The sequence below is a fragment of the Larkinella punicea genome (assembly GCF_003334855.1).
GTDB classification, from domain to species: domain Bacteria; phylum Bacteroidota; class Bacteroidia; order Cytophagales; family Spirosomataceae; genus Larkinella; species Larkinella punicea.
In genome coordinates this window covers 57,004-114,674 of record NZ_QOWE01000025.1, presented here as the reverse complement: position 1 = coordinate 114,674, position 57,671 = coordinate 57,004, and the positions used below count along the sequence as shown (strand labels likewise).

The window sequence follows — 57,671 nt, the reverse complement described above, 5'->3', positions numbered from 1 at the left end:
GTGTTTGCCGCCGGCGATAACCACACGATGATGCGGCAGGTGCTGGTGGCTGCCACCAACGGGCAGCGGGCGGCTGTGATGATCACGCGGGAACTGATGGAGGAAGAATTCTGAGTTGGCTCGTTTGCGGTATGAAGAAAAATTAATTTCAGGTTCAGCTTGGCCTTAGAGCGCGTCGTTAGTTTTGCTACCGTAATCACCAGTAAAGAACAACTACGAATGAAAACCAACGCAACATTACTGACCGGCCTCCTGCTCACGGGCAGCCTGCTGGCTCCCCATCTGTACGCCCAAACCGCTCCGGATCAGCCCAACGGCCCTGAAGTAACCACCCTGACGCCCGGTTTGCCGCCACCCGCCTTCGATCAGCCACGACCGGAAAGGCCCGGTGGACCCGGTCGGCACCCCGGCCACAGACCCGACCGTCGGGAAGCCCGTGGGCCACTGGGACGGCGGGAAGGGCTAACGGCACTGACCACGGTGACCGGAACCGTCGGCCAGTTGACGGGCAATGACGATTTTATTTTAAACGGTTTTACACTTAAAAATGCGTCCGGAACTGTCACCACGGTGAAATTTCCGGCGCACCTCGGCCAGTCGGTTCAGCAGGCGGTTAAAGCCGGTAGCAACGTCAGTGTCACCGGTTTTACTGAAACCAGCCACAGGGGTGAAGTCAACTTCCGGATGACGAGCCTGACGGCGGGGAAGACGACAGTGACCGACGCCCCGCCGACGGTATTGCCCACCCCACCCGCCCCGCCGACGATGAGTACCGTTACCGGGAAAATCGCGGATTACCAGCTCGACCGTGAAGGACGCGTCAACGGGTTGATTTTATCCACCCCGGGGGATTCGAAAACGATTGTTCGCATTCCGTCGAACGTAGTCGCTCAACTGTCGAATCTGGCGACCAAAGGCAGCACGATTACGGTGCAGGGTTTTGCCAAAATTCCGCACGAGGGACAGGTGCAACTCGAAAAAGCGACCATTCTCCGCGCTTCGGTGTTGACCATCAATGGCCAGCAGTATCTGGTTCGGTAAGGCCCGTTTTCAAAACCGCTCCGGCTTAAGGAAAGGCCGGGGCGGTTTTGTTTTGGTTCGAATCTCTCCTACTTTTAGCCGCTACCAACTTCCTCTGCATTTCTGCGTTTTCATGAAAATTCTGGTTATCGAAGACGAGCGCAAACTGGGCCGGTTTATCAAACAGGGCCTGGAACAGAACGGCCACGTCGCCGACCTCACGCACTCCGGTTCCGAAGGACTCGACCAGTTGGCCGGTGGTCTGTACGACCTGGTGCTGCTCGATCTGATGTTGCCGGGTCAAACCGGTTTTGAGGTCCTGAAAAACCTCCGGGCTTTTGGGTTAACCGTGCCGGTGATGATCCTGTCGGCCCTGAGTGATCCGGCTACGGTGGTGCAAGGCCTGGACCTGGGCGCGGTGGATTACCTCCGCAAACCGTTCGATTTTGACGAGTTGCTGGCCCGAATCCGCATTCTGCAACGCCGGACGACCACCAGCGACAATGTGGTGTTGCGGGTGGCTGATCTGGAAATGCGGCTTATTTCGCACGAAGTTATCAAAGACGGAAGCAGCCTGAACCTGACCAACCGCGAATTCGCCCTGCTGGAACTGCTGCTGCGCCGGGCCGGGCAACTGATTACCAAAAACGAAATCGCCGAAAAAGTTTGGTCGGCCGACTACGATATGGGCAGCAACGTGATTGAAGTACACATTTACCAACTGCGGAAAAAGCTGGACGCGAGCGGGATAGCGGGGCTGATCGAAACGCAGGTGGGCCGGGGCTATCGACTCAAAACGCCATGAGCTTGCGCAGCCGGATCGTGCTGGCCGTGCTGGCGGTTTTTGCCCTCATCAGTGGAGCCGCGGGATACCTCATGCTCACCCGCGCCGAAGCCGGTTTGCAACGGGCTTTCGATCGCGCCACCCAAACCCGGGCGGCCTGGCTCCTGGCCCTCGTCAGTGTCGACCCCGTCGTGATTCCGTTGCCCACCGAAACGGAGCGAATGCGGGTGGTTTACCGTAGCTACGGCCAGCGTCGCGAGTTGTTCCGCAGCCCCGGTTTTCCGGGCGAAACCAGCCGCCTTTCAAACCGGACCTCCCACCGATCCATCACTGTCGAGGGCACACCCGTTCAAACGCCCGACGGGCAGCTTCAACTGACGCTGGCGGTGCCGGACGAAAACTTGCGGCAGGACATCGGACGTCTTCGGTGGGTGTTCGGACTAAGCTGGATGCTCAGTCTGATCCTGGCGTTCGGAGCGGGGTATGGCGTAGCGGGCTGGCTCCTGCGGCCCATTCAACGCATTGTAAACCAAGTCGATGCGATCAATAACACGAGCGCCATTGACCCGATCGAATTACCCAAAACCCGCGATGAACTCTATCATCTCACGTCGACCTTAAACCGGATGCTGGCCCGAATCCGGGAAAGCGTCGAGGGACAGCGGCATTTTTTCGGGGCAGCCGCGCACGAACTCCGCACGCCCCTGACGGTGATGAAAACCGGTTTGCAGGTCACCCTGAAACAGGGTCAGCTCGACGCCGGAACCGCGACTTTTTTGAGCGGTCAACTGGAAGAAGTGAGCCGACTGACGCGCCTGATCAACGAGTTTCTGACGCTGAGCCAGCCCGACACCATCGCGCCGGTTCTCAAGCTTTCCGCCATCGATCTTCCGGAATTACTGGACAACTGCCTGCGGCAACTGGCCTCGCTGACGGCCGAGTATGGCGTCACGGCGGTTTTCGACCGCTCCGGCTTCTCCGACGTCATTCTGCAAACGGATGCCCTCAAACTGGAACACATCCTGTTGAATCTGATCGAAAATGCCGTCAAATACGCAGTGTCGGATAGCGTGGTCACCATCCGGCTCCAAAAATCCGGGCAGTGGCGGGTTCGGATTGAAAACCAGACAATTCGCGAGAGTGGCCCGACGCTCGATTTGCGACAAGCCTACTACCGGGCCGATCCGTTCAAAGAAGGCCACGGTCTGGGACTTTGGATTACGCACCGGCTAACTACGCTCCTGGGCGGAACCCTGCATCTGGACTGGAAATCCCACACCTTTACCAGCGAGTTGAGTTTGCCGGTTTCGAACCCGGATTCATCAACCTTTAGTCGGTGATCTTCACCCGTTTGGCTTTGGTCGGCAGCCAGACCTGCATCGGGCTTTTGCCGCGATTGGCCCAGACGTAATACGGAATGGCCGTAATTTTCTTCTTCTCCGTCACCACACTCGCACCATCCGCCGACGGCCCCACCACCGGCACCTCGGCCTGAATCGCCACCACCGGCTCCGTGCTCACCTGATAAGCCTGGGTCGTAAACGTCGTTTGATCAGGCACCAACAGGTTCCAGGCCTGGCCGTTGTTATCGGCCCCTTCCACGCAATAGACCAACGGCCCGCGCTGTATGGCCACCCGGTCATTGGCGGCCACCAGTTCTTTTTTAGCGAACACCCGTTTCACGTCCATCGGCAGGATTAACTCGATCACATCGCCTTTCTGCCACGTCCGGTTCACCACCACGTAGCCGTTTTCTTCCCGGTAATCGACCGGTTTTCCATTCAGATTCACCGATATTTTAGCCTGGCTCTCCTCCTGAAACCGGTAGAGATCACCCGGCACCGGCACGTTGCTAACCCAGCCCGGAATCCGCAGATGCAGGGCGTAAGGCGTCTTTTTGGCCGGCGTCACGGTTAGTTTCACACTACCGTCCCACGGATAATTCGTCTCCATTTGAACCGGAACGTCGGTTTTGCCGATTTTCACCGTCGTGTTGCTACCAATGTACAGATTGACCCAAAGCCCAGAATCGTTTTTGCCATAAATATAGTCGCCGAGCGACGCCACCAGCCGGGCAATGTTCGACGGACAGCAGGCCGTTCCAAACCAGGCACTCCGGGCCGTATTGCCGTTAGAAGCCAGCGGATTACCGTAGAAAAACCGGTCACCACTCAGGCTCAGGCCATCAAGCGCGCCGTTGTACAGACTCCGTTCCAGCACGTCGATGTATTTGGCTTCGCCGGTGAGCAGGTTCATCCGCTGGTTCCAGAAAACCATCCCGACCGACGCGCAGGTTTCGCAATACGCCGTTTCGTTGGGCAAGTCATAATCCAGCGAAAAGCCTTCATTTTGACCCGACGAGCCAATGCCGCCCGTGATGTACATATTGCGGTACACAACATCTTCCCAGACGGTTTTCATGGCGTTCATGTAGCCCGCGTCACCGGTGGTGGCTGCTACATCGGCGGCTCCCGTGTAAAGGTACATCGCGCGAACCGCGTGTCCGGTAATCTCCTTCTGATTCTTTACGGGTATGGCATCCTGGCAGTACTCCGGCGTCTTCCACTGATCCCAGATCTTGCCGACGCCGAAGCCCCGCCCGCGCTGATCCAGAAACCAGTCGGCCAGTTTCAGATACCGGTCATTTTTCGTCAGGTGATACAACTTCATCAACGCCAGTTCGATTTCCTGATGTCCGCTCACCCAGTGGCGGTTGGGTTGCCGGAAGGTCACGTCGAGGTGGTCGGCAAAACGAATGGCGACGTCCAGCAATTTCCGTTTTCCGGTGGTGTTGTAATAGGCCACGGCGGCTTCGATGAGGTGGCCCGCGCAGTAGTCTTCGTGCTTTTCCATATCGGTCCAGCGCTGGTCTAAACCGACCAGAGAATAGTACGTATTGAGATATCCGTCAGGCTGTTGGGCGGCTGCAATCTTGTCGATCCACTCATCGGCTTTCTTTTCGAGTTCGGCGTCGGGGCGGTTTTTCAGCGAATAGGCAATGGCTTCCAGGGCTTTGTAGACATCGCTGTCATCGTAGTACACGCCTTCGTGTTTTTCGTGCTTTCCACGCTGCACTTTCTCAAAATTCCGGATGCGGCCCGTCTTTTCTTCGGTCTGAAAAATACAGGCCTGCAAGGTGGCCGTAGCGACTTTATCGAGCTTCGGACGCCAGAACCGGTCGGTGATGTTGACCTGCGAAAAACTGACGGGTTCGAAGCGTTTGACCGGTATTTGCGCATCGGCGATCAGACTTGTCATCATGGTCAAAACCGTAGCAAGAAATCGAAATCGGGTGATCATGGGGTTCAGAAAGGCTTAGGAATACCGTGAAGGGATGCTCAAAAATAGAACTTGAAACGGATTATTTCTATGGCAAGCGCGGCTAATGGCGTAAATTGCGGAACAGTCTACCCAACAACCTTCGTCGGTCACCCATGCTCAACCTTTCGGCTCCCTCTGCGTATTGTCTGGAAACGGTGACGATCCCGACGTTAACCGACGGAATCCTCTTCAAACACAGTTCCGCAGTCGCCTTTTCCACGGGGAGTTACACCGACGTTATGGCAATCGAACTAGCCGTCGATCAGGGCACCTTTGTCATTCCGTCCCGGGACATTCAGCGTACGGAAGTAGTCGTCAGTCAGTCGGAAAAAGCGCTCCGGATTGCCTGTTCGTGTCCGGCTCCGAAAGACCGATTGTGTGAACATCAGGTTCAGGTTTTATCGGCGATTGTCAGACGAAAGGAATTCCGCGTCTTTTTTGATCAGGTCCTGCGGTATGAAGCCATCAAACCGGTCGCCAGAGACTACGGTCTGGAGAATGAGAGCCAACTGGATGCGTTTTTCCAGGTAGACTTCGAGAATAAAGCCTTGACGGTCAAACCCAAACGACCGGAATTGCTGCGATTCAATCAGGCCGACAAAGCGTTGCTGGTGTCGACCCTGGTACCAAAACCGGGTCGGCCGGAACCGGTTTTGGAGGAAACGGCGTCGAAGTTGCAGCGAATTATCGTCTTTACGAAACACCGGTATTCCGATCATTTCGGGCTGGAACTGTTCGACGCGCCAACGACGCGGGAAGGGAACGTAAAAAATCCGCTCACCCCGGTACAGCCGCTGGAAGCGATCAACCGGATGGAGCAACTGAATGAATTAAAATTCTATTCGGCGCTCGCCCGATTTCAGCATACCCACCGCAGCAAAAAGACCGAATCCGACCTGGAAGCATTGCGGTTTGTGGCCGAAAACCCCGGAAAACTGGCTTTTTATTACCATGCGATCAGCGTTTCTGAAAACATTTCTTCCCAGTCGCTCATCCCGGTAAAGCTCAAAATTCTGATGGGCGACCTGCGGTTGTGGGTTCGTCAGGTCGACCAGTTTTACGAACTCCGGGGTTCGCTCGTGATGGAGGGCACCACGCAGGAACTCCATAAACTCGTTCTTAAATACGACTACTTCATTCTGCTGCACAACACGCTACACCTCATCGATAATCCTGATTATCTGCGGGTTATTGAGTTTTTTAGCAAGAAAAGCACCCGAATCGTTCTGCACCAGTCGAAGTACAGCGAGTTTCAGGAAGCGGTTTTGGCTAAACTGGAAAATCAGATTCGGATTACCTATTCGTATCTGCAACCGGCGACGCCCGCGCAGCTCGAAGAAAACGGCTTTAATCTGGAACGCGAACACCTCCTGTATCTGGCCGACTCCGAAGATTACGTCATTCTGACGCCGGTGATGAAATACGGAACCGTTGAGGTGCCGGTATTGTCCAAAAAACAGATTTATTCAGTCGACAGCCAGGGAAAACCGTTCACGGTGGAGCGCGACGACGAAGCGGAAATTCAGTTCACGATGGCGATTGCCAGCCAACACCCTGATTTTCAGAACCAGCTCGACCGACATGAATTTTATTTACACAAAACCCAGGTGCTGGATGAAAACTGGTTTCTGGATGCTTTCGACGCCTGGAACAGCCAGAAAATCCGGGTTCTCGGTTTCAATTCCCTGAAAAACAACCGCCTGAATCCCCACAAGGCCAAGGTATCGGTGGTGGTCAACAGCGGCCTGAACTGGTTCGAAACACAACTGGGGCTGTCGTATGGCAAGCAGCAGGTTTCTCTGAAACACCTTCACAAAGCGATCAAAAACAAGAGCCGGTTTGTGCCGCTCGACGACGGAACGCAGGGGCTGTTGCCTACCGAATGGCTCGAGCGGTTTTCGGCCTATTTTCAGGCGGGTGAGGTAGTGGATGATCATATTCGGACGCCCCGGATTCGTTTTTCGGACTTGCGCAAGGTGTACGACGACGGGCAACTCAGCAGCGGGGTTTCGGACGAAATCAAGAAGCTGGCCACCCAATTCGCCGACTCCCAGTCCATTCCGCCCGTTGCCATCCCCGCCGAGCTACAGGCTACGCTCCGGGATTACCAGAAAGAAGGCGTGTTCTGGCTCAATTTTCTGGATGAACTGGGTTTTGGCGGCTGCCTGGCCGACGATATGGGCCTCGGAAAAACGCTCCAGATTCTTGCTTTTTTACTGGTGCAGAAAGCCAAAAACCGCACCCGGGCCAACCTGATCGTGGTGCCGACTTCCCTCCTGTTCAACTGGCAGGCTGAGGCAGCGAAGTTTGCGCCTTCGCTGCGGCTGTACACGCTCTACGGAAACAACCGCAACCTGAAGAAGAAAGACATCGACCAGTACGACATCATCCTGACCTCCTACGGCACGCTGTTGTCAGACATCCGGTTTCTAAAAGACCATGCGTTCAATTGCATCGTACTGGACGAGTCTCAGGCCATCAAAAACCCGGAATCACAACGGTATCAGGCGGTTATGCGGTTGCAATCGCGCACCCGTTTTGTCCTGACCGGAACGCCCATTGAAAACCATACCTTCGATCTGTTTGGGCAACTTTCGTTTGCCTGTCCGGGTTTGTTGGGCAATTACCACTATTTTCGGGCGCATTATTCCACGCCCATCGACAAATTCGATGACCGGAAACGCGCCCGCGAACTTCAGCAGAAAATCAGTCCGTTCATTCTGCGCCGAACCAAAGCGCAGGTGGCCACCGAATTACCCGACAAGACCGAGATGATTCTGCACTGCGAAATGGGGCCGGAACAACGGAAAGTTTATGACGCTTACGAACGTGAGTTCCGCAGTTTTCTGCTGACGACGCAGGACGGCGACCTACCCCGGGAGCGCCTGCACGTGTTGCAGGGACTCACCAAACTGCGGCAGATTTGCAACTCGCCGGTTTTGCTCAACGACGATGAATTTTATGGCGACGCGTCGGCCAAGATTGACATGCTGATTGAGCAGATTGAAAACAAGTCACCGCAGCACAAAATTCTGGTTTTCTCGCAGTTCGTCACCATGCTCGACCTGATCCGGAATGAATTGGAAACCAGACAGATCGGCTTCGAATACCTCACCGGCCAAACCACCAACCGGGAAGCCTGCGTCAACCGGTTTCAAACCGACGAAACCGTCCGGGTGTTTCTGATTAGCCTGAAAGCGGGCGGAACGGGCCTCAATTTAACCCAGGCCGACTACGTTTATCTGGTCGATCCGTGGTGGAACCCGGCGGTGGAAAACCAGGCCATCGACCGGAGTTACCGCATGGGTCAGAAGAAAAACGTGGTGGCCGTTCGTCTGATCTGCCCAGATACTATTGAAGACAAAATCCTTCAGCTTCAGGCATCCAAAAAAGACCTGGCCGATCACCTCATCAAAACCGACTCATCCATTCTAAAATCACTGAATCGAACGGATTTGCTGAGTTTACTGCATTGATTTTTTTATCTAGGACTTTCGCTTGTTGCCCCGTTCCCCTAAAGGGGACTTGGACGCGGAAACCTCCGGATGCTAAAAGTCCCCTTTAGGGGAACGGGGCAACAAGCGAAAGTGTAAAATATTATCAGACATAAGTCCTATTTTCGTTAATTCCATTGAAATGTCTATCAGTCCGTTACTTTCTTTACAAAATGCCACCATTCGCCGACCCACCGGCCTTGTTTTACAGAACCTGAACTGGACCCTGAAACCCGGTGAACATTGGGCGATTCTGGGGCCGACGAGTTCGGGAAAAAGCTCGTTTCTCGATGCCCTGAGCGGGCGGTTGCCCGTGGCGAGTGGCGCGTACGCTCACCCGGTTGGTGTTTTGCGGGAAGTGGTCGAGCAGGTAGCGAATGATTACCGTTTCGACCGGCAGGTGGCTTCGTCGGCGCGGTATTACCAACAGCGGTTCAACGCCGATTCGGCGGAAGAATCGCCGACGGTTTGGGAAGTTTTGCAACACCGGATCAAGCCCACTGGAACCGTCAATGAGAATTCGATCGAATTGCCACCACCGGCTTTTTCGGAACAATGGCTGGCCGAAGTGGCTGACTGGGTGCATATTACACACTTGCTGGATCGGCACCTTACCTCCCTTTCCAACGGTGAAACCCGCCGGACGCTGCTGGCCCGCTCGCTCCTGCGCCGTCCCGAAATTCTGCTACTCGACAACCCGTTCGGCGGTCTGGACGTGGGCAGCCGCGAACGGCTGCACGGAATTTTGAACCGGATTGCCGCCGAAGGAACGACGCTGGTACTGGTGACGACACCCCGCGAAATTCCGGATTGCATCACGCACGTTGCTGAATTGACAGACGGCCAAATCAGTTGGCAGGGACCAAAATCAGACATGCCCGCACTGCCCGAATCCGCCCCCGAAACCCTGACCGATCCGACTCTCCTCCCCCGCTGGCTGAATACCTCCGCCATTTCGTTCACGAATGCAATCAGGATGCGGAATGTTACGGTGAGTTACGGCGAGAAAGTGGTATTGGACACCATCAACTGGGACGTTCAGCGGGGTGAAAAATGGGCGGTTTTGGGGCCAAACGGTTCGGGAAAATCGACCTTGTTGAGTTTGATTACGGCCGACAACCCGCAGAGCTACCGCAATGACTATGAACTGTTTGACCGAAAACGCGGCACCGGCGAAAGCATCTGGGATATCAAACGCAACATTGGTTTCGTGTCGCCGGAACTCCACCTGTATTTTCCCCGCGAGCAATCGGTCTGGAAAGTGGTGGCTTCGGGCCTGTTCGACACGGCGGGACTTTTTCGCAAATTGACCCCGGACCAAAATGAACAGGTAGAATTTATGCTGGACTTGCTGCGCATCCAGCCCCTGCGCGACAAGCGGCTGGCGCAACTCTCGACGGGCGAACAACGCTGGGTGTTGCTGGCCCGCGCCCTGGTGAAAAACCCGCCCCTACTCGTGCTGGACGAACCCTGCCAGAACCTCGATCCGGCTCACATCGCCCGGTTCCGGGATTTAGTCGATGAACTGTGCCAGTCGCCGGAACGGACGCTGCTGTATGTGTCGCACTACGCCGAGGAAATTCCGACCTGCGTGACGAAGGTGCTGCGGCTGGATGGTGGGAAAGGCCTAATTGATCGTCTGTAATAGCCCCCCCGGCTTTTATCCGGGGCTAATGATGTCAGCCCCTTGGGCTGGTGTGTGGGCGTGTTTCAGGGTTTTTCGGGGGCGGTGGCAACGGCAATTTTGGAATCGGCGGTGCCGTAATATAGAAACCACTGGCCTTTGTAGGGGACTAATCCTTCGATAAAACAAACGTGGTTGATCTGGCCGACCATTTCGTAGGGTTGATCCGGTTTCAGGAAATACGTTTCGGAGCGGTCGATGAGTTTGGTGGGCTCGCTCGCATCGAACAGCAACTGACCAGCCGCGTAGGTTCCGTCCGGCAAATCCCGGTCGCCGTCTTTCCCGTGGTTCATGCCGTTGTACAGCAACACAATACCATTGGCGGTCAACAGGGCGGGTGGGCCGGGTTCCAGCAGGCGGTAATCGTGCTTGTCTTTCCGCCGTTCGGCCACCGCAAACAGCTTGCCGTTGGTGGTTTCGACGGGCGTCCAGTGAATGAGGTCGGGCGACGATGCGCAATACAGTTGCGGCTGATCACCCCAGTACATCCAGTATTTCCCGTTGATTTTCTCGGCCACCAACCGACTCCCAATGCGTTTGCACACAATCGAACCCGACTTCGACCATTCGTTGCGGTATTTTAAATCATCGAACGCCAGCCCCTGTTTTTTCCAGTTGATCAGGTTTCTGGAGGTGGCCACGCAAAGCCGGGCCTTGTCGCCGTCGTAAGCCGTATAGGTCATGACATACACCCGGTTCGGGCTTTCCACAATCCGCGGATCTTCGCAGCCGCCCTCCCACTCGTACACCTTCATGGGGTCGTTGTCCGGGTAGAAAACAGGTTTGGGCCGTCGCTTGAAATGGATGCCGTCGGTGCTGGTCGCCAGCCCCAGCCGCGAGGTTCCGGCGTGTTTTCCAACGGTATCTTCGGCCCGGTAGATCATGCAGATTTTGCCTTTACGAACCACTACCGCCGGGTTAAAGACATCCTTTTCCTCCCAGTGTACGGTTTCGCCCCGCAACGGACAATCAAAGGTGGTGTTTTTTTGGGCATCCAAAACCGGGTTGGCGGCATGTTGCTTCGTGAATTCACCAATCATCCACGGTTTATAGGGCGACTGGGCGTAGGACGCGACGTGGATTACAAGGACAACAAGCGATAAAAAAGATCGATATAACATGAGGAATTGCGAAATTAATGATAGGAACACGGATTTAGCGGATTGGACGGATCAAAACGGATTTTAATCGGTGAAAATCCGTTTAATCCGCTCAATCTGCGTTCCCATCCAAAAATTCAATCCCAACATACGGGAATTTAGGTTAACAACCGCAATCAGCCGGTTCAGGTTATAAAAAACGCAGTTGATCCAACTATAACTTGAACCGCAAACCGATTCACGCCAATTTTGAGTGACATAAACAACAACGACCAATGAAACGATTTTTTTTATTTGCAACGCTATTGGCAATTTTCGCCAGCGTTCTGTCCGGGTGTAACCGCGAAGACATCGGCCCGCTTCAGGAAGGCGAGAAAGCTTTTTTGCTGACAGGTTTCGACCGCCTGGAAATGGGCAGCGGTTTTGAGGTTACGCTGGAGAACGGTCCGGGTTTTAAGATCATGGCCAAAGGCGACCAGCGCAACCTGGATGATCTGGATGTGGAGGTCCGCAACGGCACCCTTTTCGCCGGTTACCGCACCAACAAAAGCCGGAAATATACTACTGCGTTTACGATAACCATGCCGAACCTGCGGGGTGCCAACTTCTCGGGCGGAGTCCATGCGAAAGTGAAAGGTTTTGCGAATCTGACCGACCTGGACATCGAGCTCTCCGGCGGTGCGCACGGAAGCTGGGAAGTGATCGCCACCCGCACGAATGCAGTGGTGTCCGGCGGCTCAAAGCTGCAACTGATCGAGTCCAAAATTACGACGGGCGGAGATGATTCCATCACCAGTTTGATCAATCAGCTCACCGTCGATGCATCCGGCGGCTCCCACGTCGAAGCCTTCGACTACGCGGCCAAGTCCGTAAACGTGAAATCGACGGGGGCCAGCCACGCCGACATTACCGCCACCCAGTCGCTAACGGCAGAAGCCAGTGGGGCCAGCAAAATCCGGTACAAAGGCAATCCGGCCAACATCAACCAGAATGCCAGTGGTGCCAGCAAAATAGAGAAATACTAAAACCCTGACAGTGGCCAACGGCCCTGTCAGCAATTAAAAGCCTCCCCAACTATACACACTACTTGATCACGTAATTTTGAAAAAAGCGAAAACCGCTGACAGGGCCGCTGGCCGCTGTCGGGGTTTTCGCGGCATTTTGAGATTCATTTGCTGGTAAAATGGCAAAAAAAGGCAAATTTCCGTACCTTTGCACCTTCATTTCAACAAGGAGAGCAATCGAATGATTTCAGTACAAAACGTCTCACTCCGCTACGGCAAGCGGGTTTTATTCGACGACGTCAACATAAAATTCACCGCGGGCAACTGCTACGGGGTGATCGGCGCCAACGGAGCGGGCAAATCAACGTTTTTGAAAATCCTGTCGGGCGAAATCGAACCCCAGACGGGTTCTGTCGTCATCACGCCGGGCGAAAGGCTGTCGGTGTTGAACCAGAACCAGTTTGCCTACGATGACTTTCCGGTTTTGCAAACCGTCATCATGGGCAACAAACGCCTGTATGACATCATGCAGGAAAAAGACGCCCTATATGCCAAAACCGACTTTACGGATGCTGATGGCGAGCGGGCGGCCAACCTAGAAGGCGAATTTGCGGAAATGAACGGCTGGGATGCTGAGTCGGACGCGGCTTCGCTGCTGAGCGGTTTGGGCATCAAAGAAGACCTTCACTACAGCCAGATGGCCGATCTGAACGGTTCCGAAAAAGTGCGGGTGCTGCTGGCCCAGGCGCTGTTTGGCAACCCGGACATTCTGCTGCTGGATGAACCGACCAACAACCTCGACGTTGAATCGAGTCTTTGGCTGGAAAACTACCTGGCCAACTTCAAAAATACTGTGATTGTGGTTTCCCACGACCGCCACTTTTTGGATCAGGTTTGTACGCAAGTCGTTGATATTGACTTCTCTAAAGTGCGGCTTTTTACCGGCAACTATTCGTTCTGGTATGAATCGAGCCAACTGGCCCTGAAACAACGGCAGGATCAGAACAAACGGACGGAAGACAAACGCAAGGAACTGGAGGAATTTATCCGGCGGTTTTCGGCCAATGCTTCCAAGTCGAAACAGGCCACCAGCCGGGCTAAATTGCTCGAAAAACTGACCCTCGACGACATTGCGCCTTCGTCCCGGAAGTATCCCTACATCAATTTCAAACCGGAACGCGAACCCGGCGACCAGATTCTGAACGTCGAAAACCTGACGTATGCGAGTGAAGACGGCGCCCGGCTGTTCACCAACCTGTCGTTTTCGATGCGCAAGGGCGACAAGGTATTCCTGTTCAGCCGCGACGGTCTGGCCGTAACGGCCCTATTCGATATTCTGGCCGGTGAACGCAAAGCCGACTCGGGTGAGTTCAAATGGGGTGTTACCATCACGCCGTCGTATTTCCCGAATGATACCGGTCGCGACAAATATTTCCAGAATGACCTGAATCTGGTGGACTGGCTGCGGCAGTTTTCGGTGGAAAAAGACGAAAGTTTCATTCGCGGTTTTCTGGGCCGGATGCTGTTTTCGGGCGAAGAGTCGCTGAAAAAATCGACGGTTTTGTCCGGGGGCGAAAAAGTGCGGTGTATGCTTTCCAAAGTCATGCTTTCGGGAGCCAACCTACTGTTACTGGATGAACCGACCAACCACCTCGACCTCGAATCCATTACGGCCCTCAACAACGGCCTGATCGACTTCAAAGGCCCGATTTTGTTCACTTCGCATGACCACCAGTTCGGCGAAACCATCGCCACCCGCATCATCGAAATTGCCCCCAAAGGCCACCTCGACAAACTCATGACCTACGACGAGTACCTCACTGATGATAATGTGAAGGAACAACGCGAAGCGCTTTATAAATAGGGTTTTCGGTTGATGACGCTTTCGATTCTGCCCCCCAATCCCCTGAAGGGGGCTTTATGCATCCGGATTGAAAAGCCCCCTTCAGGGGGTTGGGGGCAGAACCGAAAGCGTCAACGAGTTTCTATCTCTACCCCTCAATCCACTCTTCCTTTCTCCGCATCAGCGGCATTGTCGTTGTGCCGGCGTTTCCGGGCGAAGGTTTCTTTTCCAAACCGGTACGAAAAGGCCACCCCAATCCGGCGCGTATCGGTAGCCTGCGTATGAAACGCATCGGCCTGTTTCAGACTGACGGTTCGGTCTTTTTGTTTCCACGAATGAAACAGATCTTCAGCTAACAATCGAACACTTCCCTTGTCTTTTAAAACCTTCTTTTGTACTGCCAGATTGATTCGATAACGCGGATCTGTTATCCTTTGTCCATTCAGATCTTTGGTGACAAAAAAACCGGTGATCTCGCCATTCCAGCCCTTCTCAAATTTCAATTGATTGACAAGATTCATTCTGGCGTGATATATTTTCGGGTTAAGTTTTTCAGAATAAGCCACCCCATTTAATGCCATATGGGCAATGGTTAAGTTGGCATTTAAAGTCCAGCATTTTGTGATTGATTGGGTCAAATTGGTTGCCATTGCCAGAATACGACCGCTTGCCACGTTGTTCGGACTGATGATAAAAATGCCATCAATGGCTTGTGTGGTCTGGAAAATTACATCGGTAAAATGATTGTATTGCAAAGCAATGCCGAAGTTATTTTTATGCTGGTACTTCAATTCGTATTGAAAATGGTATTGCGGTTTCAACAGCGGGTTTCCCACCGTATAGGAATACGCATCCCGGTAGAATAAAAACGGATTCAGCAATTGGTAATTCGGGCGATTGATCCGACGGGCTATGCTCATTGTCATGGTGTTATTACCCAGACTATCCAGCTTATACCGTAAAAAAGCCGTAGGAAACACGCGCATGTACTTTATATCAAACGCGGTTTCTTTTACCTCCGCATTTCCCAACTGACGGCCATTTACCACCGTATTTTCCAGTCGGAAACCGAGCTGGGCCGCCATCCGTTTCCACTCTTTGCGGCTGTTGAGGTAAGCCGCCTGGATGGTTTCCCGGTAGATGAAATGGTTGGATTTACCATAATCCGGCGTTTGGGTAGTGCCTGAAACGGAATAGTAACGGGAATCCGTATCGTTGGTTACAAAACTGGATTTAAAACCGGCTTCCACAACGGCCTTATTTTTGAAGGGATGCACGTAATCAGCTTTGGCCGTATAAATGGCGATTTTCGAGGGCAGGTCATACAAAAAATCCCTTCGGTTAGTAAACGATTCGTCGGCGCTGCTGACCATCGTAGTGAGTCGTTGATCACCTGTTGTCTGGTGAATAATGTAGTTAACATCGGCGGTTAGTTCCCGACCCTCCGCATTAAATTTATGCTGAAAATTCGCATTTATTCCCACATTACGCCAGTTGAAATTACCCTTGGTGTACCCATTTCCAAGCGAGTCTAAAACAGGATTAGCCGTACTGTTTTTACTGAAATAATCGAGCCTCTCCTGCTTGGAGCGATTCTGATAATTAACAACAAACCCGTAGGTTGTTCTGGACGAAACGGCATAATCCATGCCCAGTCTGGTCATGATTCCGGGAACAGTATACGTAAGATTATTCTGCAAAACGACCGAGGAGTTAATGGAAGAATTTTCATTGTAAAGAATTCGGTTATACGAATCATCTGCGTAATCAGCATCCCGGCTATATCCCAAACTACCAAACAGGTTTATCTTTTTACGGTTGAAATTGACGTTGATCACATTATTGGTTCGTGCCGTCACGCCCTGGCTGTAACTGGCGGAAATATCCCCGACAAAGCCCTGCATTCGGTTTTTTTTCAGACGAATGTTAATAATGCTTGTCCCAGCCGCATCGTATTTGGCGGGCGGGTTGGTCATCAGTTCAATTTTATCCAGCGAACCGCCGGGCAATGACTTCAGGTACGATGCCAAATCCGGCCCCGACAGGTAGGTTGGCCGCCCGTCGATCAAAACCAGCACACCCGCTTTTCCGTTCAGGCTAATTTCGCCATCGTTGCCGACCGTAACACCGGGCGTTTTTTCGAGCACATCCAGCGTGTTGCTGCCGACACTGCTCACCATCGCATCCACATTCACGACGGTTTTGTCAAGATCCTGCTCAATCAAAGGCCGTTTGGCTACTACGACCACTTCGTTTAGTATTGTATTTGAGGGCGTTAGAATAATCACCGGCAACGAAACCACCGGGTGCTGGTCGTCGATGGTCAGCAACCCACTCCGGTAGTCGTTGCTGCCAATACTTGAAACACGCAGGGTGTACTGGTTATTGGCCAGGTTTTTTAGCTCAAATTTACCCTTGCCGTTGGTGATTTCACCCTGCACCAGGGTCGAATCTGAAGCGCTTAACAAACTCACCGTCGCACCCGGTATGGCTTCATTGCGGGAATCCTTGACGACGCCCCAAATGGTTTTTGGAGCGATCTGAGCCGACGCTGCAAGAGGAATAAGAAGGAAGAGGATGGAAAAAAAAGACTTCATAGTGTAGCCGTTGTAAAAGCAATTGTCATACTTGCTGAGCAAATATGAATGGCGCAACGACCGTCGGCAATAAATCAGGCCATACCAGACTGACCGGCTGACAGAATGCGGATTTGAGGGGTTAAAACACTTGGTACGGCCATACAGGGTTTTTGTCAGCGGTTTATTCGATTTCATCCGGGATGTTTACCGGAGTGGAAGATTTTGGTCAGCTTTGGAATTCAAACCAGCCTACGTGGATGTTACGAGTATGAAAAAAGGAGAGAATGCGGACTTTGCGGGACTAACGGAACTTCAAAAACACCTGGTTTTTAGCATTATTGCGGCCATACCAATTTATCTTGCGAGTAATTTGTATACCCAATCCATCGTGACGCGGGATGATGAAGAAGCGGCCTTTGCCGCCACAGCATTCTTTTTGGGAGGCATTTATACCGGTCGGTACATTTCGTTGGTGTGGGTATCGAAAAAAATACCGCTCCGCCTTTTCATTGGTTTATCAATTTTTAGCATTCTCTGTATTTGCTGGATTTTTTTCCACGCCGATTTTCCGCTCAAGGGCACCCGGGTTTTCCTGAATTTAATATTGTTTTATTTACCGCTTTTCCTGATGAGCATTGCCATTGGAATGCTCATTAAACTGGGGCGAATAACCGTTGAAAATCAGCTACAGGAATCGAAAGCCGTGGCCGAACAAAGCCAGAGTGAGCTGCATCTGCTCCAGTCCCAGCTAAGCCCCCATTTTCTATTTAACACCCTGAATAATTTATACGGTATTTCGATTTCCCAACACGAGAAAATTCCCACGCTATTATTAAAACTTTCTGATTTACTCCGGTATTCGGTGTACGATGCCAAGGAATTGTTTGTGCCCTTGCGGGACGAACTTGCGTATATCAACAACTACATCGATTTCGAGAAAATACGCATCGGTGACCGGCTTACACTCACGACTTTGATAGAGGATCTGACCCATACCGACATTAACATTGCGCCGATGTTGCTCATTGTGTTTATCGAAAATGCCTTCAAGCATTCCAAAAACACAACAGAACCGTATATTTCAATTGATATGAACCTGAAAACCTGGGGAAACTATCTTCTGTTTTCCGTAAAGAATTCACACGGTTCAACGTCTGACGAGAACGGTCTTCTGGAAAAAAGAAGCGGTTTAGGATTGGCGAATGTGAAGAAAAGGCTTGATTTGTTGTACCCAAACGCCTATGAACTCTCCATACAGGACGAAGACGGTTTTTACCAGGTCATGTTGCAACTGAAAGTAAAATGAAACCATTCCAGTGTTTGATTGTGGATGACGAACCCATTGCCCGGGAAATTATCCAGACCTATTGCGGACATTTTCCGAATTTAAAAGTCGTAGCGTCTTGTGCTAATGCGCTTGAAGCCAAAGCAGAACTTCAAAAACAGGCCATCGACATTCTTTTTCTGGACATCAATATGCCGGTTTTGAATGGGATTTCTTTTTTGAAAACGCTCAAAAATCAGCCGCAGGTTATCTTCACAACCGCCTATAAAGAATACGCCGTGGATGCCTTCGAATTGTCGGCCATCGACTATTTATTAAAACCATTCTCCCTGGAACGGTTCATCGTCGCGGTCGATAAAGCGCTGGAACGATTACAGCCTAATCCCGTAATCATTCCGGAAACTATTGAGAAAAACACAGAAGATTATCTTTTTATAAAAACCGACGGAAAAATCTATAAAATTTTTTATTCCGATTTGTTATATGCGGAAGCCAGCGGCAATTATACCAAAATTATAACGACGCAAAACACGATTCTGCCCGGCATGACCTTCTCCAGTTTCGAAGAATTGCTACCCAAATCCCGGTTTCTCCGGGTTCATCGCTCCTTCCTGGTCAACAAATCGAAGATTACGCATATCGAAGGCAACCGGGTTTTTATTGGCAAAAATGAAATCCCCATCGGCAGTAATTACCGGGACGGTTTTTTGAAGTCGCTGGGATTATAACGCATCGTTTTGGAAATCCGGTTGTGGGTCACCGTCCGCTGCTGGTTCGATTTAAACCGGGCATCTTCCACCGCCGACAAAGCCGCGTGTTTGGTAGCCCGCCCCTGAACCCTCTCGCGCCACTTTCGCCACGACGACGGTTTCAGTTGCCGACGCATGACCTCGATCACTTCCTGTTCCGATAGCCCAAACTGAGCTTCGATGGCATCAAAGGGCGTGCGGTCTTCCCACGCCATTTCGACAATGCGGTCCAGGTCTGTTTCCCCAAGCTCAAGTACCGGTTTGGAACGTTTCATACCGGAACAACGAAGCCGTCTTTCGCATAATTCCCCATCAGGCCGGTGTCCTAAACAAAAAGCAATTGCTTTGGTCGCGTGTTGGGTTGCTGACATCAAACCGGGGGGCCAAAAAGAATATTGAACACTTCGCGGGCCGATTTCGCCTTTCGCAGGTCTCGGCCAATCTCGATCCAGACGTGGAAGTTCAAATACACCGGATTGTACGACTCTACGGGTTTGGTCAGGCCGTAGACCGGCGCTTCGTCTTCTTCCTGAAAGGTGCCGAACAGGCGGTCCCAGATGATGAGCGATGAGCCAAAATTCTTGTCGAGGTAGCGGTCGTTGCTGCCGTGGTGGACCCGGTGATGGGAAGGCGTTACGAAGAAAAATTCAAACCAGCGCGGCAATTTACGGATCATTTCGGTATGAATCCAGAACTGATACAGGAGGTCGATCTGGTAGCAGGTCAGGATGACAACCGGATTAATACCTGACACCCAAGCTGGTATGAAGAAGACCAATTTCAAATGCTGCGTCCACGAATTGCGGAAAGCCGTCGAGAAATTCAGGTGTTCGGACGAATGGTGCGTAACGTGCGTAGCCCACCAGACACGCTGTTTGTGGGCAATCCAGTGCGCCGTGTAATTGCAGAAATCAATCAGCGCGTAGGCCAGCAGCCAAGTCCACCACCGCGTTTCTAGCCGCCAGGGCGTGAGGTGGTAGAAAAACAATGCCATCCCGAAAACGCTGGTTTTCAGAATGGCATTGATCAGCAGGCTTCCGGCTCCAATGCCCACCGACGACCAGAAATCGCGGCTTTGATAGCGGTGTTCTTCGTCGTGGCGGGTCAGCCAGAACTCCAAAAGTACGGAGCCAAACACCACCGGAGCGGCATAGGCTGTCAGGGGGAGCAGTTCGTGCTCCAGTTGTTGCAAGTCCATCAGGTCGTTGTTAACTGTTCGACCCTATGACAGCCAATTGAAGCCTTCCCCCTATTGAATAATTAAAAAAAGGTAAAAACAGGAATATTAAATGAAAAATGATGAATGTTAAATGTAAAAGTCTGGTCAAATGAGCAACTTTTACATTTAACATTCATCATTTTTCATTTAATATTCCTGCTCGACCATAGAACAAGTTATCAATTGAATCAAAGCTGTGCGCTTCCCGACGGCAACTCGCTCGGCTGATTCAGCGCGGCTTCGACATCGTCTTTCTCCATGATTTCCTTAAACCGGTACAGGTCTTTTTCGATCATCTGCGAGAATGTCGGATTGAAGAGCTTCATGAGCGCGCTACCAATCTGGCCAACGGGTGGCCGGTAGTGGATCGTGGCCAGAATTTCGGTTCCAAAACCGTCTGCCGAATCCCGAAAACGCACCTCGCCCGCATTGTCCACCCGGGCACCTTCTACCGATTTCCAAACCAGTCGTTCATTGGGCGTCTCGTGGATAAGCTGCGCATCCCACTCTACGGTACCAAGGGCTTCGGCCACGGCGCCACCGGACGACGTAGCCTGGGCAACCCAATGCGAATGCGTTGAATCCAGTTGACGTACTTCTTTTAGGTGGGACATAAACCGGGGCAGATTCTCCAGTTTCCGCCAGAATTGGTACACCTCTTCGCGGGGTTTGTAAATGGTCATACCGGCCGAAATTTCGATGGGCCTCACCGCCGTCGCTTCGCCCTGTGTCGTATTGCGGCCCACGGATTCACTCACGGGGCAATGTCCCGACAAACCCCGGTAGGCCAGATAACCGCCCGCTGCGGCCAGCAACAACCCACTCAATGACCCGCCTTTCAAGCCAAAAGCCACCAGCAGGGCTCCCCCGGCGGTCGACCAAACCCGTTCTTCTTCACCCACATTGATCCGGCTCGATCCGCTTACTTCCGGTTCGAGTGGTCCGATTCCGGACTGGCCCGAAACCGGTGTTCCTGTATTCGCCATACCTGTATTTTTTTACGTTTTTGTTTGCAGAATAACCGGATACAAGGGCAGATGTTTGGAAATATGAGGGACTGGACTGATCGTTCGTTCGGAAAACCGCCCGCAGCGGACTGGCGTTGAGTAGGTTCGTGGAGCTAGGCTTTGATTTGTGCGATTAAATGATTAACTATGATTTCTTGTTGACGAATTCCGTCAATCATGATCTCTAAATCTGTACACGTAAATTTTTGAACATGGGAAAAGGAGATGTTAAAACCAAACGCGGTAAAATCTGGCGCGGTTCATACGGCGTAACACGCCCCAAGCTGAAGGATCAACGAGGAAAAATAGCCAAGGTTGTCAAGGAATAACCCGCTATTTTTCATAAAAAAGCCCCGCCAGATAAACGGCGGGGCTTTTTTATGGTATACCTTTTGCGGCATTTCATCCGAACTCTGCATCCTGCTATGGCCAAAAATAAACCGAACGGACAACGGACCAACCCGTCGCGTCCACAGACGATACCTGCCTCTTCTCCCGTAAAACCGACCCAGCCAGCACCTCCCGCGCTGGCGAAAAAGGGCTTACAAACCTACCTCTGGCTCCCTCTGCTGCTGGCGGTTTTTATTGCCTACGCCTTCGGGTTCAGCAACGGGTTTGTGGACTGGGATGATTCGGAATATGTTTTCGGAAATCCGTACGTTCTTGAACCCACCGCCGATCACGTCCGAACGTTGTTAAAGTCGGTGGTTGCGCTGAATTACCATCCGTTAACGATGTTGTCTCTGGCCGCCAACTCGGCTTTTTTCGGGCCGGAAGCCACGTCATTTATTGTTACCAACACCGCATTCCATCTCCTCAATACGCTCCTTATTTTCGGTTTTGCGTATCAGTTAAGTCGTAAAAATCAGTGGGTTGCGCTATTCGTGGCCGCAGTATGGGGACTGCACCCCATGCACGTCGAATCGGTCATCTGGGTGTCGGAACGGAAAGATGTCCTCTACACGTTTTTCTTCCTCTCGGCTTGTCTGACCTACCTTCGCTATCGGACATCAGGGGCCACGATCTGGTTATTTTTAACTTTTTCTTTGTTTGTAGCATCATGTATAGCCAAAGCGATGGCGGTCGTATTGCCTTTTGTTTTGCTCTTGATCGACTACTGGAAAGCGGGTGATCAGAACCTCAAAAAGACCTTTCGACCGGCGATTCTATTCGAAAAAGTCCCGTTTTTGCTGGTAGCGGTTTTTGTGGGGCTGTTGGCAACCAACGTGCAGGCCGGGGGTGATTTTCACGGCTGGCTGCTTCGGATTGCGGAGAAAAAAGACGCCGTCGGGCAGGAGCCCTTTGCCGCCCGCTGGCTGGTCTACGGCAGCTACGGTTTTCTGATGTACCTGATCAAACTCGTCGCCCCCTTCCGTCTGTCGGCTTTTTATCCGTATCCCGAAAACGTCCGGAACATCGAGCCGCAACATTGGCTGGGGCCAGTGGCTTTTCTGCTGGTGGTTGGTTACGCCGTCTGGCAATTACTGACCGCCAAAACCGAGCGGCAACGGCTGGTGGTTTTTGGTATCGGGTTTTTCTTGATCACGATTATTCTGGTTTTGCAGTTCATGACCGTTGGGGCCGCCATCATGGCCGACCGCTACAGCTACCTCTCCTACTTTGGCTTGATCTTCCTGATTGTCTACGGTTTGTACCTTCTGACGGGCGAATCGCCTTCCCGGTTCCGACTGGCCACCATCGGTTTAGGTGTGTTTACCGCCTTGTGTTTTTACCGGACTATTCAACAGGTGAAAGTCTGGAAAAACACCGAAACGCTCTGGCTCCATGCGTTACAATTCTACCCTGAAAATGACCAGATGCGCGAAGGGTTGGGTGACTATTACGGCAAAAATAACCGCATCGACGAAGCCATGCAGCAATTTAAAGCGGCTGTGGAGAACGGCAGCAACCGCTACCATTGCTTCGAAGGGCTGGGCAATGCCTACGGACTGAAAAATGACTTTCCGAAGGCCCTGGAAATGTATAACCAGGCCATCCGGATGGATTCGACCAAGAGCGACGTCTATTATAACCGGGGGTTAACCTACAACAAAACCAGCCGTTTCCAGGATGCTCTGCGCGATTTCAACAAGGCCCTCCTGCTGGCACCCGGCAAAGATTCGGTGGTGTTGACGGCGCGTGGTTTTACGTATCTGCAACTCAAATCCTACAAAGAATCCCTGGCTGATTACGAACGGTATCTGCGCTACAAACCCAACGATCCGACGGCCTTGCACAACCGGGGTGTCGACCGGTTTTATCTCGGCGACCGCGCCGGAGCTTTAGCTGACATTCGCCGGGCCGTAGCGCTGAAACCGGATTACGAAGAAGCGAAGAATAACCTCCGGCAGTTGGAACAGGCGGGGCAATAGCCGTTTTTTGGTATATTTACGCTCCACCATTTACAGTAACTTTATGGGTAAATTTCATGATGCCATCAAGTCTCCCCACCAGACTTTTATCAAAAAACAACGTATATTTTTCGTCAGTACAGCTCCGCTGAGTGGCGATGGTCGCGTCAATCTCTCGCCCAAAGGACTGGACTGTTTCCGGGTTTTGTCGGACAACCAGGTGGGCTACATGGATCTGATCAGCAGTGGCAACGAAACCTCCGCCCACACGCTGGAAAACGGCCGCATTACGATGATGTTCTGCTCGTTTGAAGGCCCACCCCTGATTTTGCGGTTATACGGCAAAGGGCGCACGGTTTTGCCCGGTTCGGAAGAGTGGGCGGTCTATGCGCCGAATTTCACGATTTACCCAAGTACCCGCCAACTGATTCTGGCCGACATCGACCTGGTTCAAACCTCCTGTGGGTTTGGCGTACCCTTGTTCGATTACGTCGGTGAGCGCGACATCCACTTTGAGTGGGCTGAGAAAACCGGCAAAAAAGGACTTGATGACTACGTTACCGAAAAAAATCTGACGAGTCTCGACGGTCTGCCGACCAGCATTGGACTGGAAAGAACGGAATCATTACGGCACTAACACCACGACACCCCGTTTTTGGAACCGTCTTCCATCCGGTTTTTCCTGATCCAGCCGGTACGAGTACATTCCCGGCGGAACGGTTTTTCCCTGTTGTTTACCATCCCAACCAGCCAGGGCATCATCCGTTAAAAAGACCACCTCGCCCCAACGGTTAAAAATCGTCAGCGTTGCCTTTCCGCTCAACAGCCCCTGAAGCTGCCACTGATCGTTGATGCCGTCTGCATTAGGGCTGAAAGCGTCGGGCATAAACACCGTCGAGTCGGGAACCGGAGCGGGTTCGGGCGGTTTTGGGGGCGTATAACACAACTCGGCAGAAGGCGCAGCCTGTAAGCAGGTATCGGCGAGAATGAGTCGAAAACAAACTGCCACCGTCGTGTCCGCATCCAAACGGACCGTTGCATTCACCGCGTCAGAACGATGGCTGGTTTGGACGTAGGTTCCGCCGGGCGACCGCTGTTCAATCCGGAAGCGGTTTCCGCCGGGATTGCTGATGGTCAGGTCGATCGAATTGGCACCGACGGCCTGTACTTTGTCGATGACGGGGGTGATGGCTTTCGTATCGGGACGGAAAGAAACCCGGGTTGTGCCGCCACAATTGCCGTAAAGATGCACTCCCCGTACGGAAATTACCCGCTGGTTATCGTCGGCGTAGGTATGAACGCCCACGGGAGAAGCGCCATCGAGCTGCTCCTGTGTACCATCGCCCCAATCGACCCGATACCAGTTATATTGATACTCCGCCGACTTCGGAATGGTGACCATCACCCGCGTTTGACAGCCCGTCACCACCAACTCGGGCGGCAGCGTGTCGTACACCTGAACAATGGCGCACACCCGAAGCTGGCGTCCGTCCTGTTCCGAATATTGCAGAACCCGGAATAGTCCGGGCTTTTGATAGGTAAAAACCGAATCCCGGACCAAATCCGAATCCTTCACCGCTCCTCCCTGATAATCATACACATACCGAACGTTCGTCACATTTCGGAGGCCGCTCGTGGCGGTAATTTTCAGAGGCATGCAACCAATGCCGGGGCTGATCTGAAGCGAACCCGTAAACTGACCAGCCGAGGGTGTACACTGATCCGGCTGGGCAAGGCAAAAGCGGGAAATGAAAAGAAAGAATACAAGGAAGAGAATCCCGGAACGATGCGTTACGGCTTTTGCGAGATTCATCGGTCGGGTGGTTTACACTAGGTCAACTTCACCGATTGGCCGGATTTGGCCGCCCGATAAATCGCTTCCACAATCCGGATGTCGCGCAGTCCTTCTTCGCCGGGGGCAATCAAGGGTTTGTTGTTCATAATGGCGTCGGCATCGTCGTCCATCTGCATGGCCTGCTGGCGGGGAACATCGTAGGGATGTTTGATTTTCACCCCGCCCGATGCTTCGCCCGTCTGACCGTTGTAGGCCGAATACGGCTCCATTTTCAGGAATCCTTTCTCGCCGGTCACGTGCAGGAAATTCATGTTTATTCCGAAGCTGGTCTGAACAGCCGCCCGCGCCCCGCTCGGAAACACGAGTTGGGCCATCGTGGTCTCGTCCAGCCCGTTTTTATAGATTTCGGGCCGGGTCGTATACTGCTGGGCGGTAACCGAAATCGGTTCTTCGCCCGTTGCCAGCCGCGCACCCTGCAACACATAAACGCCCATGTCGTACATCACCCCCCCGCCCATTTCCTTTTTCTGTTTCCAGTGCGTGGTGCGGTTGTCGTTGTACCCCGCCGAACAGCTCACCATTTTGATCTTGCCGATTTTGCCTTCGCGCAAAAACTTGATGTATTCCTGCGTGTTCGGTTCGTGCTGCAGCCGGTAGCCAACGGCCAGCGAGCGTTTGTTCTGCTTGCAGGCGTTGATCATGTCCTGGCACTCCTTCTCCGTCATGGCCATCGGTTTTTCCACCCAGACGTGTTTACCCGCCTTGGCCGCCCGGATCACATACTCGCGGTGCATGGACGGGGGCAAAATCACGTACACAACATCGATGTCGGGGTTGTCGGCAATTTTGTCGAAGTTTTGGTAGTTGTATACATTCTTTTCTGGAATGTTATACTTCTTGGCCCAGGTCTCGGCTTTCGAGGGAGTTCCGGTGACAATACCGGCGAGGTAACAATTTTTGGTCAGTTGCAAAGCCGGCGCGATCAAGTCCGTGCTGTAATAGCCCAGGCCCACCAGTGCTACTCCCAGGCGGTCTTTTTTGGGCGACTGGGCAATGCTCAAAGGCGAGAAAGCCAGTGAAGAAGCAATCAAACCGGTTTGCTGTAGAAAAATCCGTCGAGTAGGCATAAAAGTAAGTTATGAATTAAAAGTTAAGAGTTAAAAATTAAAACGGGAAGTTGATGCGTTAAAATGTTACGCATCAGACCAATTTTTAACTTTTAACTCTTAACTTTTAACTCTTTATTCGTCGTAGCTTAAATTATACTGCTTCAACACATCGGCCGGAACACCTTCCCACTGGTTGGGGGTGTTGCCGACGTAGCCGAGGTCTTTGATGCCCATCTGGCTGGTGAAAAAACCGGTCGCGACAAACCCGCGCATCATGTTGAAAAACGCGACACCCTGCGACATCTCCGGCTTGGCTTTGCCCGGATAAGCGATTTCGTCCACGATTTCGATTTGCTGGGCTTTGAGACAATCAGCAAACTTCTTGCCAAACCGCTTCGTACAAACGTTGTCGAGCCAGCGAAGTCCCCCCCGCATCGGCGTCTGCCACTGCGGCTGGTCTTTCATCATAAACTCGATAAACGCCGGGGTTCCGGCCTGTGACGCACTGCCGGATTTGGCATCGGCTGGAATGATGATGTCTCCCAGTACCGTGACGGTTTTCAGTTCGTGGGGCGTGAAAAACTTATCGGCATTCAGTTTGGCATCGCGCTCCGCTTCAAATTTCTGACGACCACCGGGAATTTTCACCGGTTTGACATCGGGCGGCATGATGGATTCAGCAGCGGAAATCTGCGGATTCAAACCGGCAAATCCAAGGCTACTGAGGGTTATGGCTTTGAGAGAATCTCTACGTTTCATAGTCTGAAATTTTTCTCTGCTTAACTCTTCTTTCTCTGCTTAACTCCGCGAAATAGCTTTTAAAATTATTTCGCGGAGTTAAGCAGAGAGAAGGGAGTTAAGCGGAGGTTTAGATATTCTTTTGTTTGACCTGATCGATGATGTAGTCGGAAGTCCGCCAGGAGTTGGCCAGGATCGTCCACGTCACGTTTTTGTCGCCCTGCGACGGGAAAGCAGCCGCATCGACCACGAACAGATTCTTGACGTCGTGCGCCTGCGAATACTTGTTCAGTACCGAGTTTTTCGGGTCGTTCCCCATCCGCGCCGTACCGATTTCGTGGATAATTTTGCCGGGAGCCTCCAGACCATAGTTGGTTTCCGGACCCGGTTTTTTACCCAGCGCAATACCGCCCATCGCATGAATGATCTCCTCGAAGGTATCCTGCATGTGTTTGGCCTGCTTGATCTCCGCTTCGCCCCATTTGTAGTTGAAACGCAGCGTCGGAATCCCGTATTTATCAACCGTGTTCGGGTCAATTTCGCAGTAGTTGCTTTCCAGCGGCACGGGTTCGCCCCGACCGGCCATCCCAATGTTGGCCCCGTAGAACCGGCGGAAGTCGTCTTTCAGATCCGCACCGTAGCCACCGGCCGCTTTCGGCTTGCCATCGCGACCCGGCACAATGCTGTTCCGGCCTTCCATGCCAAAGCCAAAACCGTACATCGGCATACCCATACCGCCACCGTATTCGATGTGATAGCCGCGTGGGAAATCGAGTTTCTTGTTGTCGAGCCACCAGGGCGAATAAACGTGCGCACCGCCCACGCCATCTTCGTTATACCGCTTGCGATCCATCAGGGCCGGAATGAAGGCCCCGCGTGAAGCACCCGTTGAGTCGTTGAGGTATTTTCCAACCACACCGCTGGAATTAGCGAGTCCGTTCTGGAAACGGGCCGACTTGGAGTTGAGCAGCAAACGCGCCGTTTCGCAGGTACTGGCCGCCAGAACCACCACTTTACCCATCACCGATTGCTCGGTCATGGTCGGCACATCGACGTAGGAAACGCCGGTTGCCAGGCCGGTTTTGGCATCCGTAATCACTTCACGGGCCATCGCGCCGTTGATCAGCGTAACCCGACCGGTTTTCACCGCCGGAATACACAACACCGACGACGACGAGAAGTCAGCGTAGGCCTGACAGGCCCGGCCGCACTGGGCGCAGTAGAAACAGCCGCCCCGGTCGTGAATGGGTTTGGTCAGAATCGAAAGCCGCGAGGGAATAACCGGCACACCGATGCTCTTCCCGGCTTTCTTGATCATCAATTCGTGCAGACGTGGTTTGGGTGGCGGCAAAAACCGGCCATCGGGTGCATCCCGAAGCCCTTCTTTTGAGCCAAACACCCCAATCAGGTCGTCTACTTTGTCGTAATAGGGCGCGTAGTCTTCGTAGCCGAGTGGCCAGTCTTCACCAATTCCCGTTAAGCTTTTCCGTTTGAAATCATCGGGACCCATCCGCAGCGAAATCCGGCCCCAGTGGTTGGTCCGTCCGCCCAGCATCCGGGAACGGAACCAGTGAAATTCGGTGCCTTTGACGGCCGAATACGGTTCCCCTTCAATTTCCCAACCGCCCCAGGCCGCATCGAAATCACCAAACGCGCGCGTTGTTCCGGCACCACGGCGGGGCGACTCATACGCCCATTTTAACTGGTTAATATACTTAGGATCAGCGGGATCGAAATACCCCCCGGCTTCGAGCAAACAAACTGTTGCACCTGCCTTGGAAAGCTGATAAGCCGCCATTCCGCCCCCGGCTCCTGAGCCAACAATGACAACGTCGTAAACTTTCGCTGCCTTTTTTATTTGTGGAACATCCATTGAATTTTGGTTTAGTGAGTAGGTCACTGAAGTGATTACGTGAATACGCTGCTAAAAGTAATACCGAATGGGTTAAATATCCATTTTTTTAACAGAAAAGCAACTATCCACTGCCTTAATTACTCCTAAAACCGTTCGGGAGACTACACGAGTGTTTCGATTTTTTTGCGGAGCAACTGTTTTTCGGCTCCGGACGAGGTGAGGTGCAGGGCGCGCTGGTAATGCTGGCGGGCGCGGTCGGTCTGGTGGAGTTGGGCATACAGGTCACCCAGAATCGCATGGTAATACTGATTCGTTTCCAGTTCCTTGATTTGTAAAACCGCCAGCAGGGCCTCCATGGGGCCATCTACTTCGGCGAGCGCCACCGCCCGGTTCAGCGCCACAATGGGGCCGGGTTTCCGGTCGAGCAGCAAATCGTAATAGTTGAGGATGGTCGGCCAGTCTGTTTTTTCGTAGGATGGTGCCAGGCAATGCTGTAGGGCAATGGCGGCTTCAAGGTGGTATGCAGAGAGTTCACTGCCTGTCGCCGAAGCCGTCAGTTGGCGTTTTCCCTGCGCAATCAGCGCCCGGTTCCATTGCGTCCGATCCTGATCTTTCAGGAGAATGATGGCACCCGTTGCATCCGTCCGGGCCTCGAAGCGGGCTACCTGGAAACACATCAACGCCAGCAAAGCATGAGCCGAAGGGGTGGCCGTCCGGGGTGTTTGGGTCAGCAGCAACGTCAGGCGCATGGCTTCTTCGCACAAATCCTGCCGGATGAGCGTATCGGGGTGCGACGAAGTGTAGCCTTCATTAAACAATAGATAAATGCTTTTCAAAACCGCATTCACGCGGATGGGCAATTGCGGCCCGGTCGGCACTTCCAGGCGGATTTCGTTGGCACGAATTTTCTCTTTGGCCCGATAAATCCGCTTGGTGATGGTTTCTTCGCTGGTCAGAAAAGCGTTGGCAATTTCGCGGATGCTCAATCCGCACAGAATTTTCAGACACATCGCCACCTTCGACTCGAACGGTAGCGACGGATGGCAGCAGGCAAACAGCATCCGCAACTGGCTGTCGTTGATCTCGTCTTCGAAAAAAAACCGCTCCATCATTTCTTCTTCCTGCCGTTCGCTGGCCCAGTCTCCGCTGATTTGCCGGAACAATTTCTCGCGACGAACCACATCCAAAGCCTTGTTTTTGGCTACCCGGTAGAGCCAGGCCGAGGGGTTTTCGGGAATGCCCTGAAACGGCCAGCTTCGCAGCGCCTGCACCATCGCATCCTGCACAATATCCTCCGCCAGCTCAATCCGGTCGAACCCCAGCATGGCCGCCAATACCGAAACCATCCGGCCTGCTTCATGCCGGAAAAGGTGCGCGACGAGTTGGGAAGAATCGGAAGATGACACGGATTTTTAAAGGAATTTCAAATGTAAAATGATGAACGTCAAATGTAAAAGTGAATGGCGTATCCAGCTATTTTTACATTTGGCGTTCATCATTTTACATTTGAAATTTCATTTATTCAAACTTCTGAATCTGCCGTACTTCCACTTTTCCGCCGGTTTCAAACATGGGGCAGCCCTGCGCCAGTTCGATGGCTTCGTCGAAGGTGTCGGCGGTTAAAAGCATGTAGCCGCCCACGATTTCTTTGCCTTCCGTAAACGGGCCGTCGGTGACCACTTTGCCGCCGTTGGTCAGCACTTTCCCGGCGGGCAGCAACGCTTCGGTTGCGATCATTTTTCCCTGAGCGGCAATTCCGCCAATCCAGGTGTTCCATTTCTCGATTTCGGCCTGAAAGTCTTCGGGTGACAGCTCCTGAAAGGCGGTTTCGTCCATTTGTGGTCCGTGGAAGATCAGCATGAATTTTTCCATTGGTATACTGCGGTTAAACGTGATGAGTTGATTTTTGACGCTAAGACGAACGAAGGAATGGAAACCGGACAGGAAAATAAAATATTTTTTCAAAATCGTACCTTTGCGGCATGGCACAAATTGGAACAGACGTTCAAAAGGCAAAAGACTTCCTGGAAGCGGGAAAAGTGATCGGACTGCCCACCGAAACCGTGTATGGACTGGCGGGCAACGCCCTGAATCCGGATGCCGTTCTGGACATCTTCAAGGTCAAAAACCGTCCTTCGTTCGATCCACTCATCGTTCATACCGATTCAATCGACAAGGTCGAGTCGTTCGTGACGCGGATTCCGGAACCGGCGCGTCGGCTCGCGGAGCGGTTCTGGCCCGGCCCACTGACGATTTTATTACCCAAAAAACCGATCATTCCGGATCTCGTCACCTCGGGTCTGGAAAACGTGGCGATCCGGATTCCGAACCATCCGATGGCGCTCAAATTGCTCGCTTTGCTGGATTTTCCGCTGGCGGCTCCGAGTGCCAATCCCTTCGGCTACATCAGCCCCACCACCGCCCGGCACGTTGCCGATCAGTTGGGCGACCAGATTCCGTATGTGCTGGATGGCGGCTCCTCCACGGTAGGCATCGAATCGACCATCATTGGGTTTGTCGAAGGTGGCCCGATTGTGTACCGGCTGGGCGGCATGACCCTGGAAAAACTGGAAAGCATTGTCGGAAAGGTATCGGTCCGCAGCCATTCGACCTCCAACCCAAAGGCACCGGGCATGTTGAGCAGCCATTACGCGCCCCGAAAACCGCTTTTTCTCAAAACCCCGGAGCAAGCGCTGGCGACCCACAAACCCGAGCGCATTGGGGTGCTGGCCTTTGATGCGATGACACGGTTGATTCCGTTGGAGAACCAGCAGATTTTGTCCGTTACGGGTGACGTTTCCGAAGCCGCCAAAAACCTGTTCGCTGCCCTGCGCGCGCTCGATCAGTCTAATGTCGATGTCATTATTGCGGACCTGCTCCCCGAAACCGGGCTGGGCCGGGCCGTCAACGACCGCTTGCGCCGGGCTGCGTTCAAGTGAGAAGCGATGTTTGGGGTTTTTCGTAAACGGTAATCGGAACATCGATCAAAGGTTAGAACTTGCAGGCCAATTGCTTAGCGTCACCAACAGGACGCTTCGACAGACTTTGCTAGCTGCTACCATCCCACCCCATCATGAACACGTCTCTTTTTCTAGCCCTCCTGGCCCTTGGCGCTTATAGTTCGTACAATCCTGCAGAAAAACCGCCCCAACAGGCCCTCAATCAGTACGTTGCCTTTCTGAATCAGTCGGTCGATGTCGTTTTTGACCGGATGCAGGTGCTGCAATCGTATTATGCGGCCACGAAGCAGTTTCGCACCCGGTCGGGCACACTGATCCGGCTGCCGTCGTCGGGGCCACTGGAAGAATATTACTACCGAAAAGCCCTCGAAACGACCAACAATGGCCTCAGTGCGCAGGAAAGCCAGCAACTCAACGGAGAAGCGGAAGCCCTCTGGCAATTGCTCGAAGCGTTCGACCAGTCGGGGAAAGCGCTGGAAACCTACGTTCGGCTGAACGATTACCAACGTGACGGTTTGAAGAAATCGGATGCGTTACTGGCCGACCTTCAGAAACAGGCCGGACAGATCAGCCGCAAACGGGACGTTTTTTTTCGCCAGATTCAACGGATTTACCGCGTTTATCAACCCTACGACGCCAGCGATCTGTACCTGAAACTGGAACGCGAAATGGTCCAAATTCTGATTCGCGAAAAACAAACGCTGTCGTCCTGGCCGTTTTCCCTCAACGAAGAAGCGCCTTCGGGTTGGCCCGTGGATAGCCTCCGCGATAGCATGTTGCACGACGCCGAAGTGCTGGCCGGTTTTGGCAAAAATGAGTCGGCCATCGCCTACCCGGCTTCCAGCATGATCGGTTCGTTCAAAAGTGCGTTGCAATCCATTCTCGGTCTGAAACAGGATGCCATCAATACCTATACCTTTGAGGCCAAAAAGTCGGCGCGACACGGCAACAGCGTGTATCTGAGCCTGATCAATCACTACAACAACGATCTGCTGTCGAATTACCAGGCGTTTGTCAAGTACAGTGTCCCGACCAAACACCTGCTGGATTTCCCCAAATTCTGCCCGGTTTTTGTCCTGGAATCTTCGGGAATGGCATCGCAGAAAACCGCCCGCACCGAACCGTTCCGGGATCTTCCGCGGGTGCCGTTCAAAACCAAACCGTCGGCGGCTCCGGCTTCCGATGCCACGTTCCACGCCCTGAACGCCTACATCGACTTCATCAACGAGTCGCTGCGACAAATGAATCACCTCCAGGTTCAGGTGCGCAACTACCAGTCATCGGCCGAATACCACCGCTATCCGGACCCCAACCGGCGCCGGGGTCAGTTGATGTATTCGCATACGGAATACAAAATGCCGCTGGCCGATTACCAGCTTCTTCTCAACGGCAGCAAACCCATTCCGGCGGAGTACCGAACCGCCATTAATGCACAGACGGAGGTGCTGATGAACATGCTGAAAGAAATGGATGGGCTTAGCATCGAACTGATTGGCTACACGCAGGAAAAACAGTATGAACAGGACGGTTTGAAGCATTCCGACGCCATTCTGGATCGGTACGCCGTTTTGTTCGACCTTTTCGATCAAAAAAAAGAGCAGTTGTATACTGACGTTCGGCGGATTCACGAGAGCTACAAACCGGCCAATCCGGCCAGCTCGTGGCACCTCGCCGGCAACGCGCTGCTCAAAGCCATCGACGACAACAAGACGGTTTTGTTCGGCATTCGGTCGTATTACGGGGACGAAACCCCGCAGCTTCCCGCGACGGAAAAGCTGGAGGAACACCGCCGGGCGCTGATCACGGATGAATATAAAAACCTGAAAGGACTGCCCCGCTACGGTCGCAGCAACGGCCTTTGTCCCTATTCGCCCTATGAGGACGTGGCCGAAAATACCGGGCGGTTTGCCGAAAAAGCCCGAACGGCAAAACCGGCTTCTCCGACGGGTTCGCACCCCTACGAGTCGTTCTATTATTTCTACAACAACGAACTGGTTTATCAGTATAACAAGTTCAGCGAACTGGCCAAAACCGGCGTTCTGAAAACGATCATGGAACCCAACCTGTTTGCGTTCCGGCGACCGGTGACCGCCAGGCGAATCGAGCCGGTTGCTGAAAAAGTGGAACCGGCGGCACCTGCTCCGACCCTTCCGGCACCGGTTTCCCTGCCGACACCCGCGCCAGCACCCACCGAAGCGGCTCCCACGCTGGACGGTTTTGCCACCAACAACATGGTGCTGTTGCTGGATGTTTCGGCCTCGATGGAGTCGCCGTACAAGATGCCGTTGCTGAAAAAATCCATCAAATCGCTGCTGCCGTTGCTGCGGCCCGAAGATCAGGTTTCGATCGTGGTGTATTCGGGAAAAGCCAAAGTGGTGTTGCCACCCACCTCCGGGTCGAAAACCGCCGACATCGCCCACGCCATCGACCAGCTCCGGTCGACCGGCGAAACCGACGGCAACGACGGCATCCGAACCGCCTACAAACTGGCCGCAAAGCACTTCATTCCCTGGGGAAATAACCGGATTATTCTGGCCACCGATGGCGAATTCCCGATCAGCGAACCAGTGTTTGATTTAGTCGAACAATCAGCCCGTAAAGAGATCAATCTCACAGTGTTAACCTTTAGTCGAAACGTGGTTAATTCAGCCAACCTGAAAAGGTTAGCCACCTTAGGGCAAGGCAGTTATGAGCATGTTACTGAATCAAAAGCTCAGTTACAATTAATCCTGGAAGCCCAGGCCCGAAAAGCCCCCTGAATCCCCGTTAACTCCTAACTCTTAACTCCTCATGTCTGCCCCAACCACCACCGTCGAACGCACCTACAACGCGCGACCCGACACCCTGGATTTTCGCGACAAAATCTATGTTCCCAATCTGTATGAAGTACCGATCAGGATCACACTCAACGACTACCAGGCCTGGGAGGTGCCCATTCTCGACCAGGGTCAGGAAGGCGCCTGTACGGGGTTTGGGCTGGCTACGGTTGCCAATTATCTGCTGCGCCGTCGGAAGGTCGTTGCCGATCCCAATCCGGTCAGTGCGCGGATGCTCTACGAAATGGCCCGGCGCTACGATGAGTGGCCCGGCGAAGAATACAGCGGATCGAGTGCGCGGGGTGCCATGAAAGGCTGGCACAAACACGGGATTTGCGCCGACGAACACTGGCCTTATCAGGCAGCGGCCCGGAACGAGCGATTGACGGAACAGCGAACCTCCGATGCCCTGAACCGCCCACTGGGAGCCTATTACCGGGTGAATCACAAAGATCTGGTATCGATGCACACGGCAATGGCCGAAGTCGGCATTCTGTACGCGACGGCCACCGTTCACGAGGGCTGGGAGAAGGTTGGGTCGGACGGATTGATTTCGTTCCCGGAGAAAGTTCTGGGTGGGCATGCCTTTGCGATTGTCGCGTATGACCAGAACGGTTTCTGGATTCAGAATTCGTGGGGACCGGATTGGGGAAAAGGCGGTTTTGCCCAGATTTCCTACGACGACTGGCTCACCCACGGCACCGATGTCTGGGTAGCGCGCCTGGGTGCGCCCGTAATGCTCTACAAACCCCAATCCATTGCCATCAGCAATTCGGCCTCTTCCGGCAAATCGAATGCCTACGCCTTTGCCGACCTGCGTCCGCACATCATCAGCATTGGCAACGACGGCAAACTGAACGAAGGCGGCAGCTTCGGAACCTCCGCCGACGAAGTGAGAACGATTTTTCAGGACGATTTTCTTCGGGTAACGCAGAATTGGAAAAAGAAACGGTTACTTCTATACGCACATGGCGGTTTGGTCGGGGAAGAATCTGCCGTGCAGCGTCTGGCCGACTACCGGGCCGCGCTGATGGATGCCGAAGTATATCCGGTTTCGTTCATCTGGCACACCGATTTCTGGACAACGACCACCAACATTTTGCAGGATGCCCTCAAACGCCGTCGGCCCGAAGGCATTCTGGACGCCAGCAAAGATTTCATGCTAGACCGGCTCGACGACGCGCTGGAACCGGTGGCGCGGATGCTGATGGGAAAAATGCAGTGGGACGAAATGAAGGAAAATGCTTTTCTGGCCACGACGAAGGCAACCGGCGGGGCGCGAATTGCTCTCCAGGAAATTGCCAAACTAGCGACACAGACGGATCTGGAAATTCATATTGTCGGACACAGTGCCGGTAGTATTTTTCACGCCCCCTTTATTCAGGCACTTACGAAAGAATTTGGGTTAAAGATCGAATCCTGCACCCTTTGGGCACCGGCCTGCACGGTCAAACTGTTCAAGGAAGCCTACGTACCTGCTCTGAAAGCCAAAAAAATCAACCGGTTTGCACTGTATACCCTGACCGACGAAGCTGAACAGGACGACCATTGCGCCCGGATTTACAACAAATCGCTGCTGTATCTGGTCTCGAATGCGTTCGAAACCCAGGGTCGAATTCCGTTTTTCCGCGAAGGGGAACCCATCCTCGGCATGGCCAAATTCATCGCAAAAGCCTTGGACAAAACCGAAAAAAAATACTTTGATCAGAGCCTATCCGATCTCTTTAAAGCCAAAAATGTCGATTGGGTTCAGTCTCCCAACAACGAATCCAAAGACCCGAAGAAGCGATCGACCTCACTCCACCACGGCGATTTCGACGATGACCGGCCCACGGTGGAGTCGACCCTGGTCCGCATGCTCGACAGTGCAAAACCGGAGGTAAAAACGGAACTGGTTTTCACCCGTTCGGCCTCATCCAACCGGGAAAAGCGGGAGCAGTTGATGCACTGATTGATCTGTTTTTGTTGAAGACGAGTGATGGAAATTATAAATGTTGAATATTGCCCCTAAATCCCCTAAAGGGGACTTGGACACGGCTTAATCCGGATGTTAAAAGTCCGGCTCCGGCCGCCCGGCCTTTAGGGGATTTAGGGGCAATATTCAACATGTTACATTTATGATTAATGACAATTTACCCTAATCACCACATTCCCAACCTTTTGACCGGTTTCTACATACCGATACGCATCGACTATTTGCGCCAAAGGATAACGCCGGTCGATCACCGGTTTATATTGACCGGTTTCGACCAGTTTTTTCAAATAGAGCACATCGGCCTGACTGATGGTTGGAAGGGGAAACAACACTTTTTTGCTACCCACAAACGGTGTTACCAGTGCTAAGAAGGGGTTTTGAGACAGGTATCCCAGTTCGGTCGACATGTAAATGCCACCTTTTTTGAGCAGCGGTTTGCACTTCCCAAACGAACTTTTACCGACCGCATCAAACACAACATCAAATAGTTGACTGATTTTGGTGAAGTCCTCTTTCGTGTAATCAATGACCACATCGGCTCCCAGGGATTTCACGAGAGCAAGGTTTTTTGTATCGCAAACCGCCGTCACGGATGCTCCCAGGTGTTTGACCAGTTGCACAGCGGCCGATCCGATGGCACCGGTTGCGCCATTGATCAGAACGGCTTGCCCTTTCCGGATTTTGGCCGCCCGAATATCGCAGAGTGCGTAATGTCCGCCTTCGGAGATCGGGGCAGCCTCTTCGTAGGTCATCGCTGGCGGCATGGGCGCGATTGCGTCATTCTCCGCCATCACCATGTACTCGGCGTGGGCGCCAAACTGGCTGTCGTTATACCCGAAAACCCGGTCGCCCGGTTTAAATGCCGTGACTTCCTTGCCAATTTCGGTTACCTCCCCGGCAAATTCATTCCCTAAAATGGGTTGTTTGGGTCGGAACAAACCGCTGAAGAACCGAACAATGAAGTATTCGGCACTCCGAAACCCGCAATCGGTGCGGTTTACGGTGGTCGCATGAACTTTGATCAGGACCTCATTCTCCTTCGGAACGGGTCTGGCGACGTCTTTGATTTGAACGATTTCGGGAGGACCATAGGCGGTATAGACGCCGGCCCGCATCGTGGTTTTGTCCGTTACAGTTAGTTTTGCAGGATTCATTTCAAATCAGTAGTGTACTAAGTATCAGTTGTTACCAGTCACGAATGAAATGAATTTCCCACTACGCCATCCCGCCAATTGTACGGTCGGTCGCCTAACATTACGGTCGGCACCAAGCGGTTTTATCCGAACCAGGTATAGCTCATTTAAAAACCGTCTTTTCCTGCAAATTCTTTTCCGCTTCTGCCCGCTGAAACCAAACCGGGCGCATTTTCTTTTGAGAGAGCAGCGGCAACTGGTCGGTGCGGTGTTTGGAACCGGGTTGGGAGGCATTGCCGTAACTGGTCAGCACCATCGCTTTCAACGGTTTGGAAAACTCGATGGCCGCCACATACGTATCGCCGTGCGCGGGTGTAAACGTGCCGTCGGCACCGGGAGTGCCCAGCGTCATGGTCCGGAAAACGCCCATCGGACCGGGACCTCCATTGCCGGGCAAATCAACTTTGCCGATCCGAAACCGTAACACCTCGCCCCAGGGCACATCCAGCCGGCCGTATTTCTGCTTCACCTCTTTGGTTGCCGTGAGCAGGGCTTTCACAGCCGCCTGAGGATCAGCCAATCCGCTGGGCGTATTCACCGGATCGTTGTAATCCCAGGGTTTGGCGAATCGGCTGGAAGCGGTGCCCAGACCCGTTAAACCGGGAGCCCACAGCCGCACAAACCGGTCGAACAGAAAGGCCCCTTTGCTGTCGGTGTCAGTATTATGATCCCAGGCTGCCAACACCTCGGCGGCTTCCTTCGCTTCGGGGCTTCCCTCCTTTTTCGCAGCCACCAGCAGGTCATCGACAATCCGGTCGGCCAGTTCCATGCGGGTCGACAGTTTGTACGTTATGAACTCATCCAGTGAAATTTTATCGTCTTCCATCAGCATTTTGATCGAGCGTTGCGTCCGCATCGACATGTTGGGCACCGGAGCCATGTAGGGCGGAAAATCGGCGGCTTTGTTCACCATTGGCCAGGTGGTCGTCCAGGGAGGCTCATTGGTGTTCTGGAGCCAGCCCGTCGGGGGATTGAGCACTTTCGGCAGGTCTTTATACGGGTGCGTTTGGGTCCAGAGGGTTGCCGACGTATCGCCCCGGACAAGGCCCGACCAGTAGTTCCAGTCACCCTGCGACCGCACCGGCACCTGCCCGTTGAAGAGGTTGAAGATGTTCCCCGCGTTGTCAGCAAACATCAGCGTATACATCGGAAGTTGCAATCGGCTGACAGCGGCCTGAAATTCGGTGACGTTCTTAGCGCGGGCCATGTCCCAATATTGCTCGAACATCGCCGGCTGATCAAGTCCGACCACGCGCATGGCGATGGTTTTTCCACCTTTGTCGCTCACGACCGGGCCATGCACCGAGTGCCGGATCACCATCTTTTCCTCCTTCAAACTTCCATCAGTCTGCCTGATTTTCAGGGTATGTTCCCGGCTGGTAAAGCGTTTCACCCTGCCATCGAATGCATAGCCGCCGTCGACCGGTTTTAGTTCGTAAAAGTCCTGTCCGTCATGGGTGTTGACAGTCTGGGCATACCCGGCATTTTCGTTGAAAGCCATCGTCAGAATCGGAAAACCCATGCGGGCAATGCCATAGGCGTTGATGTTCGGTGAAACCAGTTGGGCTTCAAAATAGAGGTAATAATCGGCCCAGGGCAGGTGCGGATTCGTCAGCAAAAGCGTGTTTCCACTAGCGGATTTTTGGGGTGCCACAGCCCAAGCATTCGAGCCATTGTCGGCCCCTTTCGGACTCAAAGCAGCATTCAGCCGGGACAGGGGAGCCACAAAAACGAAATGCGTTATCCGCTGCATGTGCGCCAGCAGGTCAACGGCGGTAATGGGCAAAGCGGCTTTGGCTGCGGGGTCGATCTGATCGGGATGCTGGGCACAATAGTCGTTCACGCCTTTGGCAAAAGCTTCAAGTTTTGTGCGGAAAGCCGGTTTTTGCGCTTTCAGCCACCCTTCCGCCCGTTCATAAACGCCATTGGTGATCACCCAGCGGTCGGCTTCGGCGTATTTTTCACCCCAGTATTCAGCCCCTTTTCCGCGGGCCTGACCATACAGATGGAGCAGCAGATCACCGTGATTCCGGGTTTGCGCCCAGCCGTAGGCATAGAAAAGGCTCTCGTCGTTTTTGGCGTAAATATGCGGAACACCCCAGGTATCCCACAGAATTTCGACTTGTTTATACGATAAGCGGGATTGGCTTTCGGCCGAAAAAAAGGCGATCAAACCACACCAGAGCAGGGTTATTCTTTTCATAAAACACGGAAAATGAATCAGTACCGGAACAATCTGAAAACCGTATAAGCAGGAATACGACCGTACCAATATTTTACATTTACCTTATTTTTCCTAATTAAATATCATTAAATACATAACATCCAGATTATTATTTTGAATACAGATGATTTTACCAGAAAAATAACATTTCTTAAAAAACCGCTATATAGCGGCAGTTACTGTGTGTTTACGTGGCTCTGCACAAAGCGAACGGCCCGGTAAAAGTCGTTTTCCAAACAGACGGTACTCAGCAATCAGGGGCCAGTTTCCAGTCTGATACCAGCTTAAAAACCATCTTCTTCAGTTCTTCGATCGTCGATGGTTTGATCAGATACGCACTGGCTCCCAGGTCGCGGGCATGCTGCCGGTCCGACTCCTGAACGGAGGTGGTGAGCATCACAATCGGGGTGGTCTGATACGGTTTCTTGCTGCGCAACACCTTGAGCGTTTCAAAACCGTCCAGGCGGGGCATGTTGATATCCAGAATAATCAACGCGGGACGCACTTCTGAATCCAGCAACCTATGGAGCAAATCCAGGCCGTCGATGGCAAATGTTGGTGCGGAGTCAAACCCCAGTTCCTGAAAAGCGAATTGCAACAGAAAACGGTCATCTTCATCGTCGTCAGCGATAAAAACACAACCGGTAAGTGAATTTTTCAAATGATTTACGCTAGTGAAATACCAAATTGATTAAAGTCCATCTGACTCAGATACCGATCCAGCCGGTCAATTCGCGAAAAAGAACAGATGCAAGTCAGTTTTCCGTTCAAAGTATCGTAGCACATCTCCACGTAGAACGCATTAAAACTGTATAAATACCGGGTTCGGCAACAGTCAACGCTACGGGCCAGCAACACACCCCAGAGTTCGATGGCCCCCTGGCGAATCAGCAACGGCTGACGATCGTATTCTTCACGCGAAATATACATTGCCGTAGCGGTCATGAACCCGAATCCCGGGGTAGCGGGTTTCTCTGTTTTACGATGAATTGGGCCGGATGTTAGTCGGGAATGGCATGAAACGGGAGCTGACGGCTTTTCCAGTCGGGAAAACCCTCTTCGAGTCGACAGGCCGGAACACCCTGGTTTTGAAGCAATTCCACGGCTTCATCCGCGTAGACACAGAAGGGACCCCGGCAGTAGACCACCACCTCGCGCCCCAAAGGCAAACCCGCAATCCGATTCAGAAGCTGATCGATCGGAATCGACAGTGCGCCAGGAATGTGGCCCGCCCGAAATTCTTTTTCGGGTCTGACATCCAGAATCACCACATTGTCCTGCTCCATTTTCAGCAGCAGTTCATCGATCGTGACCGCCTGAAAAGAGTGTTTCTGTGACCGGAAATCGTTCAGCGTCCGTTCAATTTCCGCCAGCCGCTCCATGCCCAGCTCGCGAAGGGATTGCCAGACGGCCACAACTTTGGCATCGGCCAGGTAATAGTGTGCATAATGCCCTTCTTTCCGAACATGAACCAGATTGACGCCTTTGAGAATTTGCAAATGCTGGGACGCATTGGCCATGCTGAGGTTCAGTTGAGCCGCAATTTCCTCGACGGTCCGACTGCTTTGCGCCAACAGATCGATTATTTGCAGGCGGAACGGATGAGCCAATGCTTTCGCAAGCCCGGCCAGTTCGCCGAACACCTTTGCCTTAAACTCTTTTTTTTCCATTCATCTGTGCAAATAAGCCGGAGCAAGTTAAAAAATGCGCAATTAATCAATGAATCCATTGAATAGATTTCACCATTCTCTTATCCAATGGCCGCTGTAGACTACCGGAAGACACTATACTGACGACCTGTTTTCCTATTCCTCTTCGCTGTTGTTGAGTTTGGACAACAAGCTATAGGCTCCACTAACGACAATGGGCGTTTGCTGCGGATCGACACCCGGCGGCAACGTAAGGGCGACGTAGCCATTTTCCCGGACCCCGGTTTTCACGCCGATCTGCCGGAACGCATACGAAACCGGATTCGTCTGTTTTTTCTCCAGTACGTAAACAAACGTTTGCCCCCCAAAACTGACCACCGCCGACTCGGGCAACGCGGGCAGGGGCTGGGTTTTGATGTCGACCTCGGCCGTCACGTAGCCGCCCGGAATAAAACCGTCGGCATACGCGTCGGGGTGGGCCAAAACGGAAACCGTGCGGTCGGCCGAAAGCGATTTGCCAATCAGAAAGATCGTTCCCCGGTGGATCGGTGCCGAATCGCCCCCGACACCAAAGCGCACGGTTTGCCCGGTGTGAATCCGGCTGAGGTCCTTCTCAAAAATACTCAACTGAACGTGCATGTGATCGGTGTTCGTGATCTCGACCACCACATCGGCGGGATTCACAAACCGGCCGTTGTTGACCGGAACGCTGGTAACAAAACCGGACACCGGCGACGGAATGGCCACCAGCCGCGTCAACTGGCCGGGGCTGAGTTTGGCCGGATCGATCCGCAACAGAGCCAGCCGCTGCGCCATGCCCGCCAGTTGGGCCTGCAAACTCTGCCGGTTGGAACGGATTTGCTGGAACACTTTCAGGGCGTTCACGTTGTCGCGGCTCAACTCCTGCTGCCGGGCAAACTCCAGATCGGCGTAATCCAGTTTGGCTTTGGTATCGAGATAATCCTGCTGAAACTGAATGTATTCCGGATTTTCGAGCACCACCAGCGTCTGACCTTTCCGGACGCGCATGCCCGGTTCGAGCTTGATTTGCCGGATGTAGCCGCCAAACGGGATGGAAACGGACACCACATTCTGCGCCGGTACGTCGAGCATTCCGTTCACTTTCAGGGTGGTGCTGAGGGGGCGCAAAACGGGTTGCCCCAGTTGAATGGCGGCCACGTCGTATTGCGCCTGCGTCAGCGAAACCAGCACCGGAGCCGACTGGGCCGAATCCCCCGCGACTTCGGTAAATGACGACGTTAAGGGCAACTCGGCCTGGGCCGTATCGTCTTCACGCCCACCCGAGCCGCAACCCGACACGCCGAGCAGCCCAACCAGTAACACCAGTACAAGATACTGATTTTTAATCCATTGAATTCCGTATACTTTACCTATTGTTTGCATGATCAGGGATGGCCGAGCAGATATTGGATGGAAAGAACCGATTGATTGTATTGATGAAGCAGGTCGAGGTAACTGGAGCGGATGGTCAACGCCTGCTGCAAGGCGAGCGAAAACTCCACGTAGCCAATATCACCCCCACTAAAGGCCCGCCGGGCGTTGGACTGGATGTACGCAGCCTGGGGCAGTCCACTTTCTTCGTAATAGGCCAGGGCCGTCCGGTACTGGTCATATTGCTGCACCGCCTGCTTCACCTGCTGATCGAGGAAAAACCGCTGGTTCTGCCAGTCGGTTTGGGCAATTTGTTCACCCATGCGGGCGGCATTGATCCGCGCTTTCTGCGCCTGCCCCAGCAACGGAAACGAAACGCCGATTTGCCCGCCGTAGAACCGGTGTCCGGCCCCGAAATACAATTCCTGCCCGTTGATGAGTTGATTTCCAATGAGCGTCTGGCTGAACAACCCCACCGAAAAGTCCGGTTTGAGACGCGACTGCTCGACCTGCCGGTTTTTCCCCACCCACTGAATCTGCTCCTGAAGCTGGCGCAACAGCGGATTGCGCGATGCCGTCAAGCTGTCCGCCACCACCGTTAGCGAGAGCCTGGGCAGTGGTTCGGGGCTGACGTCCACCGGCTGCGGACTGTAGAGCAAAGTTTGCAGCCGGGTGCGACTGGCCATCAGATTGGCTTCATTCTGGGCGAGCCGCACGCGCTGATCGGCCCGCTGGCTTTCGGCGGTGGCTTTTTCCAGACTGCCCGTTTCGCCGGTTTTGAAGCGGAGGTTGGCGGCTTTGACAAATTCCGCCAAAACCGTGTCCTGTTCCTGAAACAAGCGGTTTTTCTGGTACAGGTAATTGACCTCGTAATAAACCGAACGAACCTGATACTGAACCTCGTGACGTGTGACCACCACGCCCGCTTCCTGCACCCGGACGGTCTGGTCATTTTGCTCGGCCAGTCGTCGCATCAGCGTCGGATTGGGAATGGATTGCGTTACCGTCAGGTTGTTATCGAACCGCCGGGTATTGTACTGGCCCAGCATTGCCGTGGCCGAAAACCGGCCGGCATCATAGGCCGTTCGGCGGAGCGCCTGTTGCTGGCTGACCGTCAAACCCGCGATCTGGATTTGCGCATTGCGGTAGCTGGCCTGCTGCAACGCCTGATCAAGCGTCAGCGTTTGTCTGGAAACCGGGGTCTGACTTACCGGTTGCGCCCAGCCGACGGAGGCCATCAGCAACAGGATTCCGACGGTGGCCGTCACAACGGTTTTCTGTCCACCCAATTTTCTAGCCGCTTCTTTGGCTACGGCTTTTTTCTCCGACAGGGAATACAGGATCGGTAAAACAATCAGGGTCAGCAGCGTAGCCGTCAGCAGTCCCCCGATGACGACGGTCGCCAGCGGTTTTTGCACTTCGGCCCCGGCGGAATTGGAAATCGCCATCGGAATAAAACCGAACGAAGCCACCAGCGCCGTCATGATCACCGGCCGCAGCCGAATCTCCGCCCCCAGCCGGATGATTTCGGTTAGGTCGGTTAGCCCTTCCTCCTGACGAAGCCGGTTGAACTCGGCGATCAACACAATGCCGTTCAAAACCGCCACACCGAAAAGCGCGATGAACCCGACCCCCGCCGAAATACTGAACGGCATTCCGCGCAGCAACAGGGCAAACACGCCCCCAATGGCCGCCATCGGAATGGCCATAAAAATCAGCAGACTTTGGCGAATGGAGCCGAACGTGAAAAACAGCAGGGCGAAAATCAGCGCCAGCGCAATCGGAACGGCAATGGCCAGCCGCTGTTTGGCATCGACCAGGTTCTGAAACTGACCGCCGTAGGTGATGGAATAACCGGGTGGAAATTTAATTTGAGTGCCGACTTTCTGCTGCAATTCCGTAACGATGCTTTCCACATCACGCCCCCGAACGTTGAATCCCAGTGTGATGCGCCGGTGCGTATTATCCCGCTGGATCTGGTTGGGAGCCTGCTCGATGGTGACCTGCGCAATCTGGCTCAGCGGTAGTTGCTGCCCGGAACCGGATGGGTCCTTTGGCGTGGTTACATACACATTGCGCACATCGTCGACACTCTGCCGCTTGTCGGCCGCCAGCCGAACCACGAGGTCGAATCGTTTTTCACCTTCGAACACCAACCCCGCTGACTGTCCGGCAAAAGCCGTGTTGATCACCCGGTTGACGTCGGTTACGTTCAGGCCATATTTGGCAAGCTGCGACCGGTCGAGTTTGATCAGGATCTGGGACAAACCGCCCACCTGCTCCACGTAAAGGTCTTTGGCCCCGTCGATGCTTCCGATCAGGGTGCCGACCTGACCGGCCAGTTTGGTCAACTGGGCCAGATCTTCGCCGTATATTTTGAGGGCAACATCCTGACGCGCGCCGGTCATGAGTTCGTTAAACCGCATCTGCACCGGCTGTTGAAAGCCAAACGTAACGCCCGGAACCACCGAGAGGGCTTCGGCCATTTTGCCGGCCAGTTCGTCGCGGGTGGTGGCCGACGTCCACTGATCGCGCGGTTTCAGGATCACCATCAAATCGGAAGCCTCGATCGGCATCGGGTCGGTGGGGATCTCGCCGGAGCCGACTTTGGCAACCACCTGCTCAACTTCCGGAAACTGTTTGAGCAAAATCCGCTCGGCCTTCAGGGTTGCCTCCACGGTTTCGGAAAGCGAACTTCCCGTCAAGGTTCGTGTATCGACCGCAAAATCGCCCTCGTCAAGTTGGGGAATGAACTCTCCGCCCATTCGGTTAAAAAGAAAAACCGCAACAACCAGCAGGGCTACGGCGCTGATCAGAATAACGAGCCGGTGTTTCAGAGCCGCCAGCAGAACGGGTTCGTAAAACCACTGAATCCGTTTCATGATTTTGTCCGAAAACGTTTCTTTATGGACAATTTTCTTATTCAGCATCAAGGCCGAAATCATCGGTACGTAGGTCAGCGACAGGATGAAAGCCCCGAGAATGGCAAACGCAACCGTCAGGGCCATGGGACGAAACATTTTGCCTTCGATGCCCGACAAGGCCAGAATTGGCAGGTAAACAATCAAAATAATGATTTCACCAAAAGCCGCCGACGAGCGGATCCGGGCCGCAGACTGGAAGACTTCGTCATCCATTTCGGCCTGGGTCAGCGTTTTGTTTTTATTTCGGCTGGTAATGTGGTGGAGCGTCGCTTCAACGATGATGACGGCACCGTCCACGATCAGTCCGAAGTCGATGGCTCCGAGGCTCATCAGGTTGCCCGACACGCCAAAGAGGTTCATCATCGCGATGGCAAACAGCAGTGCCAGCGGAATGACGGAGGCTACGACAAACCCCGCGCGGAAGTTGCCGAGCATCAGCACCAGCACAAAAATAACGATGGTAGCGCCTTCCAACAGGTTGCGCTCGACGGTTCCGATGGCGCTGTTGACCATTTTGGTCCGGTCCAGAAACGGCACGATCTGCACGCCTTCGGGTAGCGTTTTCTGAATTTCGGCAATCTTTTCCTTCACCCGTTTGATGACCGCCGATGAATTTTCGCCTTTGATCATCATCACGACCGCCCCCACGGTTTCGCCCTCGCCGTTGCGGGTGACGGCTCCGTAACGCACCGCCGAACCGATGTTAACCTGCGCCACATCGCGGATCCGAACGGGCAACGACTGGTCGTTCAGCCTGACGACGATGTCCGCAATATCGCTGGTCGAACGAATCAGGCCGTCGGAGCGAATGAAATAGGCGTTGGGCTTTTTGTCGATATACGCCCCGCCTGTGTTCTGGTTATTCTGCTCCAGGGCATTAAAAATATCGGTGATCGTGACGCCCATGCTTCGCAGCCGGTCGGGATCGACGGCTATTTCGTATTGTTTCAGCAGGCCACCAAAACCGCTGATGTCGGCCACACCGGGGGTTCCGAGCAAGCCACGCCGGATGGTCCAGTCCTGAATGGTGCGCAGGTCGGTGAGCGAGTATTTGGTTTCGTAGCCTTTTTGGGCCAAAACCGTGTACTGGAAAATTTCGCCCAAACCCGTGGTGACGGGCGCCATGACGGGCGTTCCGACGCCGGGCGGAATCTCACCCACCACATTTTGCAAGCGTTCGGCAATCTGCTGGCGAGCCCAGTAAACGTCCGTTGCGTCGGTGAATACGACGGTGACAATCGACAGGCCGAAGCGCGAAAACGACCGCAACTCGGTGATGCCCGGAATATTCGACAGGCTTACTTCAATCGGAAACGTCACGAGCCGCTCGATGTCTTCGGCCGCCAGCGACGGACTGCTCGTGATCACCTGCACCTGGTTGTTCGTAATATCCGGCACCGCATCGATGGGCAGTTGGGTTACCGACCAGGCCCCCCACCCCACCAGGGCCAGCACAAACAGGCCAACAATGAGTTTGTTGTGAATGGAGAAATGAATAATGGCATTCAGCATAATGTGCTCTGAAAGAAGGGATTGACTGAAAAATCAGGAAGAGAAAACGACCGGATTACGGAAAAGCAGAAAACGATCCGCAACCATTTGTCACCCGTTGTGCGGGTAGCAAGGCCGAATACAAGGCGAAAAAACCGTCCGTTTCATCCGGACACATTTCGGCCAGGGGCGATGGGGAATTAGCGTCGGGGGGGATTGATCAGCGCGAAAACCGCGAGAAAAGAATAGAGATCGGCCTTGCGGAAAAAATCGGCTTTGGGGAGAACCATCAACTGACAGAGCTGAGGTGCCGACAGCCAGACGGTGCCGGGCGTAAAAACCGGTGCGGAATGGCCGACCGAAGGTAAATTCTGGTGACTGTGGTTGGGGTGTTTCTGGTGTTCTGAATCGGCCCCGTAATGCATTTTGATGAAGTCGATGAAACCCAGCCGGGCGTCTGTGGCCCGGTGTTGCTGGAAATGCTGCACCAGATCGCCCCAGTGGGAGGTCTGGTCCATGCTGAAGCCGGGGAGCAAACTCCCGCCCAACATCCAGCACGCTAACAACAGGGCAACAAAAGGTTTCATGATTTAACGGATCATAACCGGGTAACAAACCTGCCGGACAAAAGTTTCCCTGAATCAATTCTTTGCCTCAATTTGGAAGTAATCTAATACCAGCCTGCATTCCAGGACGTTTTTCACCAGTTTCCATAAAAAAAGCCGCGCCGGTTGAACGGGCGTGGCTTTCGGGAAATAAACGGTGTGGATATGAGGAATATTTGGATCAGGCTGCTGCCTGCGACAAAAACCGTTGTTCCAGCAACTGCGGATGTTCGTAGCGGTTTCCCAGCACCCGCAATTGGCGGGCGTGCAGGGCGCTGAGTGAAAACGCCGGAAATTCGCCCGTTCCCAGGGGCTGAAACAGCGCGTAGCCGCAGCGATGATTCGACCAGCCAATCTCGAAAATCCGCCCGTCCCACTCCACCAGATCACTCTCGTACAGCAAGATGCCCTGCCGATCCGACTGACCGATGGTGCGCATCAACCGCCAGGAAAAGCTGGTGGGCTGCGGCAATTCGTCAACCGTCGGCACCTGGCTCACCAGGGCGATGGCTTCCTGCAGCCAGATGGATAAATAAGGCTCCGGGGTCATGGGCAGCCCGGCCAGGTAGAGCATTTTCTGGCCGTTCCAAATGCGGGATTGGATTGGTTGCATCGTCCTTTCTATATTTTAGTTATACGATAATGACTAACAAATATATGCTACATAGGCGACATTTCGAAGTCAAAAGTTACTTATTTATAACATTTCGCATACATTTAGTAAACGGCACATCCGTTTTTCTACATGAGCATCCGTAGAACCCAACAAAACTATAGTATAACTAAAAAAGCTTATCCTAACTTGGCTGGATACAATTTTACCGGCTGGTTACTGACAACCGCATCGGTTGGGAAGAAAATTGCCGAAGGCATAACCTCTGCGAGCAAGAGAGGCTGTACCTTCGGCAATGTCCATTTAATCAGGCCATTCGCTGGCCTGGGCGGTTTTTAAATCTGTGAAAAGGCGGTCGGAACCAGGAAAGTCCGGGTGATGTTCGAAACGATTCGGGCGTTGGCATATTCGGGCATGGCGCTGATTTTTTTCCATTCCGGATCGCTGCCGAACGTCTTCCAGTTCTGGTCGTGTTCTTCCATGTTGTCGAACGTCAGCAGGTACGTCAAATTCGGGCGCATGGGGCCAATCAGTGTTTCGCCGAAGAAAACCGGGGTGAGTCCGACGCGTTTGAAAATGGCAATTTCACCGCCTTCATTGAACATCTCGATTTTCTTCTTTCCGGCGGTTTCGTTGTGGCTTTCGTAGCGACGCAGCTCAAAAATCCGCGGTTTTTTCTCCGGGGCTTCCAGTTTGGGCATGTAGGAAAACGATTTCAGCAACGAGCTTTCAATGCGCTCATAGGCCGGATCGGTAGCCTGGGCCGTCAGATAATCGGCACCCGCCTGTTGATAAGCGGCATCACCGGCCAGTTTTTCGGGCAACTTGAAATAATCGTCCAGCGAATTAAACGGGATCACCGTCACCAGTTTCGTGAATCCCTGGGGAAGGTATTCCGTAAAAACCCCGATGTTTTTGCTCCCCAGCCGGTTCAGGGCCGGGATGGCGGCATTCTGAAAATAGCTTTCCACCATTTTCTGCTGTTTGCCATTCTTTAAGGTATATATCCGCAGTTCATAAAATTCAGAACCGGCGTTTTGATGGGGTGTTGCCGCTTCGCTCAACGGATTCAGGAAACTGACGGCGGAGGTGGTAACAAGAGATGTTTTAACAAAATTACGTCTTTTCATAGCGGTTTTGATACGGACTTACGCACGGTTTTACTGCTACGGAAAGCACAGTCGCTGTCTGTTCTACCTCATCCGCTACTTTTTTCACCAGCCCACCGCCCGCTTCTTCGGGTTTGTTTTGGCCATCAGAAAGTACAGGCCGGGCGTCCGCTTCCGGCCGGGCAACAAATACTGCTATTTTTTCCGCCGATCCTTATACACTCTTTTAACCGCTCCCTCAAAACTTAGCGGCCCGTTTTGATAATTACGACTACCTTGTTGTCGGTTAATGCTTTACACGCAGTCTCCCCTCAACCGTACCCATCTACGACCGTCGATCTGCTTTGTCCACTCACTTCAGGTGGCCACCCGGGTGATTTCCTTTGTATTCTACCTGTTTTTCTGACGACTATCCTCTATCCACAAATCTGTTATGCTATGACCAAACGACGACCTGACGAACCGGACAACAAAGCAGCCGAACGTCTAAAACAGTTTAGAGAAGCCCGTGGTATTCCGGAAAATTTCCCGGAAGAAGAAACCGAATCCCCCGAAGAAAAACCGAAGAAACCAACCAAAACGACTCAGTCAGATGAAGGGACCGAAGGATGAACTCTTGAACCCGGCCGACCAGGCCGCTCCAGCGGTTCGGGGACGGGCTACGCTTCCCAAGCCGCCCACCAGTAAAGTGCTGCAACGGTTGCTGTACTTTTCGGAAGAGCGCGGTCTGCCGATCACCGAAGCGGTTGCCGACGAAAAGCCGAAGGCAAACCGGCGCCGTTCGACCACCGCAGCCCTCTCGGTCGAAGGCCCACCGGAAGTGGTTTCGAGCTATGCCCAGGCGCTGGTCGATGCCGCCCTGGCTTTGCAACCCGCTGTTGTTGAACCGGCGGAAACCGACAACGGTGATTCCGAACCCACGGCCCCGGCTGCCATAACGACCCTTTCACCACCCACCGGCTTCGGCCCCCAATGGCGGTTTCTGGGTCCCACGATGATGTCCAACGGGCAGACTTACGGGGAGAGTCGGGTGGTCGTTTCGGGCCGGATTTCGGCAGTGGCTGTCGACCCTTCCAATGCCAATCATATTTTGTGTGGCGCAGCAAGCGGAGGCATTTGGGAAAGCTTCAACCGGGGAACTTCCTGGAGTCCGCGCACGGATTATGCCGCTACACTGACGGTTGGCGCACTGGCCTTCAATCCATCGGCTCCGGCCACGGTTTATTGCGGCACGGGCGAAGGAAATTTTTACGCATGGCTGGGTGCCGGTTTGCTGCGCTCGACCAACGGTGGCAGCACCTGGACGATGCACGCAACGGCGCCTTTTGTGGGGCAGGGTTTTTACGATTTACTGGTCGATCCCGCCAACGGCAACCATTTGCTGGCCGCCACCACCCACGGCATTTATGAATCCACCGACGGCGGAACGGCCTGGACCCTGCGCCGGTCGGGACGCTGCTGGGACCTGGCGGCCCATCCTTCCGGCGGTGCCACGGCGGAGGTGCTGGCGGGTTGTCAGAGTGGGCTTTTCCGCTCCACGAACGGCGGTCAGACCTGGGCGGCTGTTGCCTTACCGGGTGGCCCGGCGGGCTACGACCGGCTGGCGGTGGCCATTTCCCGCACGAATCCGGCCGTTGCCTACGCGTTTGGCGCAGCCGGTGCCACGCAGTATCTCTACCGAAGGGCCAGTACCGGAACCTGGTCGCGCATTACCGGACCGGCGGGGCTGTCGACCGGCCAAGCGTGGTATGACTGGTTTCTGGCCGTGGCCCCCGATACGGATGCAGAAATTTACCTGGGGGCCATTGAAGCCTACCGCGGTAACCTGTCGGGCAGCACCTGGACCTGGGTGACGATTTCCAACAAAACCGGTGACGACATCCACCCCGACCAACACGCCATCACGTTTGATCCCACCAATGCCAACATCGTTTATGTGGGGAACGACGGCGGGCTGTTTGTGTCGCCCAACCGGGGCACAAGCTGGACGTCACTCAACAACGGTTTAGGCATTACGGAAATCGAATACATGGCCCAGGATTACGGTTCGTCACGCTGGCTCGTGGCCGGAACGCAGGACAACGGCAGCATCCGCTACACGGGCAATCCGGCCTGGGATCACATTGCCGACGGCGACGGGGGCGACTGCGGGGTACACCGTACCGACCCGAACGTGGTGTTTCATTCCTATTACAGCATGGGCATGGAACGCTCGACAACCGGGGGAAATTTCGGTTCGTTTGGCTGGATTGGCCCCAACGTTCCCGATGGCTACAATGCCCTGTTTTATCCGCCGATGGAAGTCAACAACGACACGGTGGCCCAGGCGGGTCAGAGTGTGTACATTTCCAGAAACCGGGGAACCAACTGGACTGAAGTAGCCCTGCCCGCAGGTCAGGTAGCATCGGCGATGTACATTCCCAATCCCAACACGGTTTTTGTAGGAACGACAACGGGTCAGGTGTACCGCATCAGTTGGTCCGGCACGGCCTGGTCGTCGGCGACGGCCCTGACAACGCCCCGCGCCAGTGCTTATGTCAGTGATTTACACGTCAATCCGGCTAATCTGAACCGCATCTGGGCAACCTCCACGTCGCTGAGTGGCGACCGGGTGTTCCGGTCCGACAATGGCGGCAGCACCTGGGTCAACTGCACGGCGGGTTTACCCAATCTGCCCATCACGGCGGTAGAAGTGGATCCCGGCAATGCCAACCGGGTGTGGGTAGCGGCTGACGTGGGCGTCTACCAATCCCTGAATGCCGGGGCTTCCTGGAGTGCCTTTGCTAACGGGCTACCGAATGCGCTGGCGGTCGATCTGCTCTATCATCCACACGCCCGCGTGTTGCGGGTGGGAATGCGCAACCGGGGCGTTTGGGAAATCCCGGTCGATGGCTGGCTGGCGGCCCCCATTTGCGGGGTCCAGTGGAACGGCAGTCTGGCTCCGAACCAGACCCACCGCTGGTTTACGCATAGCTGGCCGGCGACCTGGCACATGATCTGGACGATTATGCCCACCTCGCCCCTGCCCGGTGCCCCGCAGGTGAGCTGGAAAGTGCAGGTGGAACGGGCCTCCGCCGAATTTGTCACCTACTGGATCAGCGTTACCAACCACACCGGTTCTCCCGTCAGTTTTGAAGGCCGGTATGCCATATTAAGTTTTTACTAATCAACCCTTTACTATTCATACCGATGCGAACAGGAACACAATTTACCGGCACACTGGCCCCCAATCAGACCCACCGCTGGTTTACGCATAGCTGGCCGGTTGGCTAGCACGTCACCTGGTATATGATGCCCACCTCGCCCCGCTCGGGGGCTCCCCAGATCGACTGGGACATTTTCGTGGAGCGGGCCAATGCGACGCACTGCACCTACTGGATTACGGTGAAAAACCTGACCAACACGCCCGTCACCTTTGAGGGTCGCTACGCTGTTTTGAACTAAATTAACCGCCTATTCCCATGCGAATTACGATCGAAATCGATACCAAAGACCTGCCCAATGTGAGCGTAACGCCCGAGGTGGAAGTTCAACAAGTAGAGGTCAATGCATCCCGTTCGTCGGCTACCGACGCGGGTGCCGCCCCCGACACCGGGGTTGGAATGGAAGAGTCGCCAGCACCAGTCCCGCCAACGAAAGATTCGGCCCAACCGGCGGCTGATATGACCTCGGCGGGGGGCGCGCCCTCCTTCACAACTGATGTCCCATCCTAATCCACTGACCACAAACCCATGTACACATTGATCCGTTCGTTGCCGTGGTTCAGAATTGCGACCGAACAACTCCCGGCTTTGGTGGTGTCGATGCTAACGGCTGAGGTATTTTACAAATTCCACAGTTTTGTGCTCGAATGCCTCGCGTTTTTACTGACGTGGTTCATCACCGACGGTTTAATCCAGTTCGGGCGCAAGCTGTTTCGGGCGAGGAAGTAGGTTTTTCGCCCACTGGGAAAGAATGCTAAATGAAAAATGATGAATGCTGAATGTAAAAGTAGCGTCTAAGTCAGCACTTTTACATTCAGCATTCATCATTTTTCATTTAGCATTCCCTTGATAATTCTAAACCGGTTCACGGTTTGATAACGGGGTTCAGGATGAGTTTGCCCCGTAGTCGCCCTTCAATGTAGGGCGGTTGCCGGAAACCCCGTTTTTCAAGACCCTGATCGATCCGGTCGATCAGTTCAAAAATATCGAGGTTCGGTTCTTCAATACTTTTCACCAGTTCGCTGGTAAACAGACCGTTCTTCTCGTTGCCATCGCTGGCGGTTTTTCCCGGTTCTGTGGCATACACGATCAAGGTTCCGACCGGCGGATTGATGGTGGTATAAACCGGTTGTCCGGTACCCCGTGTCCAGGAACGATAGGGATTGTTGCGACAGGCATCCCAAAAAACCAGGTTGGAACCGTTCGGATTGGCGGTTTTCATTCGGGCCACCACGCGTTCCAGCGAGTAGCAAACGTACCGGGCATCCACCTCCGTCGATGGATCGGCGTCGGTGGGTTGAATAAAGTTCTGGTTATCCGCCATAATGCCATGTCCCGCGTAGTAGAATAAGCCCACGTTGTTGCTGTCTAATTCCGAATAAAATTTTTCGAGCGCCTGATCGGTTTCCCTGAGTTTCAGGTTTTCCACGAGGGTCACCGTAAATCCCAGCTTTTCAAACTGCTCCCTTACGCTGCGACCGTCGTTGACGGGATTTTTGAGCGGGTGTTTTTCATAATCGGAATTGGCAACGATCAACGCCACCCGTTTCTGTCCGATAACCGTATCTTTTTTAGCTTCGTAAACGATGTGCCGCACCGTAGATGTGGTGGTTCCGGCCGAATTGGTGGCCGTAATTTGCAGGACATTGTCACCCACCTGAAGCAACACTTCCTGAGAAACCTGTTCACCGCACACCAGGCGTTTCATACCCCGCTGCTGACCAAACGTTTTCCCGTTTACGAGCACCTGATGCTCCTTCAACGCTTCAAACGACTGCACACAGGCCGAAACCGTGAAAGCGGGCTGCTTCACCTGCACGTAATCGGTGCCCGGTGATTGCCAGGTAATCACCGGCGGCAGATTTTTGGGCGCTTCCCCCTTCAGTTTCAGGGGTTGGCTTTTTGCGGAGACCACCGTGGGCGACTGGGCCCCGGCCAGAAAATGAACGGTTAAGCCGCCCAGAAGAAGTAGTATTTTTTTCATAAATGTGTGGTTAAATAGTCCGACGAATGCCAATAAGGGGTGTATTGCCCTGAAAACCCAGGGTAAGCTGGTTCGATTTCCTGCGATTACGACTCCCCTTGATGGCGCTATAGATGACATCCGAAACCAGAATAAGGGCCGCGGCACGGGTCGCAATCAGGTATTGATGGCGCAACTGGTTTGCTTTCGTAAAATACGGTTCTGCCTGATTTTCATACGGTTGTGACTCATAAATCGCATACTGGTCCAGGGCTTTGCTTCGCTGCATGAGTCCATACACGAGCAAGCCCCCGTAGGCAACCGTGATCAACGGGCGGAACCCAATCTTTTTGTTCGGTTGAACCAGCACATTACCGAGCCCCGGAACCAGAATCGAGAGCAGGGCATTGGCGGGGCCACCCCCCAAATCTGGTGGTGCTAATTTGACATTGACAACCACCTGGACTTCATCTTCCGCCAACAAACCATCCGCCTGAATATCCCAGTAAACAACTTTTCCCTTGCCGGAACCAACACCTTTGCCAACCGCTCCGGTCACCGACCGGGCGATTAAAACCCGGTTATTTTGATTAACCGCCTGAATATAAACCGAATCATTTTTTACCAGACTTTCTACATCATACGTAACCTTTATTCTGGTTTCCTGCTGTTCAATTTTGACGTTGGTGACCGTAACTTGACGGGGCGCCTGACTCATGGCGGGAGTCAGAAAGAAAACGCACAAAACCACCAGGGCGTAGAACATCTTTTCATAAAGCAAACTTTTCATAAAGCAAACAGAGATTGAACGTCAACAAGGGTTAAAGCCCGGTTATAAAATCGCAATTCATCAACACTCCCCTGAAATTTATTCGGAAAAGCCTGGCTGAGCAACCCAAGCCGAACATCACCACCCGGGCAATTATCGATGTTCGAAATCGGCAGATTTTCCCGACTGGCGACCAATTTTCCATCGAGATATAACTTCAATGAACGCCCTTCATAAACGCCCACCACATGGTGCCAGTTGTTGAGCCATTGGGTGACGGTATTGCTCGCATTTTCCCAGCCGGCACCCGAAACACAATTGCTGTTTTGTTTGATATCGACGTTCAAAACATGGCTGCTTGAATTGCCCGCCAGGGGTCGAATGCTGATGCCATATTGCTCATCTCCACCCGTATAACGCGACTTCACCAGCAACTGCATCGGCTGGCTGACGGTCCCCGTTGGTTTTACCCAGAAGCTGATCGTCATGGCATTCGTAAATCGCAAAACAGGGTGATCCGGAATCTCAACAAAGTCATTGTCACCATCCAGAAAAATAGCATTGTTGGGCACCTCTTTCCGGTCGGTAGTCGAGGGCGGTTGATTCACCAGTTTCCCGTGATTCGTGCCTGCAAAATCGTTTGCATTGCCGTTCAACGGATAATACGCAACCAGTCCGCTCGTAATCGATGATGCCAGGGTATTGAACGTCAAAACCGCTCCGTATACCGTGCCGGCCGCGTTGATGGCAAAGGCCCGGTAATAGTACAACGTATTGGCCTGAAGACCGGAAACGGCAAAATCAGCTTTATTACCGGGCAACGAAGGCGCAATCCCCTGCGTATCCGTATTGAATGTCTGATAACTACCCGTTTTGCCCGGGTCCGTGGAGGTAGAAGACACATACACCCCGTAGCGTGTTAAAACGGGCGTTCCCGGATTGGTCAGCGACAAGGACAGGACAGCACTGGTACCCGTTATGGCCGTGGCTGCCAGGGTGTTGACGACCGGCTGGGACGTGGTTAAAAACGTCTTGACGGCTCCGTACGAAGCACCGGCTTCATTCGCTGCGAAAGCCCGTACATAATAGAGGGTATTGGGCAGCAATTGAGAGGCCTGAAAAGTCTGATTATTACCAATTACCAAGCCCGTTGTTGAGAAAAGGACGGTGGAATTATCAACATCCGGAACACCCACTACATTCGAATAACACACGCCGTATTGCGAAATGGTAGCGTTTCCGGCATCATTTACTTTTACGCCCATTATCGCCGAATTACTGGAAACGCCCGAAGGATCGAGTGTCGTGACGGAAGCTAAAGAGGCATTGGTTATTTGGGCGGTCAGGGTTGCGTTGTACGTATCTCCGCAGGGGTTTTTAAGCTCGGCGTTGACAGTATAAGTACCTGCTCCCGAGTACGTAAAGGTTTGCTCCCGTTCGGATGAAGTGACGGGATTACCGGCACCAAAATTCCAGGAAACCGTGGTAAAATCGCCCTGAATATCGACGAGTTTATAGGTTACCCTCAATTTTTCAGCCGTAAAAGAAATCCGGGCCGAAGGCTTCGCGCAGGATTGAAATGATTTCCGCTCAAAATCCCATCCTTCACATCCAAAGAGAAAAAAACAGACTATACTAAAATACGCCGGTAGTCGTAAATTCATACCAAAGAATTAAGAAAAAATCCTTATATACTCCGCAATACTTTTTTTTATAAGTATTTATAGCGTATAAAATTACGACAACTTTAATGCAGTTGGGGAATATTTTCCGTTTTTATTTTTAACGGATAAGTGCACCAATCTTTGATTTAATGACAAGGTTGGTAAAGGTCTGGACCCTTGTTTT

The 57,671-nt window shown here is 53.3% G+C and carries 46 protein-coding genes (1 of these 46 running past the window's edge); 21 read left to right on the top strand and 25 right to left on the bottom strand.

Translation table 11 applies throughout. The features are described 5' to 3' along the window. The 4 genes from DUE52_RS25805 to DUE52_RS25790 all read left to right on the top strand — a co-directional run. Positions 1 to 114: the 3' portion of an NAD(P)/FAD-dependent oxidoreductase gene (locus DUE52_RS25805; protein WP_114408963.1), read on the top strand. 801 nt of this gene lie to the left of the window's left edge; the window shows 114 of its 915 coding nt (coding positions 802–915); its start codon lies off the left edge, out of view; its stop codon occupies positions 112 to 114. Positions 115 to 219: 105 nt separating this feature from the next. After that, positions 220 to 1,041, top strand: a complete 822-nt coding sequence (locus DUE52_RS25800; RefSeq protein WP_114408962.1) for a hypothetical protein — start codon at positions 220 to 222, stop codon at positions 1,039 to 1,041. 112 nt (positions 1,042 to 1,153) lie between these two features. After that, complete coding sequence (locus DUE52_RS25795; protein ID WP_114408993.1) at positions 1,154 to 1,825, top strand: response regulator transcription factor; 672 nt, start codon at positions 1,154 to 1,156, stop codon at positions 1,823 to 1,825. Continuing rightward, the gene (locus tag DUE52_RS25790; RefSeq protein ID WP_114408961.1) at positions 1,822 to 3,144 is read left to right on the top strand and encodes a sensor histidine kinase; all 1,323 of its coding nucleotides are present in this window, start codon (positions 1,822 to 1,824) and stop codon (positions 3,142 to 3,144) included. Before DUE52_RS25795 ends, DUE52_RS25790 begins: the two co-directional genes overlap by 4 nt. On the opposite strand, the gene DUE52_RS25785 is transcribed toward DUE52_RS25790, so the two are convergent. Beyond that, a complete protein-coding gene (locus DUE52_RS25785) occupies positions 3,134 to 5,104 on the bottom strand; it encodes a glycoside hydrolase family 127 protein (protein WP_114408960.1) in 1,971 nt (656 codons plus the stop codon). The genes DUE52_RS25790 and DUE52_RS25785 overlap by 11 nt on opposite strands. A 134-nt stretch (positions 5,105 to 5,238) precedes the next feature. Here DUE52_RS25785 and DUE52_RS25780 point away from each other — a divergent pair, with 134 nt between their 5' ends. Both DUE52_RS25780 and DUE52_RS25775 read left to right on the top strand, forming a co-directional pair. Continuing rightward, the gene (locus DUE52_RS25780; RefSeq protein ID WP_114408959.1) at positions 5,239 to 8,601 is read left to right on the top strand and encodes a DEAD/DEAH box helicase; all 3,363 of its coding nucleotides are present in this window, start codon (positions 5,239 to 5,241) and stop codon (positions 8,599 to 8,601) included. Positions 8,602 to 8,761: 160 nt separating this feature from the next. Next, positions 8,762 to 10,264: an ATP-binding cassette domain-containing protein gene (locus DUE52_RS25775; RefSeq protein WP_114408958.1), complete on the top strand. Its 1,503-nt coding sequence runs from the start codon at positions 8,762 to 8,764 to the stop codon at positions 10,262 to 10,264. Between the two features lie 65 nt (positions 10,265 to 10,329). Here DUE52_RS25775 and DUE52_RS25770 read toward each other — a convergent pair whose 3' ends face one another. Then, positions 10,330 to 11,424 (bottom strand): glycoside hydrolase family 130 protein, encoded by a 1,095-nt coding sequence (locus DUE52_RS25770; protein WP_114408957.1) that lies wholly within the window; start codon positions 11,422 to 11,424, stop codon positions 10,330 to 10,332. A gap of 254 nt (positions 11,425 to 11,678) precedes the next feature. Between DUE52_RS25770 and DUE52_RS25760 the strand changes: the two genes are divergently transcribed. Together DUE52_RS25760 and DUE52_RS25755 are read left to right on the top strand one after the other, a co-directional pair. Next, the gene (locus DUE52_RS25760; protein WP_114408955.1) at positions 11,679 to 12,428 is read left to right on the top strand and encodes a head GIN domain-containing protein; all 750 of its coding nucleotides are present in this window, start codon (positions 11,679 to 11,681) and stop codon (positions 12,426 to 12,428) included. Positions 12,429 to 12,648: 220 nt separating this feature from the next. After that, positions 12,649 to 14,271, top strand: a complete 1,623-nt coding sequence (locus DUE52_RS25755) for an ABC-F family ATP-binding cassette domain-containing protein (RefSeq protein ID WP_114408954.1) — start codon at positions 12,649 to 12,651, stop codon at positions 14,269 to 14,271. A 134-nt stretch (positions 14,272 to 14,405) separates the two neighbouring features. Here DUE52_RS25755 and DUE52_RS25750 read toward each other — a convergent pair whose 3' ends face one another. Continuing rightward, a complete protein-coding gene (locus DUE52_RS25750) occupies positions 14,406 to 16,847 on the bottom strand; it encodes a TonB-dependent receptor (RefSeq protein WP_165841037.1) in 2,442 nt (813 codons plus the stop codon). A gap of 250 nt (positions 16,848 to 17,097) precedes the next feature. On the opposite strand from DUE52_RS25750, the gene DUE52_RS25745 reads away from it, so the two are divergent. Together DUE52_RS25745 and DUE52_RS25740 are read left to right on the top strand one after the other, a co-directional pair. Beyond that, the gene (locus DUE52_RS25745) at positions 17,098 to 18,135 is read left to right on the top strand and encodes a sensor histidine kinase (RefSeq protein ID WP_114408952.1); all 1,038 of its coding nucleotides are present in this window, start codon (positions 17,098 to 17,100) and stop codon (positions 18,133 to 18,135) included. Continuing rightward, positions 18,132 to 18,842 (top strand): LytR/AlgR family response regulator transcription factor, encoded by a 711-nt coding sequence (locus tag DUE52_RS25740; RefSeq protein WP_114408951.1) that lies wholly within the window; start codon positions 18,132 to 18,134, stop codon positions 18,840 to 18,842. Before DUE52_RS25745 ends, DUE52_RS25740 begins: the two co-directional genes overlap by 4 nt. Here DUE52_RS25740 and DUE52_RS25735 read toward each other — a convergent pair. The 3 genes from DUE52_RS25735 to DUE52_RS25725 all read right to left on the bottom strand — a co-directional run bounded on the left by DUE52_RS25735 (position 18,806) and on the right by DUE52_RS25725 (position 21,068). After that, positions 18,806 to 19,138: a TIGR03643 family protein gene (locus tag DUE52_RS25735; protein ID WP_114408950.1), complete on the bottom strand. Its 333-nt coding sequence runs from the start codon at positions 19,136 to 19,138 to the stop codon at positions 18,806 to 18,808. The two genes, DUE52_RS25740 and DUE52_RS25735, sit on opposite strands and share 37 nt — an antisense overlap. Before the next feature lie 95 nt (positions 19,139 to 19,233). Next, positions 19,234 to 20,061 (bottom strand): sterol desaturase family protein, encoded by an 828-nt coding sequence (locus DUE52_RS25730; protein WP_114408949.1) that lies wholly within the window; start codon positions 20,059 to 20,061, stop codon positions 19,234 to 19,236. A gap of 209 nt (positions 20,062 to 20,270) precedes the next feature. Then, positions 20,271 to 21,068, bottom strand: coding sequence for an SRPBCC family protein (locus tag DUE52_RS25725; RefSeq protein WP_114408948.1), 798 nt, complete (start codon positions 21,066 to 21,068; stop codon positions 20,271 to 20,273). Between the two features lie 233 nt (positions 21,069 to 21,301). Between DUE52_RS25725 and DUE52_RS25720 the strand changes: the two genes are divergently transcribed. From DUE52_RS25720 to DUE52_RS25710, 3 genes are all read left to right on the top strand, one after another. Further along, complete coding sequence (locus tag DUE52_RS25720; protein WP_114408947.1) at positions 21,302 to 21,418, top strand: 30S ribosomal protein THX; 117 nt, start codon at positions 21,302 to 21,304, stop codon at positions 21,416 to 21,418. Positions 21,419 to 21,514: 96 nt separating this feature from the next. After that, positions 21,515 to 23,461 carry a tetratricopeptide repeat protein gene (locus tag DUE52_RS25715; RefSeq protein WP_165841036.1) on the top strand — a complete coding sequence of 649 codons (1,947 nt, stop codon included), beginning with the start codon at positions 21,515 to 21,517 and terminating at the stop codon, positions 23,459 to 23,461. Between the two features lie 43 nt (positions 23,462 to 23,504). Next, the gene (locus tag DUE52_RS25710) at positions 23,505 to 24,077 is read left to right on the top strand and encodes a pyridoxamine 5'-phosphate oxidase family protein (protein ID WP_114408945.1); all 573 of its coding nucleotides are present in this window, start codon (positions 23,505 to 23,507) and stop codon (positions 24,075 to 24,077) included. On the opposite strand, the gene DUE52_RS25705 is transcribed toward DUE52_RS25710, so the two are convergent. From DUE52_RS25705 to DUE52_RS25680, 6 genes are all read right to left on the bottom strand, one after another. Then, positions 24,066 to 25,253, bottom strand: coding sequence for a T9SS type B sorting domain-containing protein (locus DUE52_RS25705; protein WP_114408944.1), 1,188 nt, complete (start codon positions 25,251 to 25,253; stop codon positions 24,066 to 24,068). The two genes, DUE52_RS25710 and DUE52_RS25705, sit on opposite strands and share 12 nt — an antisense overlap. Before the next feature lie 17 nt (positions 25,254 to 25,270). After that, a complete protein-coding gene (locus tag DUE52_RS25700) occupies positions 25,271 to 26,362 on the bottom strand; it encodes a Gfo/Idh/MocA family protein (protein WP_114408943.1) in 1,092 nt (363 codons plus the stop codon). 114 nt (positions 26,363 to 26,476) lie between these two features. Continuing rightward, complete coding sequence (locus DUE52_RS25695) at positions 26,477 to 27,103, bottom strand: gluconate 2-dehydrogenase subunit 3 family protein (RefSeq protein WP_114408942.1); 627 nt, start codon at positions 27,101 to 27,103, stop codon at positions 26,477 to 26,479. A 109-nt stretch (positions 27,104 to 27,212) separates the two neighbouring features. After that, entirely contained in the window at positions 27,213 to 28,955 is a 1,743-nt protein-coding gene (locus DUE52_RS25690) for a GMC oxidoreductase (RefSeq protein ID WP_114408941.1), read from the bottom strand. A gap of 143 nt (positions 28,956 to 29,098) precedes the next feature. Then, a complete protein-coding gene (locus DUE52_RS25685) occupies positions 29,099 to 30,343 on the bottom strand; it encodes an RNA polymerase sigma factor (protein WP_229312307.1) in 1,245 nt (414 codons plus the stop codon). 112 nt (positions 30,344 to 30,455) lie between these two features. After that, positions 30,456 to 30,809: a YciI family protein gene (locus DUE52_RS25680; protein ID WP_114408939.1), complete on the bottom strand. Its 354-nt coding sequence runs from the start codon at positions 30,807 to 30,809 to the stop codon at positions 30,456 to 30,458. 110 nt (positions 30,810 to 30,919) lie between these two features. Here DUE52_RS25680 and DUE52_RS25675 point away from each other — a divergent pair, with 110 nt between their 5' ends. The 3 genes from DUE52_RS25675 to DUE52_RS25665 all read left to right on the top strand — a co-directional run bounded on the left by DUE52_RS25675 (position 30,920) and on the right by DUE52_RS25665 (position 36,664). After that, positions 30,920 to 31,876, top strand: coding sequence for an L-threonylcarbamoyladenylate synthase (locus tag DUE52_RS25675; RefSeq protein WP_114408938.1), 957 nt, complete (start codon positions 30,920 to 30,922; stop codon positions 31,874 to 31,876). Positions 31,877 to 32,010: 134 nt separating this feature from the next. Further along, positions 32,011 to 34,656, top strand: coding sequence for a vWA domain-containing protein (locus DUE52_RS25670; protein ID WP_114408937.1), 2,646 nt, complete (start codon positions 32,011 to 32,013; stop codon positions 34,654 to 34,656). Positions 34,657 to 34,687: 31 nt separating this feature from the next. Next, positions 34,688 to 36,664, top strand: coding sequence for a C1 family peptidase (locus tag DUE52_RS25665; RefSeq protein ID WP_114408936.1), 1,977 nt, complete (start codon positions 34,688 to 34,690; stop codon positions 36,662 to 36,664). Positions 36,665 to 36,834: 170 nt separating this feature from the next. On the opposite strand, the gene DUE52_RS25660 is transcribed toward DUE52_RS25665, so the two are convergent. From DUE52_RS25660 to DUE52_RS25610, 10 genes are all read right to left on the bottom strand, one after another. Next, positions 36,835 to 37,842, bottom strand: coding sequence for an NAD(P)-dependent alcohol dehydrogenase (locus DUE52_RS25660; protein WP_229312306.1), 1,008 nt, complete (start codon positions 37,840 to 37,842; stop codon positions 36,835 to 36,837). Positions 37,843 to 37,984: 142 nt separating this feature from the next. Continuing rightward, positions 37,985 to 40,084: an acylase gene (locus DUE52_RS25655; protein ID WP_114408992.1), complete on the bottom strand. Its 2,100-nt coding sequence runs from the start codon at positions 40,082 to 40,084 to the stop codon at positions 37,985 to 37,987. Positions 40,085 to 40,352: 268 nt separating this feature from the next. Then, positions 40,353 to 40,766, bottom strand: a complete 414-nt coding sequence (locus DUE52_RS25650; RefSeq protein WP_165841035.1) for a response regulator — start codon at positions 40,764 to 40,766, stop codon at positions 40,353 to 40,355. Between the two features lie 5 nt (positions 40,767 to 40,771). Beyond that, positions 40,772 to 41,050 (bottom strand): hypothetical protein, encoded by a 279-nt coding sequence (locus DUE52_RS25645; protein ID WP_229312305.1) that lies wholly within the window; start codon positions 41,048 to 41,050, stop codon positions 40,772 to 40,774. A 56-nt stretch (positions 41,051 to 41,106) separates the two neighbouring features. Beyond that, positions 41,107 to 41,775, bottom strand: coding sequence for an ArsR/SmtB family transcription factor (locus DUE52_RS25640; RefSeq protein WP_114408933.1), 669 nt, complete (start codon positions 41,773 to 41,775; stop codon positions 41,107 to 41,109). Positions 41,776 to 41,910: 135 nt separating this feature from the next. Next, positions 41,911 to 43,158: an efflux RND transporter periplasmic adaptor subunit gene (locus DUE52_RS25635; protein WP_114408932.1), complete on the bottom strand. Its 1,248-nt coding sequence runs from the start codon at positions 43,156 to 43,158 to the stop codon at positions 41,911 to 41,913. A 2-nt stretch (positions 43,159 to 43,160) separates the two neighbouring features. Next, positions 43,161 to 47,582, bottom strand: coding sequence for a CusA/CzcA family heavy metal efflux RND transporter (locus DUE52_RS25630; RefSeq protein WP_114408931.1), 4,422 nt, complete (start codon positions 47,580 to 47,582; stop codon positions 43,161 to 43,163). A 179-nt stretch (positions 47,583 to 47,761) separates the two neighbouring features. Further along, positions 47,762 to 48,148, bottom strand: coding sequence for a hypothetical protein (locus DUE52_RS25625; protein WP_114408930.1), 387 nt, complete (start codon positions 48,146 to 48,148; stop codon positions 47,762 to 47,764). Between the two features lie 199 nt (positions 48,149 to 48,347). Continuing rightward, positions 48,348 to 48,779, bottom strand: coding sequence for a YopX family protein (locus DUE52_RS25620; RefSeq protein ID WP_114408929.1), 432 nt, complete (start codon positions 48,777 to 48,779; stop codon positions 48,348 to 48,350). 335 nt (positions 48,780 to 49,114) lie between these two features. Beyond that, the gene (locus DUE52_RS25610) at positions 49,115 to 49,909 is read right to left on the bottom strand and encodes an NIPSNAP family protein (protein WP_114408927.1); all 795 of its coding nucleotides are present in this window, start codon (positions 49,907 to 49,909) and stop codon (positions 49,115 to 49,117) included. Between the two features lie 417 nt (positions 49,910 to 50,326). Here DUE52_RS25610 and DUE52_RS32525 point away from each other — a divergent pair, with 417 nt between their 5' ends. The 5 genes from DUE52_RS32525 to DUE52_RS25590 all read left to right on the top strand — a co-directional run bounded on the left by DUE52_RS32525 (position 50,327) and on the right by DUE52_RS25590 (position 53,820). Next, positions 50,327 to 50,500 (top strand): hypothetical protein, encoded by a 174-nt coding sequence (locus DUE52_RS32525; RefSeq protein ID WP_165841034.1) that lies wholly within the window; start codon positions 50,327 to 50,329, stop codon positions 50,498 to 50,500. Next, the gene (locus DUE52_RS32600) at positions 50,481 to 53,054 is read left to right on the top strand and encodes a WD40/YVTN/BNR-like repeat-containing protein (protein ID WP_114408926.1); all 2,574 of its coding nucleotides are present in this window, start codon (positions 50,481 to 50,483) and stop codon (positions 53,052 to 53,054) included. Before DUE52_RS32525 ends, DUE52_RS32600 begins: the two co-directional genes overlap by 20 nt. A gap of 122 nt (positions 53,055 to 53,176) precedes the next feature. Continuing rightward, entirely contained in the window at positions 53,177 to 53,332 is a 156-nt protein-coding gene (locus DUE52_RS32675; protein WP_222930326.1) for a hypothetical protein, read from the top strand. A gap of 17 nt (positions 53,333 to 53,349) precedes the next feature. Then, positions 53,350 to 53,601 carry a hypothetical protein gene (locus tag DUE52_RS25595; RefSeq protein WP_114408925.1) on the top strand — a complete coding sequence of 84 codons (252 nt, stop codon included), beginning with the start codon at positions 53,350 to 53,352 and terminating at the stop codon, positions 53,599 to 53,601. A gap of 18 nt (positions 53,602 to 53,619) precedes the next feature. Then, entirely contained in the window at positions 53,620 to 53,820 is a 201-nt protein-coding gene (locus DUE52_RS25590) for a hypothetical protein (protein WP_114408924.1), read from the top strand. Between the two features lie 136 nt (positions 53,821 to 53,956). Here DUE52_RS25590 and DUE52_RS25585 read toward each other — a convergent pair whose 3' ends face one another. The 3 genes from DUE52_RS25585 to DUE52_RS25575 are packed head-to-tail and all read right to left on the bottom strand — an operon-like array spanning position 53,957 to position 57,487. After that, complete coding sequence (locus tag DUE52_RS25585) at positions 53,957 to 55,075, bottom strand: caspase family protein (RefSeq protein WP_165841033.1); 1,119 nt, start codon at positions 55,073 to 55,075, stop codon at positions 53,957 to 53,959. Positions 55,076 to 55,085: 10 nt separating this feature from the next. Beyond that, positions 55,086 to 55,844, bottom strand: a complete 759-nt coding sequence (locus DUE52_RS25580; protein WP_114408922.1) for a hypothetical protein — start codon at positions 55,842 to 55,844, stop codon at positions 55,086 to 55,088. Next, entirely contained in the window at positions 55,841 to 57,487 is a 1,647-nt protein-coding gene (locus DUE52_RS25575; RefSeq protein ID WP_114408921.1) for a LamG-like jellyroll fold domain-containing protein, read from the bottom strand. The genes DUE52_RS25580 and DUE52_RS25575 overlap by 4 nt, the downstream gene beginning before the upstream one ends. Positions 57,488 to 57,671: the final 184 nt, after the last annotated feature.

Bases quoted from the DNA above. Each gene is read 5' to 3' on its own strand.
- DUE52_RS25590 (WP_114408924.1), top strand. From the start codon at position 53,620: ATGTACACATTGATCCGTTCGTTGCCGTGGTTCAGAATTGCGACCGAA.
- DUE52_RS25700 (WP_114408943.1), bottom strand. From the start codon at position 26,362: ATGCCTACTCGACGGATTTTTCTACAGCAAACCGGTTTGATTGCTTCT.
- DUE52_RS25785 (WP_114408960.1), bottom strand. From the start codon at position 5,104: ATGATCACCCGATTTCGATTTCTTGCTACGGTTTTGACCATGATGACA.
- DUE52_RS25645 (WP_229312305.1), bottom strand. From the start codon at position 41,050: ATGACCGCTACGGCAATGTATATTTCGCGTGAAGAATACGATCGTCAG.
- DUE52_RS25585 (WP_165841033.1), bottom strand. From the start codon at position 55,075: ATGAAAAAAATACTACTTCTTCTGGGCGGCTTAACCGTTCATTTTCTG.
- DUE52_RS25715 (WP_165841036.1), top strand. From the start codon at position 21,515: ATGGCCAAAAATAAACCGAACGGACAACGGACCAACCCGTCGCGTCCA.
- DUE52_RS25740 (WP_114408951.1), top strand. From the start codon at position 18,132: ATGAAACCATTCCAGTGTTTGATTGTGGATGACGAACCCATTGCCCGG.
- DUE52_RS25655 (WP_114408992.1), bottom strand. From the start codon at position 40,084: ATGAAAAGAATAACCCTGCTCTGGTGTGGTTTGATCGCCTTTTTTTCG.
- DUE52_RS25780 (WP_114408959.1), top strand. From the start codon at position 5,239: ATGCTCAACCTTTCGGCTCCCTCTGCGTATTGTCTGGAAACGGTGACG.
- DUE52_RS25745 (WP_114408952.1), top strand. From the start codon at position 17,098: ATGAAAAAAGGAGAGAATGCGGACTTTGCGGGACTAACGGAACTTCAA.
- DUE52_RS25595 (WP_114408925.1), top strand. From the start codon at position 53,350: ATGCGAATTACGATCGAAATCGATACCAAAGACCTGCCCAATGTGAGC.
- DUE52_RS25750 (WP_165841037.1), bottom strand. From the start codon at position 16,847: ATGAAGTCTTTTTTTTCCATCCTCTTCCTTCTTATTCCTCTTGCAGCG.
- DUE52_RS25760 (WP_114408955.1), top strand. From the start codon at position 11,679: ATGAAACGATTTTTTTTATTTGCAACGCTATTGGCAATTTTCGCCAGC.
- DUE52_RS25800 (WP_114408962.1), top strand. From the start codon at position 220: ATGAAAACCAACGCAACATTACTGACCGGCCTCCTGCTCACGGGCAGC.
- DUE52_RS25635 (WP_114408932.1), bottom strand. From the start codon at position 43,158: ATGCAAACAATAGGTAAAGTATACGGAATTCAATGGATTAAAAATCAG.
- DUE52_RS25660 (WP_229312306.1), bottom strand. From the start codon at position 37,842: ATGAATCCTGCAAAACTAACTGTAACGGACAAAACCACGATGCGGGCC.
- DUE52_RS25670 (WP_114408937.1), top strand. From the start codon at position 32,011: ATGAACACGTCTCTTTTTCTAGCCCTCCTGGCCCTTGGCGCTTATAGT.
- DUE52_RS25580 (WP_114408922.1), bottom strand. From the start codon at position 55,844: ATGAAAAGTTTGCTTTATGAAAAGATGTTCTACGCCCTGGTGGTTTTG.
- DUE52_RS25720 (WP_114408947.1), top strand. From the start codon at position 21,302: ATGGGAAAAGGAGATGTTAAAACCAAACGCGGTAAAATCTGGCGCGGT.
- DUE52_RS25735 (WP_114408950.1), bottom strand. From the start codon at position 19,138: ATGAAACGTTCCAAACCGGTACTTGAGCTTGGGGAAACAGACCTGGAC.
- DUE52_RS25640 (WP_114408933.1), bottom strand. From the start codon at position 41,775: ATGGAAAAAAAAGAGTTTAAGGCAAAGGTGTTCGGCGAACTGGCCGGG.
- DUE52_RS25790 (WP_114408961.1), top strand. From the start codon at position 1,822: ATGAGCTTGCGCAGCCGGATCGTGCTGGCCGTGCTGGCGGTTTTTGCC.
- DUE52_RS25710 (WP_114408945.1), top strand. From the start codon at position 23,505: ATGGGTAAATTTCATGATGCCATCAAGTCTCCCCACCAGACTTTTATC.
- DUE52_RS25680 (WP_114408939.1), bottom strand. From the start codon at position 30,809: ATGGAAAAATTCATGCTGATCTTCCACGGACCACAAATGGACGAAACC.
- DUE52_RS32675 (WP_222930326.1), top strand. From the start codon at position 53,177: ATGATGCCCACCTCGCCCCGCTCGGGGGCTCCCCAGATCGACTGGGAC.
- DUE52_RS25625 (WP_114408930.1), bottom strand. From the start codon at position 48,148: ATGAAACCTTTTGTTGCCCTGTTGTTAGCGTGCTGGATGTTGGGCGGG.
- DUE52_RS25705 (WP_114408944.1), bottom strand. From the start codon at position 25,253: ATGAATCTCGCAAAAGCCGTAACGCATCGTTCCGGGATTCTCTTCCTT.
- DUE52_RS32600 (WP_114408926.1), top strand. From the start codon at position 50,481: ATGAAGGGACCGAAGGATGAACTCTTGAACCCGGCCGACCAGGCCGCT.
- DUE52_RS25690 (WP_114408941.1), bottom strand. From the start codon at position 28,955: ATGGATGTTCCACAAATAAAAAAGGCAGCGAAAGTTTACGACGTTGTC.
- DUE52_RS25675 (WP_114408938.1), top strand. From the start codon at position 30,920: ATGGCACAAATTGGAACAGACGTTCAAAAGGCAAAAGACTTCCTGGAA.
- DUE52_RS32525 (WP_165841034.1), top strand. From the start codon at position 50,327: ATGACCAAACGACGACCTGACGAACCGGACAACAAAGCAGCCGAACGT.
- DUE52_RS25620 (WP_114408929.1), bottom strand. From the start codon at position 48,779: ATGCAACCAATCCAATCCCGCATTTGGAACGGCCAGAAAATGCTCTAC.
- DUE52_RS25610 (WP_114408927.1), bottom strand. From the start codon at position 49,909: ATGAAAAGACGTAATTTTGTTAAAACATCTCTTGTTACCACCTCCGCC.
- DUE52_RS25695 (WP_114408942.1), bottom strand. From the start codon at position 27,103: ATGAAACGTAGAGATTCTCTCAAAGCCATAACCCTCAGTAGCCTTGGA.
- DUE52_RS25730 (WP_114408949.1), bottom strand. From the start codon at position 20,061: ATGGACTTGCAACAACTGGAGCACGAACTGCTCCCCCTGACAGCCTAT.
- DUE52_RS25630 (WP_114408931.1), bottom strand. From the start codon at position 47,582: ATGCTGAATGCCATTATTCATTTCTCCATTCACAACAAACTCATTGTT.
- DUE52_RS25665 (WP_114408936.1), top strand. From the start codon at position 34,688: ATGTCTGCCCCAACCACCACCGTCGAACGCACCTACAACGCGCGACCC.
- DUE52_RS25755 (WP_114408954.1), top strand. From the start codon at position 12,649: ATGATTTCAGTACAAAACGTCTCACTCCGCTACGGCAAGCGGGTTTTA.
- DUE52_RS25725 (WP_114408948.1), bottom strand. From the start codon at position 21,068: ATGGCGAATACAGGAACACCGGTTTCGGGCCAGTCCGGAATCGGACCA.
- DUE52_RS25770 (WP_114408957.1), bottom strand. From the start codon at position 11,424: ATGTTATATCGATCTTTTTTATCGCTTGTTGTCCTTGTAATCCACGTC.
- DUE52_RS25575 (WP_114408921.1), bottom strand. From the start codon at position 57,487: ATGAATTTACGACTACCGGCGTATTTTAGTATAGTCTGTTTTTTTCTC.
- DUE52_RS25795 (WP_114408993.1), top strand. From the start codon at position 1,154: ATGAAAATTCTGGTTATCGAAGACGAGCGCAAACTGGGCCGGTTTATC.
- DUE52_RS25775 (WP_114408958.1), top strand. From the start codon at position 8,762: ATGTCTATCAGTCCGTTACTTTCTTTACAAAATGCCACCATTCGCCGA.